A 56,881-nucleotide genomic window follows, 5' to 3' on the forward strand; every position below is an offset into this window, starting at 1 on the left:
ACGCCGCTGAGCCGTGCCATAAGTTCATGATCAACCCGGAAAGGCGGGGCGGCGGAGGACGGCGAGGACGGACTGGCCGAACGGGGGGCGCAGGCGGGACTCCAGGCGGCGGGTGACCGGGGTGACGAGGGAGTCGTAGACGCGCATCATCACGCCGCCCTTGGGGGACATGCCGAGCAGGCGCGCGGTGATGAAGTAGCAGATGAAGCCGAGGGAGTTGACGTACTCCATGCGCTCGACGGTGAGGCCTGCCGACAGCGCGACGTCGGTGAGGGTGCGGCGGGTGTAGCGCCGCCAGTGGCCGGTCGCCACGTCGACCTTGCTCATCGCGATCGGGAACGCGGGCACCACCAGCACCATCGGCGCGCCGGGCTGGATCAGCCGGGCCATGCTGCGCAGCGCCGCCACGTCGTCCTCGATGTGCTCCAGGACGTTGTAGCTGACCAGGGCGGTGTGGTCGCCGGAGGAGTCGGTGGGCAGCAGCATCTCGCGGGCCTCGACCTTCGGGTCGTCGGCGAAACGCTGCTTGAGACTGACGAGCCGCTCCGGGTCGGCCTCGGTGGCGGTGAAGCGGTCCACGTACGGCAGCCACTCCATGAGGTAGTCGCCGAGCCCGCTGCCGATCTCGATCGGGTGCGCGCCGAGGTAGGGGGTGGCCATGCCGGCGAACCAGGTGCGGTGGTTCACCGCCTCGGCCAGGCTTTCCAGCACCGCGGCCTGGATCTTCTGGTCCCCGGTGAGGAGGCTCGGCTCCGTGGCGTACGTCGTCATCGACTGCATCCGTCCGATAGCTGCAACGTGAACAGGATTCCTATTTGTCCCTAGCTTTCAGGGCTAATCCGGACAGATTACCTAAATGCCGTACATTCGACGCTCGTGAAGACCGAAATTCAGGAGTGGCACCGGGCGCGGCCCGTCCCCGCCGAGCGCCCCCATCGGGTCAAGAGCCGTGCTGACCAGCCACGACGCCGCCTCAACGGGAATCTCGCGGTGGTGGCCGGATACCTGCTCGCGGCCCTGTACGTGACGTCCGGGCTGTGGAAGGACGGGTCGCGCGCGCTGCTGTCGACGAACATCCCCGACCAGGTCTTCTTCCAGTTCGTGCTGCGCCACGCCCTCGACGTGCTGACCGGCGACGCCGCCCCGTTCTTCACCACGCAGATGAATGCCCCGCACGGGGTCAACCTGATGGCCAACACGGTGATCCTCGGCCTCGGCATCCCGCTCGCGCCGATCACCGCGATCTGGGGTCCCCAGATCAGCTTCGCCGTGCTGACGGTGCTCGGCCTGGCCGGCACGGCCACCGCCTGGTACTGGTTCCTGCGCCGGCACGTCACCACCTCGGCGGCGGCCGCGGCCGCGGGGGCGGCGCTGTGCGGCTTCGGCCCCGGGATGATCAGCCAGGCGAACGGGCATCCGAACTGGACCGCCCAGTTCCTGGTGCCGTTCCTGGTGCACCGGGCGCTGCGGATGGGCGAGCCGGGCCGCTGGCTGCGCAACGGGGTGCTGCTCGGGCTGCTGGTCACCGTGCAGGCGTTCGTCAACGAGGAGGTGCTGCTCTACACGGCGCTGGCCTGCGCCGCCTTCCTCGCCGCATACGCCGCGGTGACCTGGCCCGCGCAGCGGGCGGCGATCCGCCCGGTGCTGGCCACGAGCGCGGTCGCGGCGCTGGTCGGGGGCGCGCTGCTGGCGTACCCCCTGTGGTCGCAGTTCTTCGGCCCGCAGAGCTTCCGCGGCCTGCCGCCCGGCGCCTCCGCCTACGGCGCGGACCTGGCGAGCTTCGCGGCCTTCCCGCGGCAGTCGCTGGGCGGCAACGTCGACGCGGTCCGGCTGCTGGCCCCCAACGCCGCCGAGGAGAACACCTTCCTCGGCTGGCCGCTGCTGGCGGTGCTGGCCCTGGCCGTGGCGGGCTGGCTGTGGCAGCGCCCGCTGGTCCGGGCGCTGCTGCTGACGGGCGGCCTGTTCGCGGGCTTCGCGATGGGCAGGCAGGTGTTCGCGGGCGGCGAGCGCACCGCGCTGCCCGGTCTGTGGCGGCCGCTGGGGCACCTGCCGCTGCTGGAGTCCGTGGTGCCGGTCCGGTTCGGGCTGGTGCTGCTCCCGGTGGCCGGGGCGCTGATCGCGCTGGCGATCGAGGCGGTGGCCCGGCTGCCGAAGGCGGGTGAGTTCCCGGTGCGGCGGCTGGCGTACGCGCTGATCGGGCTGGCGCTGGTGCCGCTGCTGCCGCTGCCGCTGCTGACCCACCGCGGGCTGCCCGTGCCGAGGTTCATCACCGAGGGGACCTGGCGGGCGTACGTGCCGGCGGGGCGCACCCTGGTCACGGTGCCGGTCACCAGCAGTCATCACAGCGACGGCATGCACTGGTGGGCGCAGTCCGGCGCGGACTTCGCGATTCCGGGCGGGTACTTCATCGGCCCGGGGCGGCTGCCGGGCACCGCCACGTTCGGGCCGCCGCCGCGCCCGACCGACCTGCTGCTGGCCGCCGTCGCCGAGGGCGCCAAGGCGCCGAAGGTCACCGCGCGGATGCGCGAGGGGCTGATCGCCGATCTGCGGTTCTGGCGGGCGGGCGCGCTGGTGCTGACCGACCGCGAGCCGCGCGCCGACGTGCTCCGCAAGCTGGTCACGGACCTGACGGACACCGATGGCGTACGCACCGGCGGCGTCACCGTCTGGGACGTCGCCCCGCTCGTGTCCCCGACGACCTGAACCGAGCTAAAGGCCAGGTCAATCGCCATCAAGCGTTAGGAAGGGCACCTTCTACAACGCATAGCGTTAAGAAGGTGCCCTTCCTTTGTCCTAAGCGGGGTTACGGGCTGACGGACCAGATGCCGAGGGCGGCGGCCACCTCGGTGCGCAGGGCGCGGATGGTGGCGGCGGCGCGTTCGCGGGACGCGGTCACGTCGCCGTCGGAGACCGGCTCCACCACCTCCAGGTATGCCTTGAGCTTCGGCTCGGTCCCGGACGGGCGGACCACCACGCGTGCGGTGTCGGTGCGCAGGATGAGCACGTCGGCGGCCTCGTCGGCGGGGCGGTCGAGCAGGTCCTCGGTGGACGTCACGGGTTCGTCCAGCAGCGAGGTGGGCAGCTTGGCGCGCAGGTGTGCCATCATCCGGCCGATCTCGTCCAGATCGTCCACCCGCACCGAGAGCTGGTCGGTGACGTACAGCCCGAACTCGGCGGCCAGCTCGTCGAGCCGGTCGGACAGGGTGCGCAGCTCCGCCTTCAGCCCGGCGGCCAACTCGGCGACGAGCAGCGCCGCGGTGATGCCGTCCTTGTCGCGGGCCATCCACGGCGAGACGCAGATGCCGAGCGCCTCCTCGTATCCGTAGGCGAGGTCGGGGGCCGCACGGGCGATCCACTTGAACCCGGTGAGCGTCTCGGCGTACCCGACGCCGCGCTTGGCGGCCATGGCGCGCAGCATCGACGACGACACGATGGTGGTCGCGTACGTGCCGGTGCGGCCCAGGCGCATCAGGTGGTCGGCGAGCAGCACGCCCACCTCGTCGCCGCGCAGCATGCGCCAGCCGTTGCCGTTGCCGACCGGCACCGCGACGGCGCAGCGGTCGGCGTCGGGGTCGTTGGCGATGACGATGTCGGCGCGGCGCTCGGCGGCCAGCGCGAGGACCAGGTCCATCGCGCCCGGCTCCTCCGGGTTGGGGAACGCCACCGTGGGGAACGTGCCGTCCGGCTCGGCCTGGGCCGGCACGATCGCGGGCAGGGCGAACCCGGCGCGCAGGAACGCGTCGCCGAGCACCTTGCCGCCGACGCCGTGCAGCGGCGTGTACGCCACCGCCAGGTCCTTGGGCTGGTCGTCCTGCACCACCGCGGCGGCCGCGGTCAGGTACGAGTCCACGATGTCGTCGCCGAGCACGGTGCCCGGGTGGCCGAGCGGCACCTCGGACAGCAGCTTGACGGCGCGGATCTCGGCTTCGATCTCCTGGTCGGCCGGGGGCACGATCTGCGCGCCCGCGCCGAGCGGGCCGCCCAGGTGCTCGCCGAGGTAGACCTTGTAGCCGTTGTCCTGGGGCGGGTTGTGCGAGGCGGTCACCATCACGCCCGCGACCGCGTCCATGGCGCGCACCGCGTACGCCAGCACCGGCGTGGGCAGCGGGCGCGGCAGCAGCGCGGCGCGCATCCCGGAGCCGGTCGCGACGCGGGCGGTCTCCAGCGCGAACTCGTGCGAGCCGCGGCGCGCGTCGTACCCGATGACCAGCAGGCCGCCCGGCTCGTGCTTGGTGAGCCAGTTGACCAGCCCGGCGGCGGCCTGGCGGACGACGGCCAGGTTCATGCCGTACGGGCCGGCCCGCAGCGGCCCGCGCAGGCCGGCGGTGCCGAACGTGAGCGGTCCGCTGAACCGGTCGGCGAGTTCCGCCTCGGTGCCCGGCAGGGCGTCCAGCAGCTGCTGGAGCTCCGTACGGGAGTCGGGGTCGGGGTCCTGGGCGATCCAGTGGCGTACGCGATCGGCAAGGTTGTCGGTCATCGGAGTTTCATAACACGCGGACCGGTGCTTTGCGCAGCAAACCCCTCAGGTCGCGGTGATCGCGAACGACTCGACCGCCTGGTCGAAGACCGCCTTGTCCTGGGCGAACGAGTCCTCCCACGTCGAAAGGTAGACGTGGTACGCCGTGCCGCCCTCGACCCCGATCCGCCACACCGCGTGCCGCGGGTTCTTGTTGGGCGGGGTGCACTGGTACTCCAACTGCGCCGCGGTCTCCAGCGTGCTCAGCTTCTGGTTGCTCAGCTCGACCCGCTGGTAGGTGTCCGGCTGGCAGCGGTCGGGCTTCTTGAAGTTCTTCTCCGCGCCTTCCAGCTCCCGGGTCGGGTTGCCGCCCGACCGGTAGACGTTGATGCGCAGCCAGCGTTCCTTGTCGTTCGGGTCGCGGTAGTCGACGTAGCTGCCCGACTTGGCCGGTGTCCAGCCCTTCGGGATCAGCACCTTCACGTTCTTGAAGGTGACCCACTCCATGCCCTCGGGCGCCGGGGTCTGCGCGGCGGCGGAGGAGGCGGCCGGGGCGCTCGGCGTGCCGCCGACCGCCGCGCCGGGCGGGGTCTCGTCGTCGCCGCCCATCACGGCCCAGGCCACGCCGGTGATCAGCAGCACGGCGGCCAGGCCCGCGCCGACGGCCAGGCGCATCTTCTTCGGCAGGGCCTTGACCTGCCCGACCACGCCGTCCAGCGCCGACGGGCCGGCGGGCTTGGGCGGGACCGCCCTGGGCGTGACGGTCTGCATGGCGCCGGTCGGCGCGGGGTGCGCCCCGGTCGGCATGTCCAGGGGGTCCGGCGCGCTCGGTCGGCCGTGGCCGCCCGAGCGGGAGGACGGCATCTCGCCGGTGTGCAGCAGCGCCCGGCCGCCGATCTCCTTGGCGGGCCGTTCGGGCTGTGCCGCCGCCGGGGTGACCCAGGCGGTGGTGGCAGGCTGCGGCGCGACGACGGCCCAGGGGTCGGTGACGTGCTGCGGCACGGCGTTCTGCGCCAGCGCGCCGGCCAGCAGCTCGCGCAGCGTGGCGCGGGCGGTGGGCACGTCCCAGCGCCGGTCCGGGTCCTTCTCCATGAGGCCGTAGAGCACCTCGCGCAGCGGACCGCAGCGCTGCGGCGGGACGGGCTCCTCCTCGACCACGGCGTGCATGGTGGCCAGCGGGTCGCCCTTGTCGAACGGCGGGCGGCCCTCGACGGCGGTGTACATGGTCACGCCGAGCGAGAACAGGTCGCTGGGCGGGCCGAAGCGGTGGCCGAGAGCCCGCTCGGGGGAGATGAAATGCGGCGAGCCCAGCACCATGCCCGGGGTGGTCAGCTGCACGTCGGTCGGCAGCTTGGCCACACCGAAGTCGGTGAGCACGCAGCGGCCGTCCTTGGTGATCAGGACGTTGGCGGGCTTGACGTCGCGGTGCAGCACGCCCGCGGCGTGCGCCACCTCCAGCGCGCCCAGCAGCGCGATGCCGATCTTGGCGACCGCGCGCGGGGCCAGCGGGCCGTCCTCGATCACCATGTCGGCCAGGCCGCGGGCGTCGAGCAGCTCCATCACGATCCAGGGCCGGCCGCCCTCGGTGACCACGTCGAAGACCTGGACCACGCTCGGGTGCGACAGGCTGGCCGCGGCGCGGGCCTCGCGCAGCGTGCGCTCGTACATCGAGGCGGCGTCGCTGGCGGCCAGGCCCGGCGGCAGCACGACCTCCTTGACGGCGACCTCGCGGCGCAGCACGGTGTCGGCGGCACGCCAGACCGTGCCCATGCCGCCGTGCCCGATCGCGGTGCGGAGTGAATAGCGTCCGCCGATGACGGTGCCCGGAGCCGCGCGGCCGGGGGTAGGGCTGCCGCTCCAGGTGGATGCATGGGTGGTCACTGCTTATGCCGCCAAAGGAGAGGGGACGATGGCAAAAGGGGAATGGGTCACTCGACCCCTATCCTGTACGACGCGCCGCCGCAGCGAAAGCCGTGGGCGGGTTCTGAGGCCGAATTTCACGGTTCCGTCCGCTTGCCATCACCCTGGGTGTGCGTGATGTGCGTTATCCCTCACCCCGGGACGCGGCCCGGACGCCTAACATCCCCGGTATGAACGAGCGTTCAACACGGCGTAGCGAGTCCGGCTTCCCGATCGAGCCCGTCTACGGCCCGGCCGACGGTGAAAAGCCTGGTCAGTACCCCTTCACCCGGGGTGTGTACCCGACCATGTACACCTCGCGCCCGTGGACCATGCGCCAGTACGCCGGCTTCGGCACGGCGGTGGAGTCGAACGCTCGCTACCACCAGCTGCTCAACGCGGGCACCATGGGCCTGTCGGTGGCGTTCGACCTGCCCACCCAGATGGGGTACGACTCCGACGAGCCGATCGCGCACGGCGAGGTCGGCAAGGTCGGCGTCGCGATCGACTCGATCGAGGACATGCGGCTGCTGTTCAAGGACATCCCGCTGGACAAGGTGTCCACCTCGATGACGATCAACGCGCCGGGCAGCGTGCTGCTGCTGCTCTACCAGCTGGTCGCCGAGGAGCAGGGGGTGCCGGGGGACAAGCTCAACGGCACCATCCAGAACGACATCCTCAAGGAGTACATCGCCCGCGGGACGTACATCTTCCCGCCCAAGCCGTCGCTGCGCCTGGTCGCCGACACGTTCGCCTACTGCCGGACCGAGATCCCCAAGTGGAACACCATCTCGATCTCCGGCTACCACATGGCGGAGGCGGGCGCGACGCCCGTGCAGGAGATCGCGTTCACGCTGGCGGACGGCATCGAGTACGTGCGCGCCGCGATCGCGGCGGGCCTGGACGTGGACGCCTTCGCCCCGCGCCTGTCGTTCTTCTTCGTCGCCCGCACCACGCTGCTGGAGGAGGTGGCGAAGTTCCGCGCCGCCCGCCGCATCTGGGCAAAGGTGATGCGCGAGGAGTTCGGCGCGAAGGACCCCAAGTCCTGGATGCTGCGCTTCCACACCCAGACCGCGGGCGTGCAGCTCACCGCCCAGCAGCCCGAGGTCAACCTGGTCCGGGTCACCGCGCAGGCGCTCGGCGCGATCATGGGCGGCACCCAGTCGCTGCACACCAACTCCTACGACGAGGCCATTGCGCTGCCCACCGAGAAGGCCGCCCGGCTGGCCCTGCGCACCCAGCAGGTGCTGGCGTACGAGACCGATCTGACCGCCACCGTGGACCCGTTCGCCGGCTCGTACGTCGTCGAGGCGATGACCGACGAGATCGAGGCCGAGGCGCGGGCGCTGATCGACCGGGTGTTCGAGTACGGCTCGGCCGTCGACGCCATCGAGGCCGGCTTCCAGAAGCGCGAGATCGAGTCCTCGGCGTACCGCACCGCGCTGGAGATCGACTCCGCGGAGCGGGTGGTGGTGGGCCTCAACCGGTTCACCATCGACGTCGAGGAGCCCTACGAGCCGCTGCGGGTCGACCCGGCGATCGGGGCCGAGCAGGCCGAGCGCCTGGCCCGGCTGCGCGCCGAGCGCGACACCGACGCGGTGGAGGCGGCCCTGGACAAGCTGCGCGCCGCGGCCAACGGCACCGAGAACGTGCTCTACCCGATGCGCGAGGCGCTGCGTCTCAAGGCCACCGTCGGCGAGGTCTGCCATGCCCTGCGCGGCGTCTGGGGCGTGCACGCCCCGCGCGAGACCTTCTGACCCACGCGCCTCACCCACCCCGGCGGGCGACCCCCGCCGGGGTGGTCTTTTTTCCGCGATGATCATGAACTTATGGCACGGGTCGGCGGCGTGTCATGGCCAGAGGTCCCTGATCGACTCCGCCGTGCGGTCCTCCTTGCGGGGCAACGGAATCGGTGCGGACCGCATGTGCGACGGAAATATAGGCGGTGATGTCAGTCTCGCCTGATGCGTGACCCGGCACGTCGTCACCCGTTGTAGGAGGTGAGGACATATGCAATCGAGGGTCCTGCACACTTGTGAACGCTCCGACCTGCTCGAATGTGACTCTGCGCGACGCAACTACTACAAAGACGCAGTTGCGCAGAGTCACCGGTGCAGGGCTAGGCTGGACGCTGTTTATCCCATCGACCGAGATCGAGAATCTGCCGTGACGAGTGCGCTGGCGCTGCCGCAGAGCAGCTTGCTGACGTCGTCCATGGTGTCCGAGATCATGTCGGACACCGACCCACTACCCGGCCGGCTGGACCGCTGGCTTACCGCGCACGGCGCGAACCTGGTAGCGGTACGACGTCACCTTCACGCGCACCCGGAACTCTCGCACCAGGAGTTCGAGACGGCGGCCCTGGTCGCCCGCGAGCTCGCGGCCGTCGGCCTGCAGCCGAAGTTCCTGCCCCGGGGCAACGGCGTCATGTGCGACATCGGGTCCGGTGACCGCGTCATCGCACTGCGGGCCGACCTCGACGCGCTGCCGCTGCCGGACACCAAGGACGTGGCATACCGCTCGACGGTGGCCAACGCGGCCCACGCCTGCGGCCACGACGTGCACACCACGGTGCTGCTCGGCGTCGGCCTGGCGCTGGCCCAGCTGGAGCAGCAGGGCGGCATCGGCGGCCGGGTGCGGCTGATCTTCCAGCCCGCCGAGGAGTCGATCAACTCGGGTGCGCCCGAGATGATCTCCGCGGGCGCGCTGAAGGACGTCGCGGCGATCTACGCGCTGCACTGCGCGCCGCAGCTGCCCGTGGGCATCGTGGGAGTGCGCTCCGGCGCGATCACCGCCGCCTGCGACGCGGTCGAGGTGCGGCTGAGCGGCAAGGGCGGGCACACCGCCCGCCCCCACCTGACCGCCGACCTGGTGTACGCGCTGGGCCGGGTGGTCACCGAGGTGCCCGCGCTGCTGGGCCGCCGGGTCGACCCGCGAGCCGGGCTGTCCATGGTCTTCGGCTCGATCCACGCCGGTGAGGCGTCCAACGCCATCCCCAACGAGGGCAGCGCCAGGGGCACCATCCGGGTGCTCAACCGCGACGCCTGGCGCGAGGCCCCCGACCTGGTCACTCAGCTGATCAAAGACGTGGTGGCCGGCACCGGGGCGAAGGCCGACGTGCACTACACCCGCGGCGTGCCCCCGGTGATCAATGACCGGATGGCCTCCGCGGTGATCGCGGGCGCGGCCGGCGCGGCGCTGGGCGCGGAACGGGTCGTCGAGGCCGAGATCAGCATGGGCGGCGAGGACTTCGCGTTCTACCTCGAACACGTGCCCGGCGCGATGATCCGCCTGGGCACCGGCATCCCCGGCGCGGCCCCGATGGACATCCACCAGTCCGCCTTCGACGTCGACGAGCGCGCCATCGGCTACGGCGTCCGCACCATGGTCCACACCGCCCTCGCGGCCCTGGCCTCCCCGTCCTTCTGACCTGATCCGCGCACGAAGCCCCGGCCCCGACGGTGCCGGGGCTTCGCCGTCGTTCCGGCGGCATGATCGCCGTTTCAGGTCGAGAAGTGTGGTGCGACAGCACAACTTGACCTGAAACGGCGATCATCCAGCTTGCCGCGTCGCGGTGGGTCAGTCCTCGTCGGAGGCGGCGGGCGGGACCGCGGCCACGGGCGCCGGCGCGGGCGGGACGGGTGTGGGCGGGACCGGCGCGGGCGGGGCCGGCGCGGGCGGGGCCGCACGACGCCGGCGGCGCAGGGCGATCACCAGGACCACCGGGATCGCGAGCGCGACCAGGAACGGCAGCAGGAAGCCCAGGACGGCCAGCCCGACCTGCACCGTGGCGACGAACGCGTCCCAGCCGGCCTCCAGGCCGCCCAGGAAGCCCGGGGCGGGCTCCTCCTCGGGCTCGGGCAGGACGGTGTTCGGCCCGATCAGCGTGACGGTGATCGTGGACAGGGAGACCAGGTCGTCCAGGCCGGCCTTCTTGCGCTCCAGGGAGGCCAGCTCGGCCTGGCGCTGGTTGAGCTCGCGCTCCAGCATCACCACTTCACTGAGCTGCTTGGCCTGCGCGAACATCCGGCGCACCGACTCGACGCTGGCGCGCTGGGCGGCGATCCGGGTGTCCAGGTCGACGACCGCCTCGGTGACGTCCTCGGTGTTCGAGCTGCGGCTGATCTCGGTGCCCAGCTTCGCGATCTGCTCCACCACGCCGTGGAACTGCTTCGCGGGCACCCGGACCGTGATCCAGGCCTGGGACTCGGTGCCGTCGTTGACGCGCTTCTCCGCCCCGATGTGCCCGCCCGCGGTGCCGACCAGCGAGGTCAGCCGCTCCGCGGACGCGGGGACGTCGTCGACGCGTACGGACAGTTCACCGCGGTAGATCAGCGACCGGCCGACGACCGGCCCGCCGGTGGCGTTGACTCCGTCCTGCGGGGGCGCGGCGGGGGCGTCCCCGGCCTCGCCCTTCTGGTCCTGGTAGCCCAGGTTGTTGTTGGGGTTGCCCGCGGCGGGGGCGACCGCCCCGCTGTCGGTCGCCGCCTTGTCATTCGACGCCGAACACCCCGCGAGCAACAGCAGGCCGCTCAGCGCCGCTACTACGAACGTCTTCCTCATGCCTTTGCGGACGTCACTCATGACCCCTCAGGTTCCGGCAGACTGGTCACGGAAGGACGACAGTCGGGACACGGTTCCGAACGGACACCGAAAGGCGGCCACCGATGCGGGTGACGAAGTTCTCGCACTCCTGCCTGCGTATCGAGCACGACGACGCGGTCGTGGTGATCGATCCGGGGGTATGGAGCGAGTCGGAGCGCGCCCTCGACGGGGTCGACGCGGTGCTGCTCACCCACGAGCACGCCGACCACGTGGACGCCGACCGGCTGGCCGACGCGCTGGCCAAACGGCCCTCCACCGCGATCTACGCGCACCCGGACGTGGTGGACAAGTTCTCCGCCCAGTGGGAGGGCGCGGCGGTCCCGGTGACCTCCGGGCACGCGTTCACCGCGGCCACCCTGCTGGTACGCGCCTACGGCGGGCTGCACGCCGTGATCCACCCGGACATCCCGCAGGTGGCGAACCTGGGCTTCCTGATCAACGAGTCGCTCTACCACCCCGGGGACTCGTTCGACGTGCCCGCGGGCGCGACCGTGCAGACGCTGTTCGTGCCGGTCTCCGCGCCCTGGCTGAAGATCGCCGAGTCGATCGAGTTCGTCCGCGCGGTCCAGCCGCAGCGGGCGTACGCGCTGCACGACAGCCTGCTCTCGGACAACGGGCTCACCCTGACCGACGCCCTCATGACGGCCCGGTCGGGCGCCGAATACGCCCGGCTCGCCCCGGGGGCGTCCGTGGACCTCTAGGGTTGCCAGGTCATCAGGTTCGCGAACAGGTCGGCCTGCTCGACCGCGTCGTCGAGGGCGTGGTGGGTGTGCCGCCGTGTCGACAGCAGGTGCCGGGGCATCGCGCGCTTGTGCGCCGCGCCGAACAGCACGTCCGCCCGGATCGCGTACGCCGTCTTCACGTCCAGGCAGCCGGAGTGCCCGAACACGCTCGCGCCGGTGAACCGGATCAGGTACCAGTACACGAACATCCAGTCGAAGCTGGCCGGATACGCGACGAACACCGGGCGGAACTCGCCCGCGGTCGCGGTCACCCATCGGCTGAACTCGCGCATCGCCACTGCCGGGTCGGCCCCCTCGCGCTGCAGCGCGACCCGGTCCAGCCCGGACACCTCCAGCGCCGCCGGCACGAACTCGTCGCTGATCGGCCGTAGCTCGCGGTAGAACGTCGCCGCGGTCGGATCCGTCCGCTCGAACTCCTCGCCCCTGGTCCCGGCCACCGCCGCGCCGAAGCTCAGCATCGAGTACGGCCCCGGGATCGGGCCGTCGGCCTCGACGTCGACCGAGAAGTACATGTCCGCGCGCACTGCGCACCACGCTTTCGACGAGGGTGTATGCAACGCGGGCCAGCGTAGGGCGGCCGGGCCCACGTCGCACCCGCTTTCCGGGGGGCTGACCCGGCGCGTCCGGCACGGCACAATCCACATGTGACACCCCCCTTGACGGCGACGCCCATGCAGACCGCGGCGATGGCGGCCGATGCGGTGAACCGGCTCGGCGGCGCGTTCCTCGAATGCCCCCGGACCCTGCGCCGCGCCCGCGAACTCGGCCTCACCGGCTGGGCCTGCTACGTCGCCGGGCGGGGCGGTGCGCTGGGCGACGTGCGCCCGGACACCGTCGCCGCGGCGCTGGGCCTGATCACGCCGGAGGCGGTGCGCGACGGCTGGGACGCGGCCCGCCGCGCCCTGTCGCCCCGCGAGGTCGCGGCCCACCTGCTGGCCGAGTGCTGCCGCTGGGGCAGCGAGCACCTCGACGACGTGCCCAAGGTGGACCGCCTGGTCGAGCTGACCGAGAAGGCGGTGCTCGCCGCCGACGGGTCCGGCCTGCCGCTGTTCGCCGCGTGGCGGGCGATGCCGGTGCCCGGGGACGGGCCCGGGGCCCGCGCCGCCGTCGCGCTGCACCTGCTGCGCGAGCACCGGGCAGGGGCCCTGCTGCTCGGGGTGCGGTCCAGCGGGCTGAGCCCGATGGAGGCGCTGATCGCCGGGCCTGAGGGTGAGGCGGCGGCGGTCGCGTTCGGCTGGCAGCCGCCGTACCCGCCGGTCGCTCCGCTGCTGCGCCGCCGTGCCTGGGCCGACGCGGTGGCCGACCGCATCAGCGGCCAGGCCGTGCAGAACTTCACCCCCGCCGAGCGCGGCGAACTGGTCACCCTCCTCAGGGACACCACCCGCACCGTCTACCCCCGCCGCCGCTGATCCCGCCGCGCCGTCCCGCTCATGATCGTCCGACTTGCCCGGCACCTGTGCGTATCTTGAGCTCGCATTCGCCCACCTGCCGGGCAAGTCGGGCGATCTTGGCCGCTCACGCGGCCGCGGCTAATCCGGTGGTGATCTGGTGGGGCGGGTTGTCAGGATGGCGGCGTGAGCGACGACGAACTTCCCGAGGGCTGGTCTTTCCGGCCCACGCGTGACGAGGATGCCGGTGACCTGCTGGCGCTCGTGCACGCGAGTGACATGACCGCGGTCGGCTTCGCCGACTTCGCCCCGGAGGACGTCGCCGAGGCGCTGGCGGGGCCGTACAGCACGGTGGCGGTCACCGCCGCGGGCGCGATCGCGGGCTGGGGCTACCTGGAGAACCCGGGCACCGCACCGCGCGACTTCCTGGAGGTGTACGTGCACCCCGAGGGCGGCCGCCCCGCGATGCGGCCGCTGCTGGCCCGGATGCTGGCCGAGGCGGCCCGCCGGGCACACGAGCGCGGCGGCGAGGGCACGGTGCGGGCCGGGGCGATCCCGGTCGAGCTGCCGTGGATCGAGTCGCTGACGGCGGCGGGCTTCGAGTTCGTCAAGCAGTACGCCCGCATGCAGTTGGACCTGCCCGCCCCGGCGGTCGACCCGGTGCCCGGCGTGACCGTGCGCCCGGTGCGGGAGGCGGACATGGCCGAGTTCTTCGAGGTCCTCGATGTGGCGTTCCGGGACACCCCCGACTACCAGCCGACCGGCTACGACCGGTGGCGCGAGCGCTTCCTGGACGGGCACCGGGTACGCCTGGACGAGTGGTTCGTCGCCGAGGTGGACGGGACCATGGCCGGCATCCTGCAGTCCTCGGAGCAGAGCGAGGCCGTCGACGAGGGCTGGGTGAAGCACCTGGCGGTGCGCGCCGAGTTCCGCAAGCGCGGGGTGGGCCGGGCGCTGCTGGCCGCCGCGTTCGCGCGCTACCTGGCCAACGGCCGGGTCTCCGCCGGGCTCGGGGTCGACCTGGCGAACCCGACCGAGGCCGTCCGGCTCTACACCGGCGTCGGCATGCGGGCGGCCTACCAGGCCAACATCTACGAGCGGGCGGCCCTGGGCTAGGGCCGGACGGTGCGGGTGGGCCGGGCGCGCAGTGCGGCGACGTAGTCGTCGGGCGCGCCCGCCTTCTCCGCCGCGTTCGCGATCTCCGACAGGTACCAGGCGGTCGGCAGGCCGCCCTCGTACCCGTGGAAGACGTACACGTAGGCCAGCGCGCTGCCGTCGAGTGTCGCGACCCGCAGCTGCAGCTTGGTGTAGGTGCCCGCGTTCGCGCCCTCGACCTCGTCGAGTGCCGCCTCGTCCCACGGGTGCACGTCGTAGAGCGCCACGAAGATCCGGTCTCCGGGCGATTCGACGATCGTGGTGACCGCGCCTTCCCAGCCGACCTCGTCCTCGCCTGCGAAGGTCAGCCGCCAATCTTCGAGCCAGCCGGTCCCGACCATAGGCGAGTGCGGACAGTAGGCCCGCATGCGGGCTGGGTCCAGGTTCGAGCCGTACGCTGCGTAATGACGCACGGCGATGACGATAGCCGCCCGGACGGCTTGCTGAGAATACGCCCGTGCGTGTCGGACCACTCGGTGTCTTTTCGGGCACGCTGGGTGAGCGTGAGCCGGGTCGCATCCGCGCCTGGCGGACTTGCCGGGTAGGGAAGAATGACACCGTGAGTCGGATTGTGATCATCGGTGGCGGCCCCGCCGGATACGAGGCGGCGCTCGTCGCCGCGCAGCTCGACGCGGACGTCACGGTCGTGGAAGCGGACGGCGCCGGCGGCGCCTGCGTGCTGCACGACTGCGTCCCGTCCAAGACCTTCATCGCCAGCTCCGAGGTCGTGACGAGCTATCGCGACAACGAGGAGTTCGGCGTCCACTCCGAGGGCCCGGGGACCGTCACCGTCGACGCCGCCGCGGTGCACGGCCGGGTCAAGCGGCTGGCCCTGGCGCAGTCCGGCGACATCCACGCCAAGCTGATCAAGGCCGGGGTCACCCTGGTCAAGGGCACCGCCAAGATGGGTGACGACACCCTCGGCCACACCCACCGGGTGCGGGTGCGCCCGGCCGACGGCGACGCCGAGTACGCCATCGACGCGGGCACGGTGCTGATCGCGACCGGTGCGACGCCGCGCCGCCTGCCGTCCGCGGTGCCCGACGGCGAGCGCATCCTGACCTGGCGCCAGATCTACGACCTGCCCGCGCTGCCCGAGCATTTGATCGTCATCGGCTCCGGTGTCACCGGCGCCGAGTTCGCCTCGTCCTACCTGGCCATCGGGGTGCCGGTCACCCTGGTGTCGTCCCGCGACCGGGTCATGCCGCACGAGGACGCCGACGCGGCGATGGCTATCGAGCGGGTGTTCCGGGCCCGCGGCATGACCATCCTGAACAACTCGCGGGCCGACGCGGTCAAGCGGGTCGGCGACGGCGTCGAGGTGACCCTGTCCGACGGTCGGGTGGTCACCGGCTCGCACGCGCTGATGGCGGTCGGTTCCATCCCCAATACCGCCGACCTCGGTCTCACCGAGTACGGCGTCAACGTTGGTCCCGGCGGTTACGTCACGGTCGACCGGGTGTCGCGCACCAACGTGCCCGGGGTGTACGCCGCCGGCGACTGCACCGGCGTGCTCCCGCTGGCCAGCGTCGCGGCCATGCAGGGCCGGATCGCGATGTGGCACGCGCTCGGCGAGGCGGTGGCCCCGCTGCGGCTGCGCACGGTCGCCGCGAACGTCTTCACCGACCCGGAGCTGGCCACGGTCGGCGTCTCGCAGGCGGACGTGGACAGCGGCAAGGTCCCGGCCCGGCAGGTCATGCTGCCGCTGGCCGGCAACGCCCGCGCCAAGATGGCCGGTCTCGACGACGGCTTCATCAAGCTGTTCTGCCGCCCGGCCAGCGGCATCGTGGTCGGCGGCGTCGTCGTCGCCCCGCGCGCCAGCGAGCTGATCATGCCGCTGACCATGGCCGTCGAGAACCACATGACGGTGGACCAGCTCGCCCACACCATCACCATCTACCCGTCACTCAGCGGCAGCCTGGCCGAAGCCGCCCGCCAGCTGATGCAGCACGACGTCGAGTAGCCCATGATCGCTTTTTCGTGTCAGAACCTGAGGTCTGACCAGAGGTTCTGACACGAAACAGCGATCATGCCCTAACCGTCCTAAAGGGACCCGTCCCACATCTCACATCGTTTACGCAATCGCAACGCGATCCGCGTAGCGTCGGGACATGGCGGACCTTTTCGAGGATTACCCGCTCGGTCCCGGCTGGGACGAGATGTTCGGCGTTCCCGGCGAGCCCCGGCCGACCTACGAGGCGCTGCACGCGACGCTGCGCCCGCTGGCCGGCAGCGAGCTGAGGATCCGGGCCGAGGTGCTGGCCAGAGCCTTCCTCGACCAGGGCATCACGTTCGCCCTCAAGGGTGTCGAGCGCCCGTTCCCGCTGGACATCGTGCCCCGCATCATCGCCGCCGAGCAGTGGCGGCAGGTCGAGGCCGGGGTCGCCCAGCGGGTGCGCGCCCTGGAGGCGTTCCTGGCCGACGTGTACGGCGAGGGCAACGCGCTGCGCGACGGCATCGTGCCCCGGCGCATCATCGTGACCAGCGCCCACTTCCACCGGGAGGCGGCCGGCATCGTCCCGCCGAACGGGGTGCGCGTGCACGTCGCCGGGGTCGACCTGATCCGCGACGAGGCGGGCGAGTTCCGGGTGCTGGAGGACAACGTGCGCACCCCGTCCGGGGTCAGCTACGTGATGGAGAACCGGCGTGCCATGGCGCACGTGCTGCCCGAGGTGTTCGCGCAGACGCGGGTGCGGCCCGTGGAGTCGTACCCCGGCATGCTCTTGCAGGCGCTGCGCGCGTCGGCACCGGCCGGAGTGGACGATCCGACCGTGGTGGTGCTCACCCCCGGCGTGCACAACTCGGCCTACTTCGAGCACGCGCTGCTGGCCCGGGAGATGGGCGTCGAGCTGGTCGAGGGGCGTGATCTCGTCTGTGCCGGCAACGAGGTGGCGATGCGCACCACCGCGGGCGAGCAGCGGGTCGACGTCATCTACCGGCGCATCGACGACGAGTTCCTGGACCCGGTGCACTTCCGGGCCGACTCGATGCTCGGCTGCGCGGGCCTGCTCAACGCGGCGCGGGCGGGCAACGTCACCATCGCCAACGCGATCGGCAACGGCGTCGCCGACGACAAGCTGCTCTACACGTACGTGCCGGATCTGATCCGCTACTACCTGAATGAGGAACCACTGCTGTCCAACGTGGAGACCTACCGCCTCGACGACCCCGACGTGCGCACCTACGTGCTGAGCCGGCTGGACGACCTGGTGCTCAAGCCGGTCGACGGGTCCGGCGGCGCGGGCATCGTGATCGGCTCGCAGGCCACCGAGGAGCAACTGGAGCACGTACGCCAGCGCATCCAGCTCGACCCGCGCGGGTGGATCGCCCAGCGCGAGGTGAAGCTGTCCATGGTGCCGACGCTGATCGAGGACCGGCTCCGGCCGCGGCACGTGGACCTGCGGCCGTTCGCGGTCAACGACGGCAACCAGGTCCGGGTGCTGCCCGGCGGGCTGACCCGGGTGGCGCTGCCCGAAGGCGCGCTGGTGGTCAACTCCAGCCAGGGCGGCGGTTCCAAGGACACCTGGGTGCTGCCCGAGCCGGGCGCCCCGGCCGAGGAATGGCAGCAGGACCCGTTCCCCGACGAGGTCGCGGTGATCCCCTCGCCGCGCCGCCCCGACCCTGGACCCGGCCAGTCCGGGCATGGCCAGCAGCAGCAACAGCAGCAACAGGCACGAGCCGACGGGAGGGTTCAATGCTGAGCCGGATCGCCGAGTCGCTCTATTGGATCGGCCGCTACGTCGAGCGCGCCGAGGACACCGCCCGCATCCTCGACGTACACCTGCACCGCATGCTGCAGGACCCGTGGACCGACGAGGAGCAGGCCTGCCGGTCACTGCTCGCGGTCATGGGCCTGCCGATCGGCGAGCAGGAGAGCGCCAGCCTGCCCGGCGTGGTGGAACGCCTCGGCCTCGACCTGACCAGCACCAGCTCGGTGCTGGGCGCGCTGGCCGCGGCCCGGGAGAACGCCCGCGGCGCCCGCGAGACGGTCAGCGCGGAGATGTGGGAGTGCCTCAACACCACCTGGCTCGGCCTGGCCGGATCGCGCCGCCGCATCGAGGAGGGCGGCGTGCACCAGTTCTTCACCTGGGTACGCGAACGCTGCTCGGTGCTGGCCGGGCTCGCCGACGCCACGATGAGCCGCGACGAGGGCTGGCTGTTCCTGGTGCTGGGCCGCAGCGTGGAACGGGTCGACATGACCGCCCGGCTGCTGTCCACGCACACCCGGGCCGGCGGCAGCATCCCGAACTGGCTGACCCTGCTGCGCTCGTGCGGGGCGTGGGAGACCTACCTGCGCACCTACCGCGGGTCGCTCAGCGACCGGCACGCCGCCGAATTCCTGCTGCTCGACCGGCTCTTCCCGCGCTCGATCCTGGCTGCGCTGGTCACCGCTGAGTCCTGCCTGGCCGAGCTGGAGCCGGGCGGCGGCACCACCCGCACCGGCCGGGTCGGCGTGGGCACCGACGCCCAGCGCATCCTCGGCCGCGCCCGCACCGACCTGGCCTACCGCGCCCCCGACGACCTCCTCGCCGACCTCGGCCCGGTCCTGTCCGGCCTGGAACGCACCTGCTCCCAGGTCAACGACGCGGTCTCCGCCCGCTACTTCCGCCAGACCGCCGCCGTCCACTGGCAGGCCGGAGCCGTCGCATGACGCACCCCCCTCTGCCGCAACTCTTAAAGAGTCGCGGCCTTCAGGACACGATCAGAGCGCATGTCTTTCAGAGTTGCGCCAGGTGGGCGGGCCGCCGCGGTGCGAAGCGCGGGGAGGAGAGGGCATGACGATCTCGGGACCCGGGTGGCGGTTGCAGATTCGGCACCGGACCGGTTTTCAGTACGGCGGGCCGGTGGCGTCGTCGTACAACGAGGCGCGGATGTCGCCCAGCTCGGAGGCGCGGCAGACGGTGCTCGACGACCGGGTCAGCGTGTGGCCCACCGCGCGCACCTATCGGTACCAGGACTACTGGGGAACGACGGTGACGTCGTTCGACGTCCAGGTGGCGCACGAGGTGCTGGAGGTCATCGCCGACTCGACCGTGGAGACCTCCGGCCCCGCCGCGCTGCGCACCGACGGGCCCGGTTGGGCGGAGCTGACCGACCCGGACGACGTCGACCGCTGGCAGGAGCTGCTGCTGCCGACCCCGCGTACCGCGCTCGACGCGGAGCTGGGCGCGCTCGCCGCGGAGCTGCGCGCCGCGCACGGGCCGGACGAGGCGGCGCTGGCCGTGTTCGACCTGGTCCGGCGGGAGGTGGAGTACACCCCGGGCGCGACCGGGGTGATGACCGACGCGGTGCACGTGTGGCGGCAGAAGCAGGGCGTGTGCCAGGACATCTCGCACCTGTCCGTGGCGCTGCTGCGGGCTATGGGCCTGCCCGCCCGGTACGTCTCCGGCTACCTGCACCCCACCCCGAACGCGCCGCTGGGCAAGCCGGTGACCGGGCAGAGCCACGCCTGGGTGGAGTGGTGGTCGGGGGAGTGGCACGCCTACGACCCGACGAACGGTGTGCCGGTCGGGGAGCGCCACGTGGTGGTCGGCCGCGGCCGCGACTACGGCGACGTGCCCCCGCTCAAGGGCGTCTACGCGGGCCCCTCCAACACCGGCCAGTCTGTGGAGGTCACCCTGACCCGGGTGCGGTGATCCGGAGGTCGGCCACGGCGTGCCCGGTTGATGGGTGAAGATGGCCTCATGCGGTTCCTGTCCGGTGCGCAACCTGCGCACGATCTGACCTACAGCGACGCCTTCATGGCGCCGAGCCGCTCCGAGGTCGGCTCGCGCATGGAGGTGGACCTGTCCACCGCCGACGGGACCGGGTGCACCATCCCGATCGTGGTGGCGAACATGACCGCGATCGCCGGGCGGCGCATGGCCGAGACGGTGTCACGGCGCGGCGGCCTGGCGGTGATCCCGCAGGACATCCCGAGCGCCGTGGTGACCGAGGTGATCGGCTGGGTGAAGCAGCGGCACCTGGTGCACGACACGGCCATCACGCTGCGCCCGCACGAGACCGTGGGCGATGCCATCCACCTGCTGCCCAAGCGGGCGCACGGCGCGGTGGTGGTCGTCGACGAGCAGGGCCGACCGCTCGGGCTGGTCACCGAGTCCGACACCACGGGCGTGGACCGGTTCTCGCAGGTGCGCGACGTGATGTCGACCGAGCTGCTGACCGTGCCGGCCACAGCCAGCCCGCGCGAGGCGTTCGACATCCTCAACCAGGGGCGGCGCAAGGTCGCCCCGGTCGTCGACCATGAAGGCCGGCTCGCCGGGATCACCACCCGGCAGGGCGCGCTGCGGGCGACGCTGTACACCCCGGCGCTGGACGAGAAGGGGCGGCTGCGGGTCGCGGCGGCGATCGGCATCAACGGCGACGTCGCCGGCAAGGCCGCCGAACTGCTGGCGGGCGGAGTGGACGTACTCGTGGTGGACACCGCGCACGGCCACCAGGAACGCATGATCAACGCGCTGCGCGCGGTGCGCTCGGTGGACCCGCAGGTGCCGATCGTGGCGGGCAACGTGGTGACCGCCGAAGGGGTGCGCGACCTGGTGGACGCGGGTGCGGACATCATCAAGGTCGGCGTCGGCCCCGGCGCGATGTGCACCACGCGGATGATGACGGGCGTCGGGCGACCCCAGTTCTCGGCTGTGCTGGAGTGCGCGGCGGCGGCGCGTGAGCTGGGCCGGCACGTGTGGGCCGACGGCGGCGTACGCCATCCCCGGGATGTGGCCCTGGCCCTGGCCGCGGGCGCGGCGAACGTGATGATCGGCTCGTGGCTGGCGGGCACCTACGAGTCGCCCGGCGATCTGTACACCGACCCGGACGGGCGGCGCTACAAGGAGAACTTCGGCATGGCCTCGGCGCGGGCGGTCAGCGCGCGCACCGCTGAGGATTCGGCGTTCGACCGGGCTCGCAAGGCCGTCTTCGAGGAGGGCATCTCCACCGCCAAGATGTACCTGGACCCGGCCCGCCCCGGCGTCGAGGACGTCATCGACGAGATCGTCGCCGGCGTCCGCAGCGCCTGCACCTACGCCGGCGCCAAGACCCTCGACGAGTTCCACGCCCGAGCCCTCATCGGCGTCCAGTCCACCGCGGGTTACACCGAAGGCATGCCCCTGCCCACGTCCTGGTGACAGGCGCGGGTTCTCCGCTCGCAACTCTTAAAGAGTCGCGGCCTCAGGGCGTCCCCGAGGCCGCGACTCTTTAAGAGTTGCGCGGGTGGTGGGTTACTTGATCTCGCAGAGGGTGGTGCCGGATTGGACTACCTCGCCTATGGCGGCGGTCAGGCCGGTGATCACGCCGGATTTGTGGGCGGTGAGGGGTTGTTCCATCTTCATGGCCTCCAGGACCACGACGGTGTCGCCCTCGGCCACGGTGTCGCCGTCGGCGACCGCGAGCTTGACGATGGTGCCCTGCATGGGGGCGGTCAGCGCGTCGCCACCGGCGGCCACGTTCGCGCCGCGCTTGCCGCCGGCCCGCTTGGCGGGACGTCCCGCTCCGGCGGGCGCGGCCACGGCCGTACCCCCGAAGGATGCGGGGAGTGACACTTCCAGGCGCTTGCCGCCGACCTCGACCACGACGGTCTGCCGGTCGCCGGCTTCGTCGTCGGCGGTGGCAGCCTGGGTGAAGGGCGGCACGGTGTTGTTCCACTCCGTCTCGATCCACCGGGTGTGCACGGTGAACTCGACGAAGGCCGGGTCGCGCACGATGGCGCGGTGGAACGGCAGGGCGGTGGCCATGCCCTCGACGACCATCTCGTCCAGGGCGCGGCGGGCCCGCTCCAGGGCCTCGGTGCGGTTCTCGCCGGTGATGATCACCTTGGCGAGGAGTGAGTCGAAGTTGCCGCTGATCGCGTTGCCGGTCTCGAAACCGGTGTCCACGCGTACGCCGGGGCCGCCGGGCAGGTGCATCTTGGTGATCAGGCCGGGGGCGGGCAGGAAGTTGCGGCCCGGGTCCTCGCCGTTGATGCGGAATTCGATCGAGTGGCCGCGCGGGGCGGGGTCGTCGGCCAGGCGCAGCTTCTCGCCCGCGGCGATGCGGAACTGCTCGCGGACCAGGTCGATGCCGGAGGTCTCCTCGGTGACCGGGTGTTCGACCTGGAGCCGGGTGTTGACCTCCAGGAAGGAGATGGTGCCGTCCACGCCCACGAGGTATTCGACCGTGCCCGCGCCGTGGTATCCGGCCTCGCGGCAGATCGCCTTCGCGGAGTCGTGAATGGCCGCGCGCTGCACCTCGGTCAGGAACGGGGCCGGGGCCTCCTCGACCAGCTTCTGGTGGCGGCGCTGCAGCGAGCAGTCGCGGGTGCCGACGACGATGACGTTGCCGTGCTGGTCGGCCAGTACCTGCGCCTCGACGTGGCGGGGCCGGTCGAGGTAGCGCTCGACGAAGCACTCGCCTCGGCCGAACGCGGCGACGGCCTCGCGGGTGGCCGAGTCGAACAGCTCGGGGATCTCGTCCAGGGTGCGGGCGACCTTGAGGCCGCGGCCGCCGCCGCCGAACGCCGCCTTGATGGCGACGGGCAGGCCGTACTCCCGGGCGAAGGCGACGATCTCGTCGGCGTGCTTGACGGGGTCGGGTGTGCCGGGCACCAGCGGCGCGCCGGCGCGCTGCGCGATGTGCCGGGCGGTGACCTTGTCACCGAGGTCGCGGATGGCCTGCGGGGAGGGCCCGATCCAGGTGAGGCCCGCTTCGATGACGGCCTCGGCGAACGCGGCGTTCTCGGACAGGAAGCCGTAGCCGGGGTGCACCGCGTCCGCGCCGGAGCGCTGGGCCACCTCGATCAGCTTGTCGATACGCAGGTAGGTGTCGGCGCTGGTCTCGCCGCCGAGGGCGTACGCCTCGTCGGCGATGGTCACGTGCAGCGCGTCACGGTCGCCGTCGGCGTACACGGCGACGCTGGCCAGGCCCGCGTCGCGGCAGGCACGTGCCACGCGTACGGCGATCTCGCCACGGTTCGCGATCAACACTTTGGACAGCATCGTCATCATCGTCCTCCCCGAACGGGCCTGCGCGGAGTCTATCGGTGGAGTTGATCATTAACGAGCGCTCAGGTGCCATGTGACCTGTGTCATGAACGCTCGTTCAGATCACTGCTGGTGGGGGTGGCATACCCCGGATCGCCGTTGCGGACGCACACTGTTCACCGTGTCGACGACCCGAATGATGATCCTCGGCGTGGTGCGCATGTTGCAGCCGGTGCACGGCTACGACGTACGCCGGGAGCTGCTGAGCTGGCATGCGGACAAGTGGGCCAACGTGCAGCCCGGTTCGGTCTATCACGCGCTGAAGAAGCTCGCCGACGAGGGCGCGCTGCGGGAGGTCGGCAGCGAGCAGGTGGGCGGCCGGCCCGCCCGGATGCGGTACGAGATGACCGTCAAGGGTGACGAGCAGTTCCGTGACCTGCTCGGCGGGGCGCTGTGGGAGCAGCGGGAGGTGGAGGACCCGTTCCTGGCGGGGTTCTCGCTGATGACCGAGCTGCCCCGGGAGGAGGTCGCGGCGGCGCTGCGGCACCGGGCGCGGCGGCTGCGGGCGGACAACGAGGGTGCCGGGGCGGCCATCGCCTCGGGCTGGGCGGTGCCGGAGAACAAGCCGACCCACGTGCGCTGGATGCTCGAACTCGGCATCGCCCGCAACGAGGGCGAGATCGCGTGGTGCGAGCGGGTGGCGGAGCGGATCGAGTCCGGTGAGCCCTATATGTCGCAGGAGCTGCAGGCGCGCTGGAAACAGGCACTGGAGCAACGGGATCACGCAACCGATTAATCAAACTTGACTACTGTCGGACCACGGTCCTACGCTCCAGGTCTCCCTCGACCTTGGAGCTAAAAATGATCATCGAGACCTCCGGGCTGCGGAAGTCCTTCCGCTCCCGTGCCGGTCGCGAGACGAAGACCGTGGAGGCGGTACGCGGTGTCGACCTGAGCGTCGCCGAAGGCGAGATCTTCGGCTTCCTCGGCCCCAACGGCGCCGGCAAGACCACCACCCTGCGGATGCTCGCGACCCTGCTGGAGCCCGACGGCGGCAGCGCCGTCATCGCGGGTGCCGACCTGCGCAAGGAGCCCGGCGAGGTGCGCCGCCGCATCGGCTACGTCGCCCAGGGCGGCAGCACCTGGGACGAGTCCACCGGCCGCGAGGAGCTGGTGCTGCACGCCCGGATGTACGGCATCTCCAAAGCGGACGCCCAGCGCCGCGCCGCCGAGGCCCTCGACACCTTCGAGCTCGCCGAGTACGCCGACCGCCGCTGCAAGACCTACTCCGGCGGCCAGCGCCGCCGCGTCGACATCGCGCTCGGCATCATCCACTCGCCGAAGGTCGTCTTCCTCGACGAGCCGACCACCGGCCTGGACCCGCAGTCCCGTGCCCACATGTGGGGCGAGGTGCGCAAGCTGCGGGAGATGGGCATGACCGTCTTCCTCACCACGCACTACCTGGACGAGGCCGACGCGCTCTGCGACCGGCTGGCGATCATGGACCACGGCCAGATCGTGGCCGAGGGCACGCCCGCCGACCTCAAGCAGGAGGTGCTCGGCGACGTCGTCTCCGTCAACGCGCGCGAGGTGGCCAAGGCCGCCGACCTGTTCGACAACGCCGAGTACGTGCGCAAGGTCGAGACCACCGAGCAGTCGCTGCGGCTCTACGTCGAGGACGGCGCGAGCGCCATCCCGCACGTGCTGCGCACCCTGGACGCCGAGGGTGTCGCCATCGAGGGCATCGAGCTGCACCGCCCCAGCCTCGACGACGTGTTCCTGGCCAAGACCGGCCGCAGCCTGAGGGAGAGCTGAGCAGTGAAGTTCCTTCGTGACACCTGGCTGGTCTTCCAGCGCCAGATGCTGTTGCTGCTGCGCAACCCGGTCTGGGTCGCCGTCGGCATCATCCAGCCGATGTTCTACCTGCTGCTGTTCGCACCGCTGATGAAGCAGGCGCTCAGCCAGGGCGGGACGATGACCGACGAGCAGGCATACCGGATCTTCGTGCCCGGCATGCTGGTCATGGTCGCCCTGTTCAGCGCCTTCTCCGGGTTCGGCATCATCGCCGAGCTGCGGGCCGGTGTGATCGAGCGCAACCGGGTCACCCCGGTCAGCCGGGTCGCGCTGCTGCTCGGCCGGTCGCTGCGCGACGTCGTGCAGCTGCTGTTCCAGGCCGTGCTGGTGACCCTGCTCGCGGTGCCGTTCGGGCTGCGGGTCGCGGTCGGCGACGCGCTGCTGGCCTACCTGCTGATCGGCCTGATGACGCTGCTGCTGTCGTCGACCGGGTACGCGCTGGGCCTGACCTTGCGCAGCGAGGACGCCATGGCGCCGATGCTGAACACGGTCATCCAGCCGATCATGCTGCTGGCCGGCATCTTCCTGCCGCTGACCTTCGCGCCGACGTGGCTGAAGAACGTCGCCAAGGCCAACCCGTTCAAGTGGGCGACCGACGGGGTGCGTGCGCTGTTCGCGGGCAACCCCGGCGACGACGCGGTCTGGCAGGCGCTGGCGATCCTCACCCCGCTGACCGTGCTCGCGCTGGTCATCTCGTCGCGGACGTTCGCCAGGTCGGTCCGCTGACGCGGCGCGGCCGACTCGCGGGCCGGCCGCCCGGAACACGGCGTTAGCTCCGTCTCAACCCGAGGCCGGGGTACCTGTAAGGAGCGTAGCTTCGGTAGGTGCCCCGGCTTTCGCGTGACCTCGCCACCTGGTTGATCTACCTGCAACTGGGGCTCTGGGGCTACTTCAACTACGGCTTCGGCCCGATCGTGCCGCTGCTGCGCGCCGAGCAGGGCACCTCCGCCGCCGTGGCCGGGCTGCACAGCACCGCCATCGCGGTCGGCGCGGTGGCCGGCGGCGCGCTCTACCCGCACCTGTCCCGCCGCTTCGGCCGCGGGCCCGTGCTCTGGGCCTGCCAGGCCGTCATCGCCGCGAGCGTGCTCGGCTACGTGCTGCTGCCCGCGTACTTCGCGGTGACCATCGGGCTCACCATCCTGGTCGCGACGGCCGGCATCGCCGCGATCGGCGGCATCGTCTCCGCGCTGTCCGAGCGGCACGGACCGGCCGGTCCCGCCGCGATCAGCGAGGCCAACGCCGTCGCCTGCGCCGCCGGGCTGGCCGCCCCGCTGATCATCGGCGGAGCCATCCGCGCCGGGCTGGGCTGGCGAGCCGGTCTCGCCCTGCTGGTCGCCCTGATCGCCCTGGTCGCGGTCATTGCCAAGATCAAGGGTGTGCGCATCCCGTCAGGCCTTCCGGCACCGGCGCCGGTGCCGGTTCTCGCCGGGTCAGGCGCTCGCGCGCCGCTCGATGCTACGGCCGGGCCGGTCGCGGCCGGTCGCGAGCAGCCTGCCGAGGTGGCCGAGCCGCGTGCGCGGGGCGAGCGCCGGCCGCTGCCGCCGGCGTACTGGCTGGCCTGGGGAATGATGACGGTCACCGGCGCGGTCGAGGTCGTGCTGTCGATGTGGACCGCCGAGGTGCTGCGCGACCAGGTCGGGCTGTCCGCCGGGGCGGCCACCGCGGTGATGTCCGCCATCGTCGGCGGCATGTTCGTGGGCCGGCTGGCCGGGGCGCGGATCGCGCTGCGCCTGCCGTCGATCCCGCTCTACCTGGGCGCGCTGGTGCTGAGCCTGGCCGGCTTCACCGTGTTCTGGGGCGCCGGCAGCGCCGTGGTCGCCGTCGCGGGCCTGGTCATCGTGGGGCTCGGCAACGCCATGCACTACCCGCTGGCCATCTCGCTGGCGGTGGCCGCCGCGCCCGGCCAGGCCGACCGCGCCGCCGGGGTGGCGTCGTACTCCATGGCGGTCAGCTTCGGCGCGGGCCCGCTGCTGCTCGGCCTGGTCGCCGATCAGGTCGGCGCGCACACCGCGTTCCTGTTCATCCCCCTGCTGATCGCGGGCGCGGCCTTCCTGGCCTGGCGCTTCGCCACCACCACCCGCACCCCGCTCACCCCGGCCCTGGCGACCGACCTCGCCTGAGCCCGCGCGCCGGTTGCAGTTTCGGGGAAACTGCGGGAATCGGACCTCCGATGGCCGCAGTTTCCCCGAAACCGCAGGCGGTCAGCGTTTGCGGGCGAGGGTGACGCCGTCGGAGAAGGGGAGCATGACGACGTCGACGCGGTCGTCGGCGGCGGCTTTGGCGTTGAAGGCGATCAGCGCGGTGGTGGAGGAGTCCTTCGGCTTCTCGTCCAGGACGTGGCCCGACCAGAGCACGTTGTCCACGATCAGCATCCCGCCGGGGCGCATCCGCGGCACCAGGGCGTCCCAGTACGCGGCGTAGCCCTCCTTGTCCGCGTCGATGAAGGCGAGGTCCAGGTGGGGCTCTTCCGGCAGCGCGGCGAGCCCTTCGACGGCTGGGCCGAGGCGCAGCTCGATGCGGTCGTCCAGCCCGGCCCGCTGCCAGTAGCGCTGCGCGATGGCCGTGTACTCGGCGGAGATGTCGAAGCAGACCAGCTTGCCGCCGTCGGCCAGGCCCCGGCCGATCGCCAGCGAGGACATGCCCGTGAAGGTGCCCACCTCAACCGCGTTGCGGGCGTTGGTCAGCCGGGTCAGCATGGTCAGCAGCGCGGCGTACTCCGGCTCGATCTGCATGCGCGACGCGCCGCCGGTGGCCCGCAGCGTCTCGGCGACCAGGTCGCGTTCCAGATCGCCGGGCGGGGTGCCGTGCGCGACGACGTAGTCGTGCAGCTCGTCGGTGACCGTGATGAACGCGCGGCCCATGGCTTCCTCCTCGCTCCGTCCGCCGCCGGCACGTGCCCGCGGCGGGTCCACCCCTACGCCGAGACCCTATGCCAGGAGGGCGGTCAGCGCTGCCGCCAGAGTTCGGTGATCGGGATGTCCAGCGACGCCAGCAGGCGGCGCAGCAGCGGCAGGGAGAGCCCGACGACGTTGCTGTGGTCGCCCTCGATGCGCTCGACGAAGGGACCGCCCAGCCCGTCGATGGTGAAGGAGCCGGCGACCCACAGCGGCTCACCGGTGGCGACGTACGCCTCGATCTCGTCGTCGCTGAGGTCGGCGAAGTGCACCACGGTCGAGCCGACCTCCTCGGCGACCCGGCCGGTGTGCAGCTCCACCAGGCAGTGGCCGGTGTGCAGCACGCCGCTGCGGCCGCGCATGGCCTGCCAGCGCTTGAGCGCCTCGTCGGCGTCTTCGGGCTTGCCGAGGATCTGCCCGTCGAAGGCGAGGACCGAGTCGCAGCCCAGGATGAGCGCCCGGGTGGGGGCCTCGGCGCTGTGCCGCAGGCGCTCGGCGACGGCGTGCGCCTTCATCCGGGCCAGCACCGCGCTGAGCGCCTCGGCCGTGGTCGCCTCGACGGCGTCCTCGTCGACGCCGCTCACGATCACCTCGGCGTCGATGCCCGCCGAGTCGAGCAGGGTGCGCCGGGCCGGGCTCGCAGAGGCGAGGATGAAGGTCGGTCGAGCTGCCATGCAGGGCAGCGTACCGGTCGCCGCCCCGGGTGGCCGCGCCGTGCGGCGCGGCGCACCGGGGGTCAGCGGCGCTTGCGCAGGACCAGGAACACCACGACGGCGACGACGATCAGGACCCCGCCGACGAGCAGCACGACCAGCAGCCCGACGCCCAGGAAGAGCTTGCCGGTGTCCGGCTGGCCGGGGATCGAGGGCAGGGAGACCTCGACCGAGGGCGCGGTCGAGGGGGCGACGGCGGACGGGCCCGCGGCCGGGGCGGTCAGCGCAGCCACCGGGTCGATGAGCCCGAAGCCGTAGTCGTTGTCCCGGCCCGGCTGCCCCTTGTCCTGGGCGGTCCGGGTCAGCCGCTCCAGCACCTGGTCGGCGGTCAGGTCCGGGTACTTCGACCACACCAGCGCCGCGACGCCGGCCGTGATGGCGGTCGCCGGGCTGGTCCCGCTGGACCGCCGGTACTGCGTGTTCGCGGATTTGTTGATGCGGCTGGTGCTGGTGATGTCGACGCCCGGCGCGACGAGCTGCACCTCGGGGCCGCGCACCGAGACGGCGGCGACGGCGCCCTTCTGGTCGACCGCGCCCACCGCGACCGCACCGGGGTAGCGGCCCGGGGCCGCGACGTAGAAGTTGGCCGGCTGGTTGCCCGCGGCGGCGATGACCAGCACGCCGGCCGCGTGGGCCCGCGCCACGGCGTTGATCAGCACCGAGGAGTCGGCCGAGGGGAACGACTCCGAGATGGAGATGATCTTCACGCCGCGTTTGACGGCCTCGTCGATGCCGATGGCGATGGCATCGCCGCCGCCGTGGCCCTTGGCCGTGGAGATCCGGATCGGCAGGATCTTCGCCTTCGGGGCCAGGCCGAGCACGCCGTCCTTGCCGCCGGCGCCGTGGCCGTGGGCGGCGATCAGGCCGGCCATGTTGGTGCCGTGGCCCTCGTCGTCGCCCCAGCCGTCGCCGTCCCCGCCGACGATCGTGTCGAAGCCCTTGAGCACGTTGCCGGTCAGGTCGGGGTGCTTGCCCTCGACGCCGCTGTCGATGACGGCGACGGTCACGCCTTCGCCCTGGCTGATGGCGTGCGCCTCGCTGACGTGCAGGAAGGGCAGGTACCACTGGTCGTTGCGGTACCGGTCGGCGTGGGCGGGAGTGCCCACGCCGACCGTGGTGACGGCGGCGAGCAGGCTCACCGCCGCCAGACGTGCGGCGAATCTCATCGAGCGAGGCCGATCGCCGGACCCGGGTCCACCGGACCGGGCGCGTCCGGCGCGTCCAGCACCGGCGCGACGCCCTGATCCACGGCCCACATGGTGTCCGGATCGAAATCGGGATCGTCGGAGTCACGACGTTTGCCCGCACCGGGCGCACCGACCCCGGGCGCGCCCAAGCCGTTGGCGCCGCGGCCGCTGACCGTGCCCGCCGCACCGCGGCCGCCAGCACCGCCGCCCGGACCGCCGATCATGCCGCCGACCGGGTTCGCGCGCGCCCCCGCAGCGCCGGCGCGCGCGCCCATGCCGCCACCGGGAGCGCCGCCGATGACACCGCCGGCGGGCATCGCGCGGGGCGCGTTCGCGTTCGGCCCCAGGCCGCCGATGACCGGGCTGGTGCCGATGGGCTTGCCGCCCACCCCGGGCAGGCCGGGAATCGGCGGCGGAGCACCGATGACAGGGCCGGTGCCGAACGGCGGCGTGCCGCCGGGGGTCACCGGGCCGGGCACACCGGGGATCGTCGGCGTGGGCGTGGTCGGCGTGGGGGCCGGGGCGAGCCCGGTCAGGTCCGGGCCGATCGCCACCGGTACGGGTGCCAGCGTCGCGCCGGACACCGTGGGCGTCGGGGCGATCGCGCCGCCGAACGGCGTCACCGGCGGGATCACCGGCGGCACCACGCCGCCGTAGTCGTTGTCGCCCTCGCTCTGGTGCCCGCCCGGGGGCAGGTACGGCTTCGGCGGGGCCATGCTGACCCGGACCAGGGACAGGTCCGCGGACAGGCCGCGCATCACGCCGCGGGCCTCGTTCAGCTTGCCCTGCAGGAACTTCTCCGGCGTCTGTCCACTCGGCAGCGCCACCGGCTGGTGGTTGCGCACGGCCCGGTCGATGCGGTCGTACTCGTCGCGGATCGGCTTCAGCTTCCGCTCCGCCTCGCTGAACGCGGCCGGGATGTCGCTGGAGTACTGGTGGTTCTGGGTGGACACGCGGGCCACGTCCTCGACCGCCTTGATCAGGTCGTCGAGTTTGGCCAGGTAAGCCTTGGCGGCGTCGCTGGACTCCGGCGGCCAGGCCTGCGCCAGCTTGTCGCGGTACGTCTCCAGCCGGCTCTTGTGCAGGTACGCCAGCTCGCCGGCGCGCTTCCAGCCGGACGCCTGGGTGTAGTGGGGCGTCAGCTGACGGCCCGCCACCAGCTCCCACATCTGCTGCATCGACTTGCCGTACCAGTTGGTGCCGGCCGGGGCGCGGTCCTCGGGTGGGATGGCCATCAGTAGTCCCCTCCGGTGGTGGTCGTGGTGCCACCCGTCGGGTTCACCTGCGGGATGGTGGTGGCCGGCGTGGTCGTGGCCGGCGTGGTGGCGGCGGGCGGCTGCGTGGTGGTGGCCGGCTGCGTGGTCGCGGGCACCTGCGCGGTGGTGGGCACCACCACGGTGAGGTTGCGGTTCACGTCCTGCGCCTTGGCCGCGCCGAGCGCGTCGGCCTCGCCGTACTTCTTGCTGATCTCGCGGGCCGCGGTGACGAACGCCAGCACCGCCTGATCGTGCTTGAGCAGCGCGTCGGAGGTCTGCACCAGCAGCTCTCGCTGCCAGCCCAGACTCGAGCACAGCTCGATGAAGTCGGCGTGCGGATCGGCCACCTTCACCGACATGTCCTTGAAGACTTCCTGCGCGTGCGGCCGGTAGTCCTTGGTGTGCTCAGTCTCCAGCGCCTCGGCGAAGTCGACGAGACTCTGCAGGTCCACGGCGAGGGAGCCCTCGTCGTAACCCGTCATCACGTTCGCCTTGGTATACCCGCTCTCGCGACCGTAGTCGCGCAGCCAGGCAGGTCCTTTGTCCTCTTCGGGCAGACCCATCTCGCACGCCCTCCCCAGGGGTTCTCGTCCGCGATCGGCGGTGCCGCGGTCAGGTGACCAACGCGGTCCAGCGCTAGCAGACTACCGAAATGGGGCAAGGATGCACACCGGGCTATCGGCCGTGCCCGTCCGCTGGTCAGCGGGGCAGGCCGGAGCTCCGCCACGCGCCCGGTCCCGCCGCGGTCACCGCGGGCAGGCCGCTGCGCCACCACGCGGACACCGGGGCCGCGGGGGCCGGTGCCGCCGCGGGCCGGGCCGAAAGCACCGCCACCAGGGCGGCGACCTCCTCGGCCGTCGGCGTGCCACGTCCGATCCGGATCATCGGCTGCTCCGTCATCTCAACCCTCCCCGTTCGGCCTGGCCAGGCCGAACTCCCGATACACCCGCGACCAGAAGCCGTCGCGGACCCACAGCCGTGCCTTCTCGAAGGGGCGCAGCGAGATGCCCAGCTCCTTCTCCGCCTCCACCAGCAGCTCCTTGTCGATGACCGTCGGCAGCAGCGGACCCGGCAGCAGGTCGCCGATGTTGTCACGGCCCCGGGTGAGGATCCACTTCTGGGCCACGTACTCGCCGATGTCGAGGATCTCGGCGCGCTCCGGCGGCTGCGGGTGGGCCCGGCGCGCCGCCGGCACCGGGCGCGGCTCCGGGGGAACCGAGACCTGGGCTGCGGGCAGCGCGATCGCGGGACGGCCGGAGAACACCTCGGCGGGTGTGGGGGTGCGGATCCGCCCCGTCGCCGTGAAATACGGCCGGACGAACTCCGCGTCCAGCGTGTACACCGTGTCGCTCTCCCAGACCAGCCGCTCGGCCTGGTTGGTGCCGTACGGCGGCTCGACGCCCCACAAATGCACCCGCACGCCGTAGCTCTGCGCCGCCTCGACCGCCGACAGCATGTCCTCGTCGCCGGCGACCAGCACCGCGTCGGTGACCGAGCGGTGCCGGGCCAGCGTCTCCAGATCGCTGCGGATCTGCGCGTCGACGCCCTTCTGCTGCCCGCGCAGGTTCAGGTTGCCCAGCCGCAGCTTGACCTGCGCCATCTGCGCGATGACGCGCTGGTCGATGGTGGGCACCCGGTCGCGTGCCGCGTCGAACCAGTACAGCCGCAGCAGGTCGACGCCGTAGCAGCTCGCCGCCTGCGCCATGAGCGCGTGAATCATCCGCTCGGCGTCCACTTTGAACTCGGAGCGGTTCGACGTGCCGAGCAGCAGCTCCCCGGAGGCCGCGTACAGGTAGCCCACGTCCACCAGCACCGTGTACCGGCGCGGCAGCAGGTGACGATCGGCAGGCTCCTGCACGGTCATCCCGACATCGTTACACAATGACCCGTCGGCGTGAACGTTCTGCCACATGACCGTCACTCAACGATTAACAGGCGTCGTCACAGCGGAGTGCCGAACTGCCCGACACCGGCGTCACAGCGGGATGTTCCCATGCTTCTTCGGCGGCAGCGTCTCCCGCTTGGTGGCCAGCGCGCGCAGGCCCCGCACGATGTGCGCGCGGGTCGCCGACGGCCGGATCACCGCGTCCACGTACCCGCGCTCGGCGGCCACGTACGGGTTGGCCAGGGCGTCCTCGTACTCGGTGATCAGCTCGGCGCGGCGGGCCACCGGGTCGTCGGCCGCGGCCAGCTCCGCCCGGTAGAGGATGTTGACCGCGCCCTGCGCGCCCATCACCGCGATCTGTGCCGTCGGCCATGCGAAGTTGAGGTCGGCCCCGAGGTGCTTGGACCCCATGACGTCGTACGCGCCGCCGTACGCCTTACGGGTGATCACGGTGATCTTGGGGACGGTGGCCTCGGCGTACGCGTAGATGAGCTTCGCGCCGCGCCGGATGATGCCGTCCCACTCCTGGCTCGTGCCCGGCAGGAAGCCCGGCACGTCCACGAAGGTCAGCACGGGGATGTTGAATGCGTCACAGGTGCGCACGAACCGCGCCGCCTTCTCCGAAGCCGCGATGTCCAGGCACCCCGCGAAGTGCATGGGCTGGTTGGCGACCACGCCCACCGGCCGCCCCTCGACCCGCCCGAACCCGGTCAGGATGTTCTGCGCGTACAGCGGCTGCACTTCCAGGAACTCGCCGTCGTCGAGGATCGACTCCAGCACCGAGTGCATGTCGTAGGGCTGGTTGGCCGAGTCCGGGATCAGCGTGTCCAGCTCGGCGTCGGTGTCGCTCGTCGCCAGGTCGGCCGCGACCGGCCAGACCGGCGGCGCGTCCAGGTTGTTGCTCGGCAGGTACGACAGCAGCGCCTTCACGTAGTCGACGGCGTCCTGCTCGTCGCTCGCCAGGTAGTGCGCGTTGCCGCTCTTGCTGTTGTGCGTGCGCGCCCCGCCCAGCTCCTCCATGCCCACGTCCTCGCCGGTCACCGTCTTGATGACGTCCGGCCCCGTGATGAACATGTGCGAGGTCTGGTCGACCATCACCGTGAAGTCGGTGACCGCAGGCGAGTACACCGCCCCGCCCGCACACGGCCCCACGACCAGCGAGATCTGCGGGATGACACCCGAAGCCCGCACGTTGCGGAAGAAGATCTCGCCATAGAGCCCGAGCGAGACCACACCCTCCTGGATTCGCGCACCCCCGGAGTCGTTGATCCCGACAACCGGGCAGCCCGTCTTCATCGCCAGGTCCATCACCTTGACGATCTTCTCGCCGAACACCTCACCCAGCGACCCGCCGAACACGGTGAAGTCCTGCGCGAACACGCACACCGGCCGCCCGTCCACGGTCCCGTACCCGGTGACCACCCCGTCGCCGTAGGGCCGGTTCCGCTCCTGCCCGAACGCCGTCGACCGGTGCCGCGCCAGCTCGTCGAGCTCGACAAAGGACCCCTCGTCGAGCAGCATCGCGATCCGCTCCCGCGCGGTCTTCTTACCCCGCGCGTGCTGCTTCTCCACCGCCCGCGCCGACCCCGCGTGCACGGCTTCCTCAACCCGCCGCTCGAAGTCCGCAAGCTTCCCCGCCGTGGTCCGCCCGTCAACCCGGCCACTGTCCGGCACCGTAGTAGTCACGCCCCGGACTCTATAACCCACCTGAACCCCCGTTCAGTCATCTACACCACACCACCGCCTCCGAGGGACGATCTTGCGTGGGCTGTGGGTACGACACACTCATATCGGATGAATGGGTAACAGTTCGCGCAAGATAGTCGTGATCATGCGCCGTTCAGGTTGTTCGTTTCGTCCGGTTCGGGCGAATCGTTGAGTATTTTGTGACGACGCTGTTCGGGGTACTGCTGCTGGTGGGCGGGTTTACGGTGCTTGCCGTGGTGCGGCCGTGGCAGTCGGAAGGCCGGGAGCGGCGGAAGGCCGATCCGCCGGGCAGGGGCGGATTTCCGCCGTCCCGTCCGCGCCCGGGTCCGGGCCGCGGCGCGGCGGTGACCGGGGCGGCAGCGGCGCGCGGCGGCGTAGCGGCCGGCGGCGGCACGGCGACCGGCAGTGCGGCGACCGGCAGTGCGGCGACCACGGCGGACGGCGCGAGGATGCGTAGCTCTTCGACGAGTGGCGGCGGCGCGGCCCGGCGACCCCGCCCCGTGCGCGGTCTGGGGACCGCGGTCCCGGCCGGTCCGGTCGAAGAAGTCGCTCCCGAGCCCGTGACCACCATGATCCCGAGGATCACTCCGGTGCCGACCGCTTCGGCCGGCCCTCGGACCAGGGCCTTCGAAGCTCCGGTTTTCGAGGCGCCGGTGGTGGACGGGCCGTCGGACGGCCAGGCCGGGCCGGTCGGAGCGCCCAGCCCGGTGGTGCCGCTCAAGCCGCGTCCCGCCGCCCGGCGCGCCGAGCCGCGGCCGGACAGGGTGCCGGTGCGCCACCACCGGGTGGAGAGCATCCAGCGGGGGCGGCTGGTGTCCACCGAGCCGGGGGAGACCGAGATCGTGCTGCCGGAGTGGCTCGGCCCGATGTCGGTGCCCGACAGCGACGCCGCGCCGGTGCGCGCCGCCCGCCACGCGGGCTGACCCGCGGCTGGATACGCTCCTGCGGTGGAGATGAGCAGGCTGCCGCTGGACCGCGCCCACCTTGCGGCGCTGACGCGCTGGCACGTCGAGGTGAGTGACGAGACCGGCTCCACCAACGCCGATGCGGCCGCCGCGGCGCGGGACGGTGCCGCCGAGGGCCTGGTCGTGACCACCGAGTCGCAGACTGCCGGCCGGGGGCGGCTCGGCCGCACCTGGCAGTCGCCGCCGCGCGCCGGGCTGGCGGTGTCCGTACTGCTGCGCCCGGCCTCGGACGTCTCCGGCTGGGGGTGGCTCCCGCTGCTCGGCGGGGTCGCGCTGGCCGAGGCGGTACGCGCGGTGACCGGGCTGGAGGCCGCCCTCAAGTGGCCCAACGACCTGCTGATCGGGGGCCGCAAGTGTGCCGGGCTGCTGGCCGAGGTGCCCGTGCCCGGCGCGGTGGTGATCGGCATCGGCCTGAACGTGAGCCTGCGGCCCGACGAACTGCCGGACACCTCGACCGGGCTGCCCGCGACCTCGCTGCTGCTGGCCGGCGCGGCCGAGCCGGACCGGACCGCACTGCTGGCCGCGCTGCTGGAGCGGCTCGGTGAACGCTACGACGCCTGGCAGCAGGCGGGCGGCGACCCCGACAAGAGCGGCCTGCGGGACGCGTACCTGCGGATGTGCGGGACCCTCGGGCGGCAGGTGTCGGTGCTCCTGCCCGGCGGCGCCACGGAGCTGACCGGCGAGGCCGTGACGGTCGACACCGACGGCCGCCTCGTCGTGCGCACCGCGACCGGGGACCGGCCCGTAGCCGCGGGCGACGTCGTCCACCTGCGCTGACGCCCGCTGCGGGAGGCGGGCCCGGGAAGATCGGCCTCTCGGGTGGGAACTTCGACCAGACCGCACCGATTGACCGGAATCGGCGATCAACCTCCCCGAACCCGCCGCGGCGACCGCGGTCCCCGCCCGGACAGACCGATTGCCGACGGAGCACCGATGGCGGATGGCCGGGCGTCGCCTCGTGGAACTACCCTGCTCGCGGACAATCGTGCGTTTGATCGCAGGCTGTAACGAGGAGGCACGGATGGCGTTCCCCGAGGACGTGTTGACCGCGGACGAGCACGTGGTGCTCGACCTGCACCCCCATTGGAAGGCCATGATCCGGCCGGTGACGATCCTGGTCCTGGCGGTGGCGGCGGTGATCACCGCGCTGCTGTTCGACCTCGACGCGATCCTGGTCTACATCGTGGCGGGCCTGGCCGTGGTCGCCGTGGCCTGGCTGACGTTCTGGCCGTGGCTGGTCTGGCGCACCACGCACTACGTGCTGACCAACGAACGCGTGCTGCTGCAGACCGGGGTCTTCTCGCGGGACCGGCGGGACATCCCGCTGTCGCGGGTGAACGACCACGCGATGAGCCAGAAGTTCATCGAGCGGCTGCTGGGCTGCGGCACGCTGACCATCGAGTCGGCGGGCGAGCGCGGCCAGTCGGTGCTCAACGACATCCCGCACGTCGAGAAGGTGCAGACGACGCTGTACGAGCTGGTCGAGGCCGACCGGGACTCGCACTCGTTCAACGACAACGAGCGGCGGCCGGTCACCCCGGTGCAGCAGGCCAAGGTCGAAGAGACGCAGTGAGTCTGGCTACCGCTCTGGGCGCGGCTTCGCGCGCGTGAGTTCCTCGGCGAGCTCCGTGTCGGTGAATTCCGCGTCCAGGGCGGCCAGCTGCTCGGCGGCCCGGTGCTCGGCGGCGAACTCCGCCTCCAGCGGGGCGGTGAGCCGGGAGAAGTCGTCGGGCCGCAGCTGGGCCGGCACCGGCACGCCGGCCAGCGCGCTCGCGGCGGCCTCGGCGTCGACCAGTTCCTCGACGCTGTCGAGGTGCACGTGCGCCGGGCCGAGGTCGGCGTCGACGCCACCGGCCGCGACGGCGACCTGGTTCGCGGGGGCGAACACGAAGGTGCGGTACGTGTAGAAGCGGAACAGCGTGCCGAGCACGAGGCCCAGCAGCTTGGCCGCGTTGAGCGCCAGCAGGCCGTGCAGGCCCAGGGCGTACTTGGTGGCGCCCATGATGGCGAGCTCGATGGCCAGGCCCGCGGCGTTGAACAGGACGAACAGCAGGAACTCGCGCCCCATCGCCTGGCTCATCCGGTCGCGGTAGGTCCAGTGCCGGTTCATCAGGTAGGACGCGACCATCGCCACGATGGTGGCGACCACGTTGGCCTTGAGCTGGCCGGACGGGAAGATCGTCAGCACCAGGGCGTTCAGCACCACGAAGTTGACCACGGTGTTCACGCCGCCGACGATGGCGAACTTCAGGGCCTCGGGCCCCATCTTGCGGAGGCGTTCGGGCAGCAGGCGATCGAGCATCGTCAGGTCAGGGCGCACTGGGCCACCTTACGCGAGTCGGTGTGGACGGGTCGGCATCGCAACTCCGAATGCAAGCCAACTCACCCCACCTGGGCGGGTGCGGGGGTCGCGGCGGCCGGTGCGCCGTTGAAGACGAACCGGCGGTATGCCCAGAACCGGAAGACGCTGGCGATGGCGTTGCCGACCAGCATCTTGGAGACGTTGTCGGCCAGGCGGGTCTGGAACAGCTCCGGCCACATGGCCCCCAGCACGTCGTGGCTGAGCCACAGCACGCCGACGCTGATGCCCAGCCCGACCACGTTGAAGAAGAAGTAGAGCAGGTATTCGCGGGCCAGGCTCGACCGCTCGCGGTCGCGCCAGGTCCAGTACCGGTTGCCGATGAAGGCCCCGGTCGCGGCGACCGTGGTGGAGATCACGGTGGCGGGCAGCCATCCGGTCACCGACAGCAGCAAGTTGAAGATCACCAGATCGACGACGTACGCGGCTCCGCCGACGACGCCGAACTTGCCCAGCTCGTGGATGAGGTGCCGGAACTGCGCGACGAGCCGCAGCGGCAGTGCTGGGGCGGGTGGCGCGGTCGGCGATTCGGGGGTCACCCCGCGAGCCTACCGTGCCGGGGCGGCCTTGCCCGCCGTGCGCGGAGGGCCGGTGATCACCGCGAGCAGCCCCACCTCCATGGGATCGCCGCCCATCCGCAGCTCGGCGACGCCGCCGGTCGGAGCCTTGCCGGCCACCCAGAGCACATCCAGCCCAGGGGTGCGCCAGGGGCACAGACCGGGCACGGTACGGCAGGCGACCGCCGCGGCCCCCGCGTTGCGCCCGCCGCCGAGGTTGCCCGGCTCTCCCGCGGGGACGCCGTCGATGACCAGCTCGTCGCCGGTCAGCGCCAGGTCGCCGTCCCACAGGGCGAGGCCGACCCGCACTCCTCCCGCCCCGCCCAGCCCGACGATGGTCGCCGCGTCGCCCCGCCCGGCACGCGGGCCGAGGTAGACCGCCGCCTCGCCGCGGGGCACGTCGCCGTGCTCGTACACCACGGCCAGCGTCCAGCCCGCGAACTGCTTCTTTCCCCGCGGCAGCGGCTCGGCGGGGGCGGCCAGCCACCAGTCGCCGCCACCGCCCCTGCGCAGCAACCTGGTCACGTCGGCGAAGCCCTGGGTCAGCGACGCCCCGGACCCGGCGTGCTCGAAGCGCACCTCCACCGGTGACCAGTCGCCCTTCGGCCCGTGCAGCGCGACCAGCTCGGGCAGCCGCGCCGCGGAGGCGGCGACGACCAGCCCGGCCCAGCGGACCTTCGCGCCGTCGGGCACCTCCAGCCGGGCTCCGCTGGCCGCCTTCTCCCCGGCCAGCGCGGTGATCGGACCCTTCGGCCCGGCCGGGCCCGGCTCGTCGAGCAGGCCGTCGGGCGCGGCGGGCTCCCCGAACGCGGGCAGCAGCGCGGACATGTCGAGCATGTTGTTGTCCGTGCCGAGCAGGCACAGCGGGCGCGGTCGGCAGGACAGCAGGCTGCTGCCCGCCATGGCGACGTCGACCCGGCCGCGGGCCGCGTGCCCGAGGCGCAGCCCGGACGGCGCGACGGGCACCCGGAACGCGGTCGCGGTGTGCCGCTGCCCGTACGTCGCGGTGACGCCGACCTGCTGGAACCCGCTGACCGTGGCGTCGGCCAGCACGGGCAGCCGGGCCACCGACCGGGCGCCCTTCTTCCAGCGCGGCCGGTCACAGGACGCACCCGAGGCGGTCGCCTCGCACTGCCAGCCGTCCCCGGCCCCGGTCCCGGCCAGCCGAAGCCCGGCGGGCAGCGTCACGTCGATGCGCACCGCCCCGGGCGGCGCGGCGGGCTCGGCCGCCGGAGATGCGCTCGGTTCCGGTGCTGCGGACGCGGAAAGGCGAAGCGCGGTGGGCCGGAACTGGGCGGCGACGGTGACAGTCGGGGCCCCACCCGCCGCCCCGATCGCCTCCGGGACGGTGCCGGGCGCTGCAGCGGGCGTGTCGGCAGCGGTGCCCGATTGATCATCCGGGGTGTCGGCAGGGGTGCCAGGTTGATCAGCCGACGTGTCGGTTGCGGATTCCGGCAGGTCGGCGCGGTCGTCGGCGGACGCGCGCACCGGAATGGGCAGCGTGCCGGCGCGGCCTGCCACCAGGTCGACCTCGGTGAACTCCGGTGCCGAGACCTCGGCGTCGGGTTCGGCCGGGGGCGCGGGAGCGACCGGAGCCACGGGCGCGACCGGCGCGGGGGCCGCGGGCGGCGGCTTGGGCCCGGTGACGGGCGCGGGCCGGGCGGGCAGCAGGTCGACCGGCGGAGCCTGCGCGGCCGGCGGGGCCTGCGCGGTGCTGCCGGGCGGCGACGCCGAGGGCAGGGCGGTGGTCACCCTGGGCGACGGCGGTGGGGGTACGAACACCGGCGGCGCGGCCGGTGCCGGCACCGGCACCGCCCGGGACGGGTCCGCACGCGGCGTGGGTGTGGCCGTCATGGCGACGAACACGACGATCCCGGCCAGCGCCGCGATCCCGACGCCGGTCCCGGCGACGATGCTCGCGCCGCCGTACCGGCTGATCAGGCGGCCGGGCGCGGTCAGCAGCCACCGCCCGCCGGCGAGCGCGAGCCCGGCCGCGGCGGCCGACCACCCGCCTACGGTCTCCCGGACCTGCGGCCACCACAGCACGAGCGCTCCCCAGGCGGCGGCGAGCCGGCCGCCGAACGCGAGCCTGCCCGCGCCGGCCAGGTAGGCGGGCGCGGCGGCCCCCAATAAGAGAGGCGCGATGACGCTGCGCAGGCCGGCGTTCTCCTCGGTCAGCTCGCGGTGCAGGCGGCGGCACTCGGAGCAGCCGGACAGGTGCTCGTCGACCTTGCCGCGGTCGCGCTTGGCCAGTGCCGCCCGTACGTATCCGGCCAGGTGCGAGCCGGTCCAGTGGCAGCGCGGGTTGCCGGTGAGCGCGATGTGCTCCTGCAGGTACATCTGCCGCAGCCGCTCCCGGGCCCGGTAGGCCAGCGCCGCGACGCCGTTCGGGGTGAGCCCGAGCAGCGGGGCGACCTGCGACGGGCTCTCGCCCTCGACCTCGGTGTGCCAGAGCACGGCCCGCCAGCGTTCGGGCAGCCGGTTGAAGGCCCGCGCCGCGTACGACGTCTCCAGCCGGGAGATGGTCGGGTCGTCGACGGGCTCCGCGGTCTCGTACCGGGTGAGGTCGTCGGTGAGTTCGAGGCGGCGCTCGCGCCGGGCCCGGTCGTAGCGGGTGTGCCGCATGGTGGTGAGCAGGTAGGCCCGGAACGCGGTGTCCGGCCCGCCGCCGTTGCGCAGCACCGCCAGCACCTTGGCGAAGGTGTCGGCGATCAGGTCGTCGGCGTCGGCGTGGTCGGAGCTGAGCACCCGCGCCAGCCGCCGCGCCGATTCGAGATGGCGTTCGTAGAGCAGCCCGTACGCGTCGGTGTCGCCGCCACGTACCAGGGAGATGAGTTGTGGGTCGCTCTGCGGGTCGGTGGACTGTTCCTGGGCAGGGTAAAACGCACTGGTCACGGCCGCCTCCGGGGGGAATGTCACGGTTTCGCCGGCTGCTAGGGACGTTAGACCAATCACCCGATTTGCGGAATATGCGGAGCTCATGATGAAGTCGCGATAGCCGCGTTCGGCCGGGCCTGGAACGGGTATGCAAGAAGGAGTGACCGGGCTCGCACGCGCCAGGGCCGTCGCGCGACGCGGGCGCTGCAAGATCGAAAACGGGATTTGCGGAAACGTGCGCGATCGGCCGAAGAATCGTGCGCGTGCAAGCACCCGGACCGACGCTTGTGCACTTATTCACAAGGCGGGAAGGGCCTCAGGCAACAAACCGGGCTTACGCTGAGGCCACATCCCGGACGACCCCCGGCCACCTGGCCGTGGTCAGTCGTATCCGTCGGTCAAAGACGACCACGAGGAGAATCCATGACCGCGCCGGCAGTCATCGCAGGGCTTGACCAGCATCCGACCTCGCACCCGAAGCTGCTCGCCTGGGTGCGCCAGATCGCAGAGCTCACCACTCCGGACAGCATCGTGTGGTGCGACGGCTCGCAGGACGAGTGGCAGCGCCTCACCGAGGAGCTCGTCACCGCCGGCAGCCTGGTCCGCCTGGACCCGGTCAAGCGGCCCAACTCCTTCTGGGCCCGCACCGACCCCTCCGACGTGGCCCGGGTCGAGGAGCGGACCTTCATCTGCGCCGTGGACGAGGCCGACGCCGGCCCGACCAACAACTGGATGGCCCCGTCCGAGATGAAGCAGCTCATGACCGAGCTGTACCGGGGCTGCATGCGCGGCCGCACCATGTACGTCATCCCGTTCTGCATGGGCCCGCTCGACGCCGAGAACCCCATGTTCGGCGTGGAGATCACCGACTCGGCGTACGTCGTGGCCAGCATGCGGATCATGACCCGGATGGGCGCCAACGTGCTCGAGGCGATGGGCGAGACCGCGGAGTTCGTGCCCGCCCTGCACTCGGTCGGCGCGCCGCTGGAGCCGGGCCAGGCCGACGTGCCGTGGCCGTGCTCGACCACCAAGTACATCTCCCACTTCCCGGAGACCCGCGAGATCTGGTCGTTCGGCTCCGGCTACGGCGGCAACTCGCTGCTGGGCAAGAAGTGCTACTCGCTGCGCATCGCCAGCGTGATGGGCCGCGACGAGGGCTGGCTCGCCGAGCACATGCTGATCCTCAAGCTGACCAACCCGGCCGGCAAGGTGCACTACATCGCCGCCGCGTTCCCGTCGGCGTGCGGCAAGACCAACCTCGCCATGCTGGAGCCGACCATCCCCGGCTGGAAGGTCGAGACCCTGGGCGACGACATCGCCTGGATGCGGTTCGGCGAGGACGGCCGCCTGTACGCGGTGAACCCGGAGTACGGCCTGTTCGGCGTCGCGCCGGGCACCGACTGGAAGACCAACCCGAACGCGATGCGCACGCTCGCCGCGGGCAACTCGCTGTTCACCAACGTGGCCCGCACCGACGACAACGACATCTGGTGGGAGGGCATGGGCGAGCCCCCGGCCCACCTCACCGACTGGCACGGCAACGACTGGACCCCGGACTCCGACCAGGTCTCCAGCCACCCGAACTCGCGCTTCTGCACCCCGATCACGCAGTGCCCGATCCTGGCGCCGGAGTACGACGACCCGAAGGGCGTGCCGATCTCGGCGATCCTCTTCGGCGGCCGCCGCAAGACCACGATCCCGCTGGTCAGCCAGGCCCGCGACTGGGTGCACGGCGTCTTCCAGGGCGCGACCCTGTCCTCGGAGACCACCGCCGCCGCGGTCGGCCAGGTCGGCGTGGTCCGCCGCGACCCGATGGCGATGCTGCCGTTCATCGGCTACAACGCCGGCGACTACTTCCGCCACTGGATCGCCATGGGCAAGGGCGTCGACGGCAACGCCGACAAGCTGCCCAGCATCTTCTACGTCAACTGGTTCCGCCGCGGCGACGACGGCCGCTTCCTGTGGCCCGGATTCGGCGAGAACTCCCGCGTCCTGAAGTGGGTCGTCGAGCGCCTGGAGGGTGACGGCGGCGCTGTCGAGACCCCCGTCGGCTTCGTCCCCCGCGCCCAGGACCTGGACCTCGTCGGCCTCGACGTGCCCGCCGCCGACGTCGACCTCGCCCTCGAAGTCCGCACCGACGAGTGGGCCGCCGAGATCCCGCAGATCACCGAGTGGTTCGACAAGTTCGGCGACAAGCTCCCGGCAGTCCTCTGGTCCGAGCTCGACGCCCTCAAGGCCCGCCTCAACGTCACCGAGTGACCCACGGGGCGACGATCTTGCGTGAACCGTGGGAATGACACGCCCTAACCGGACGAATCGTTAACAGTTCCCGCAAGATCGTCACGATCTTGGCACAGTCACGCAGGCCCCCCGGCAGAGTCGGGGGGCCTGCGGGCATCATGGAGGCGTGCAGATCTCGGCTAGAGGCGACTATGCGGTCCGGGCCGCTCTGGAGCTGGCCAATGCGTACCCGGCCACCATCTCGGCGCAGGCCCTCGCGGACGCTCAGGGGCTGCCCCGCAAGTTCCTGGAGGCGGTCCTCGCCGATCTGCGCCGCAGCGGGGTGATCCACGCCGTGCGGGGGGCCGACGGCGGTTACAGCCTCAGCTCGCCGCCGGCCGAGGTGACCATCGGCATGGTGCTGCGCGCCGTGGACGGGCCGCTGGCCGGCGTGCGCGGGCACCGCCCCGAGCAGACCAGCTACACCGGCACCTCCACCCACCTGCCCCTGGTATGGGTCGCGGTGCGCTCCGCGGTACGCGGCGTCGTCGACGAGGTCACCCTCGCCCAGGCCGTCACCGGCCAGCTGCCCGAGGCCGTCCGAGATCTGACCACGGTCCCGGACGCCTGGCAGCCGCGCTGATCTGCGCGAGCGGCGTTAGGCTGCCCAGGATGAAACTCCGCGACCTCGTCTACTCCGTGTATGAACGCCGCCTCATCCAGCTGCTGGCAGGCAAGCCGCGGCCCCGGCACGTCGGCGTCATGTGCGACGGCAACCGCCGCTGGGCGCGCGACATGGGCTACGTGGACCCCAACGACGGCCACCGGGTCGGCGCCGCGCGGATCAAGGAGCTGCTGCGCTGGTGCGACGAGGCCGGCATCGCCCACGTCACGCTGTACCTGCTGGCCACCGACAACCTGCGCCGCCCGGCCGCCGAGCTGGACCCGCTGCTGGAGATCATCGAAAACCTGAGCACCGAGCTGGCCGAGGACGGCAACCCCTGGCAGCTGCGGATGGTCGGCGCGCTCGACCTGCTGCCCGCCGACACGGCCGCCGCGCTCAAGGCCGCCCAGGAGCGCACCGCGGGCCGCCACGGCGGCGCGCACGTCAACATCGCGGTCGGCTACACCGGCCGCCGGGAGATCGCCGACGCGGTGCGCTCGCTGCTCCAGGAGCACGCGAAGGCCGGGGCCACGCTGGAGGAGGTGGCCGAGAAGCTCGATGTCGAGCACATCGCCGAGCACCTCTACACCCGCGGCCAGCCCGACCCGGATCTGATCATCCGGACCAGCGGCGAGCAGCGGCTGTCCGGCTTCCTGCTGTGGCAGTCGGCCCACTCGGAGTTCTACTTCTGCGAGCTGAACTGGCCGGACTTCCGGCACGTGGACTTCCTGCGCGCGCTGCGGGCGTACGCCGGCCGCCAGCGCCGCTTCGGCGCGTGAGGCTCAGGGTTTTCCACCCATAGCCTGAGTCCGATTTCTTCCCCTGTCCCACCTGCGCTCCCGTTGAGAATGTGACCTGTTTCACGATCGACGTGACGGACTTGGCACGCCGCCGGAAAACCCGGCAGGGTCCCTGAACAGCGCCTTTCCTCCCCCCGAGGCGCGGCAACCCCCTACGAAGGGACCGACTCGTGTCGACACCCCGTGACCCTCTGCTGGGCCGCCACCGTGAAATCCGCCAGCGCAGCGGTCCGGCCCGCCTCCTGGCCGTCCACTCCCGAAAGATCGCGCTCGGCGTGCTCTGCGCCGCCGTGCTCGGCGCGGTCGGCTACGGCCTCGCCGGCAACGACGACTCCGTTTCCCCGGCCACCGACCTGGCCGCGGCCCGCGCCGCTGAGGCCGAGGCGGCGACCCGCGACCACGACCGCCTCCTGGAGGCGACGCCGACGCCGAGCGTCACCGCCACGCCGTCGCCGAGCGTGAGCCCGACCCGGGCCACCACGCCGAAGGCGAACCGGCCGGCCACCGCGAAGCCGAAGCCGACGGTCAAGCGCACCGCCACGACCCCGACGCCGACCTCGTGCAAGAGCTTCTCCGGCAACCAGCTCACCGCGTGCAAGCTGCTGCCGAGCTTCGGGTTCGCGTACAGCCAGATGAGCCCGCTGGTGAAGCTCTGGCAGCACGAGAGCGGCTGGAACCACAAGGCCGAGAACTCCGGCTCCGGGGCCTACGGCATCCCGCAGGCGCTGCCCGGCAGCAAGATGGCGAAGTTCGGCGACGACTGGAAGACCAACCCCGCCACGCAGATCAAGTGGGGCCTGGACTACATCAAGAACCGGTACCAGACGCCCGCGGGCGCGTGGTCGCATTTCCAGGATGTCAGCTGGTACTGAGTACGTGAATCGCCGCTCGTTTCACGACTCGCAGTGACCCTGTGAATGCGTAAAGCGAGCGGCGATGTTTTTCGGCATCCCCCGACCGGATGATGCCAGGATCGGCGGATCGTCGGACGGATCGCGAAGACATGCTGGCCAAACGGGTTTCTTGCGGTTAGCGTGAGTCATGGTCGATGTCCCGATACGAACGTACGTACTCGACACCTCCGTGCTGCTGGCTGATCCGGCCGCGATCCGCCGCTTCTCCGAGCACAACGTCGTGCTGCCGCTCGTGGTCATCTCCGAGCTGGAGGGCAAGCGGCACCACCCGGAGCTCGGCTGGTTCGCCAGGCAGTCGCTGCGACTGCTCGACGACCTGCGGGTCAAGCACGGCAGGCTGGACGTGCCGCTGCCGGTGAACGACGCCGGCGGCACGCTGCGGGTGGAGCTGAACCACTCCGACCCGCAGATACTGCCCAGCGGTTTCCGCAACGACACGAACGACGCCCGCATCCTGTCGGTGGCGCTCGGTCTCGCGGCGGACGGGCAGCAGGTGACCCTGGTCAGCAAGGACATGCCGCTGCGGGTCAAGGCCGCCGCGGTGGGCCTGGCGGCCGACGAGTACCGGCATGACCAGGCGGTCGATCCGACCTGGTCCGGGCTTGCGGAGGTGGACCTGTCGGACGCGGACATGACCGCGCTGTATGCCGGGGACGGCATCGACCATGACGAGGCGGCGGGGCTGCCCGTCCATACGGGACTCATCCTGCACGCGGGGCGCGGTTCGGCGCTCGGGCGCGTGCACACGGACAAGACGGTGCGCCTGGTCCGCGGCGACCGCGAGGCGTTCGGCCTGCGCGGGCGATCGGCGGAGCAGCGCATCGCACTGGACCTGCTGCTCGACGACAGCATCGGCATCGTCTCGCTGGGCGGCCGGGCCGGCACCGGCAAGTCCGCGCTGGCCCTGTGCGCGGGGCTGGAGCAGGTGATGGAGCGCGGCAAGCACAAGAAGGTCATCGTGTTCCGCCCGCTCTACGCCGTCGGCGGCCAGGAGCTGGGCTACCTGCCCGGCAGCGAGGCGGAGAAGATGTCGCCGTGGGCGCAGGCGGTGTTCGACACCCTCGGCGCGCTGGTGCACGACAACGTACGCGACGAGGTGCTGCACCGGGGCATGCTCGAGGTGCTGCCGCTGACCCACATCCGCGGCCGCAGCCTGCACGACGCCTTCGTCATCGTCGACGAGGCCCAGTCGCTGGAACGCGGCGTGCTGCTCACCGTGTTGTCCCGCATCGGCGCGGGCTCGCGGGTGGTGCTCACCCACGACGTGGCCCAGCGGGACAACCTGCGGGTGGGCCGGCACGACGGTGTCACCGCGGTCATCGAGACCCTCAAGGGACACCCGCTCTTCGCGCACGTGACCCTCACCCGGTCGGAGCGCTCCGCCATCGCCGAGGTGGTGACAGATCTCCTGGAGGAGTGAATCTGTCCTGAATTGACACTCTTTGGTGTGTGACCGGGGCCACAGTCGCCTGGCCGGGCGACGACAGGCCCCGGTCCTCTGCGTAAGGGTGGCAGTGAGCGCCCCGCAATCCGGCGCCCCGGCGTGCCGCCCCCGCGGCGTGCCGTGCGGCCCGCGCATTGCCCGGCAGGCGCGCTCCCCCGCGACCGTCCACCCCCGACTTCGGGCGGACCCGGGGCCCACCGCCGAGAGGAACCCCTGTGTCCCGGCAACGTCGCGCCCCCCAATCGGCGCACCCCGCGACCGGCCGCCTGATCGTGCGTAGCCTCGCCGTGTTGACCCTGCTCGGCGGGGTCGCCGGTGCGATGCGGCTCGACGAGACCGCGCAGTGGCAGGCCGACGCCCTCACCGCGAGCCACCAGGCGCAGGTCGTCGCGCAGGCCGAGTCGGCCGCCCTCACCCTGCAGCAGCACCAGCTCCTCACCGAGGCCAAGGACCGCGCCGCGGCCGAGGCCAAGGCCGCCGCGGCCCGCGCCGCCGCGGTGGAGAAGGAGGTCAGCCGCCGCGGGGCCGCCCGCACCACCCCCGTCGACTTCGGCCCCATCCCGAAGAGCTGCCAGGAGTTCAGCGGCAACCGCGCGATCGGGTGCGCGCTGGTGCTCGCCGCCGGCATGGACCTCACCCAGATGGCCTGCCTGAACAAGCTGTGGACCCGCGAGTCCGGCTGGAACCACAAGGCCGAGAACAAGAGCTCCGGGGCGTACGGCATCCCGCAGTCGCTGCCCGGCACCAAGATGGCGACGTTCGGCGCCGACTGGAGGACCAACCCCGCCACGCAGATCAAGTGGGGCCTGGACTACATCAAGAAGCGCTACAGCACTCCGTGCAAGGCCTGGCAGCACTCCGAGGACGCCGGCTGGTACTGATCCGTCAGGCGGGTCCGGTGAGGCCGGCGCTGGTGTGCTCCTGGGCCAGCCGGCGTAGCGCGGTCAGCATCGCCTCGCCGAGCACGGTGCCGGTGACCAGTCCTTCGACCATCGCGGCCCGGTCGCCACGGGCCAGCACCAGGCCGACCTCCTGGCGGGCCAGCCGCTCGGTCGCCTCGGCGTAGCCGTCGACCATCGCCAGCATGTCCTCCTGCCCGAGTTCCCGCAGCGCCGCGATGGCGTCGGCGAGCTGGTCCAGGGCGGGGGCGTGTTCGTGCACGCGCCAGCCCCGGTCGGCCACGATCCGTGCGGCCTCGGCCCGCGCCGCCTGCCAGCCCGGGGTGCCGCGTTCGGCGCGCGAGCTGCCCGCGATCGCCTCGTGCGCGGTGCCGAGCAGGTGGTGGCCAGGCAGCTCGGCGTCGTCGACGGCCTGCAGGACCTGGCGCACCCCGGCCACGCTCAGGTTGCCGACGTCGATCAGCGCCCGGATCAGGCGCAGCCGCCGCAGGTGCGACTCGCCGTACTCGGCCTGGTTGCGGCCCAGTGCCCGGCCGGGCGGGAGCAGGCCCTCGCGCAGGTAGTACTTGACCGTGGGCAGTGACACGCCGCTGCTGCGGCTCAGCTCGGAAATCTTCATCGCGGTCGACGATACCGAATCGGATAGTGGATAGGAATGCTATCCGATGGTGGGTCGCGCCAGTCCTGGTCACGGGCCGGACGTCGGCCGACATCGAGGACGCGCGGGACCGCGGCAGTACGCCAGGGAGCTTCGGCAACATAAAGGATTAATCGCCCAAACAAGCTAATATCGGCATCACCGTCGACCGAGGAGTATGCTGATGCGGGCGATCGCGCTGTTGATGTGCGTGACGGCGATGGCCGCGGCCGTGGCGGCGCCCGCCGCCGCCAGGCCGGACGACCCCCCACAGGTCGAGGTGGTCGGTGGATCGCGCGCGGGCGCGGGCGAGTTCCCGTGGATGGTGCGGCTGAGCAACGGCTGCGCCGGCACCATGGTGCGCACCCAGTACGTGCTGACCGCCGCGCACTGCGTGGGCCGCACCGGCGCCAACTCGTCGATCACGGTGACCGGGGGCGCGGCCGATCTCGGCTCCGGCAGGACGTTCCAGGTGCGCAGCAGCCAGGTGTGGCGGGCCCGCGGCTTCTCCGACGTGACCCGCGGCGACGACTGGGCCGTGATCCGGCTGTCCCGCGCCGTCGACGTGCCGACGGTCGCACTGCCCTCGGGCGGCGGACTGGACGGCGGCACGCTCACCGCGGTCGGCTGGGGCGCGACCCGCGAAGGCTCCCGGGCCCAGCAGCGCTACCTGCGCAAGGTGCAGGTGCCCTTCGTCGCCGACGCCACCTGCGGCAAGATCTACCATTCGCAGGGGTACGGCTTCACCGACTCGGACATGATCTGCGCCGGCGACCTCAAGCGCGGCGGCAAGGACAGCTGCCAGGGCGACTCGGGCGGCCCGCTGCTGCGCCGCGACGGCGCGCGCTGGGTGCAGGTCGGCATCGTCAGCTGGGGTGTGGGGTGCGGACGGGCGGCATACCCCGGCGTCTATACCCAGGTGTCGCACTTCGCCGCCGATATCAACGCGGCCATTGAGGAGAACGCCCCGCGCGGTTAGGTTCACCCCATGAGCGAACGAGTCAGATGGCTCGATCCCGCCGTCTACGAGCCAAGCGAGGAGCAGGCGTGAGCGAGCGTGGCGAGGTCGATGTCGCGATCATCGGGGCGGGGCCGACAGGGCTGTTCGCGGCGTACTACGCCGGGTTCCGGGGGCTGAGCACGCTGGTCGTCGACGCGCTGCCGGAGGCGGGCGGGCAGGTCACCGCCATGTACCCGGAGAAGATGATTTTCGACGTGGCCGGCTTCCCGGCGGTGCGCGGACGCGAGCTCATCGCGAACCTGGTCGCGCAGGCGGGCGCGTTCTCGCCGCAGTACCGGCTGGGCGTGCAGGCCGCGGCGCTGACCTACACCGACGGCGTGCCGATCCTCGGGCTCGGCGACGGCACCGAGGTGCGCTGCGGCGCTGTGCTGATCACCGGCGGCCTGGGCTCGTTCACGCCCCGCCCGCTGCCTGCCGCGGCCGGCTTCACCGGCGCCGGCATCATCTTCTTCGTGCCGGACCCGGCCACGCTGGCCGGCAAGCACGTGGTGATCGTGGGCGGCGGCGACTCGGCGTTCGACTGGGCGCTGGCACTGGCCGGGGTCGCCGCGAGCGTCACCCTGGTGCACCGCCGCGACAAGTTCCGGGCCCACGCCGCGACGGTGGCCCGGGTCAAGGCGCTGCCGGTGCGCATCGAGATCAACAGCCAGGTCACGAAGATCCTGGGCAGCGGCCGGGTGGAGTCGGTCGAGCTGAACGGCACCGAGGAGATCCCCGCCGACGTGGTGGTCGCCGCGCTCGGCTTCACCGCCGACCTGGGCCCGCTCGCGATGTGGGGCCTGGCCCTGGACAAGCGGCACATCACCGTCGACTCGACGATGGCCACCAACCTGCCGCGCATCTTCGCCGCCGGCGACATCGTGGAGTACCCGGGCAAGGTCCGCCTCATCGCGACCGGCTTCGGCGAGGCCGCCACCGCCGTCAACAACGCCGCCATCGTCATCGACCCGTCCGCCCACCTCTTCCCCGGCCACTCCTCCGAAGACGTCGTCTGACCCCACTCCCTTCCGCGTTGATCATGAACTTATGGGCAGGTTCGACGGCGTGTCGCTGCCATAACTTCATGATCAACCCGGGCGAAGGGGGGTCTTTCAGACGAGTTGGAAGGCGCGGAGTTCGTCGAGGGTCGGCGGGTCGGCGCCGGGGCGGGTACAGGTGAGGGCTGCGGCGTCGCACATGTGACGGAGCATCAGGCGCAGCGTCTCCGGGGCGAGTTCGCGTCCTAGCTGGTCGGTGAGGCGTCCGGCGTCGTGGAGCCAGGCCAGCAGGGCGCCCATCGCGGTGTCGCCGGCGCCGATGCTGTCGATCATCGTGATGGCGGGGGCGGCGACGGTCACCTCCTCGGCCGCGGTCAGCGCCACCGCGCCCGCGTCGCCGTGCGTCAGCACCAGCAGCCGCGGGCCGGCGGCCAGCCAGCGGCGGGCCGTCTCCATCGGCGGCACGTGCGGGTACGCGTGGGTCAGGTCGCCCTCGCTGGCGCGTACCAGATGTGCCAGCTCGACCAGGCGCTCCAGCCGGACCAGCGAGTCCGGGCGGGCCAGGGCTACGCCGCGCACGTTCGGGTCGAAGGTGATCGTGCACCGGTCGCGGTGGCGCAGCGCCCAGCGCTCCAGCGTGTCCGCCCCCGGCGGCAGGAACGCGGCCAGCGAGCCGATGTGGATGGTGCTGCCGTCGGGCAGCTCGGGCAGCTCGCGCTCGCGCCAGCCGAAATCGGCGGCCCCGGCCAGCCAGAAGTCGTACAGCGCCTCGCCGTCCCCGCCGACCGCGGCCAGCGCCAGCGCGGACGGCTGCGACGTGGTGACCAGGTACTGGGTGTCCACGCCGGACGAGGTGAGCCGGCGCCGGAACGCGGCGCCGAACGAGTCGCGGCCCACCCGGGCCGCCATCGCCACGGGCGCGCCGAGCCGGGCCGCCGCGATGGCGGTGTTGGCGGGGCCGCCGCCGAGGGCGGCGCGCAGCAGGCCCTCCCCGGCGGGGACGAGGTCGACTACTTGCTCTCCGGCTACCACGATCACCCGGATAGTGTGGCGGCCCCGCGACGGCCGGGCAATGCCGCACCCGTCCTCACAGACCGATGTGTCGCGCCATCACCCGCAGTTGGTGGTCGAAGAACGACCGGCGACTGTCCTCGATCATGTTCTGGAACCGGCCGAACAGCTCGAAGGTCACCACGCCGAACAGCTGGATCCAGGCGGTGATCCCGCGGGCCAGCAGCTCGCGCGGCACGGTCGGGCAGGCGAGCGCGGCGATCCGGTCCAGCTCGGCGGCCAGGTCCACGGGCAGTGGCGAGCCGTGCCCGGCCACCGCGGCCGGCTCGGCGCCGCCCGTGGTCAGCGCACCGGTGGCCACACCGTCGGCGAGCAGGGTGAGGATCAGGTCCGTGGTGCGGGCGGCCGGGCCGATGGTGGTCTCGGGGGCTTTGTAGCCGGGCACCGGTGAGCCGTAGATCAGGGCGTACTCGGCCGGGTTGGCCAGGGCCCAGTCCCGGATGCCGTGTCCTGCCGCCAGCCAGCGGCCGAGCAGGTCGGCGCGGTCCACGGCCGCCTCGGCGGTCTCGGCCGCCGTGCCCAGCTCGTCGTAGCAGTCGATGATCAGCGCGGTGAGCAGGTCGTCCCGGCTGGGGAAGTAGCGGTAGACCGCCGACGAGACCATGCCGAGCTCTCGGGCCACGGCGCGCAGGGACAGGTTGGCCCCCTCGGTGGCGAGCTGCCGCCGCGCGATGGCCTTGATCTCGCTGGTCAGCTCGTCGCGTACGCGAGCGCGGATGTTCTTGGCGGTCATGTCGGAGAGCGTAGCAACAAAACGAGAGCACTGCTCTTGACAGTTTCGTCGAGCGCGGTGTTGACTGTTCTCAACAGAGAGCGGTGCTCTCGAAATGAAGCAGAGATCTGGGGAGACTGAGATGCACGTGATCGTCGGCGCGGGACCCGTCGGCTCCGCCACCGCACTGCTGCTCGCCGAGCGCGGCGAGCAGGTCCGGATCATCACCCGCCGCGGCACCGGCCCGCAGGCGCCCGGCATCGAGCTGGTCGCCGCCGACGCCGCCGACCCGGCCCGGCTCGCGGAGCTGGCCGAGGGCGCCACGGCTCTCTACAACTGCGCGAACCCGGCCTACCACCGCTGGCTGACCGACTGGCCGCCGCTGGCCGCAGCGCTGCTGCACGCCGCCGAGGCCTCCGGCGCGGTGCTGGTGACCATGAGCAACCTGTACGGATACGGCCCCGTCGACGGCCCGATCACCCACCAGACCCCGCTCGCCGCCACCCACCCCAAGCTCGCGATGCGCGTACGCATGTGGGAGGACGCGCTGGCCGCGCACCGGGCCGGCCGGCTGCGCGCCACCGAGGCCCGCGCCAGCGACTTCGCCGGCCCCGGCTCCTACGGGGTGCTGAACGAGATGGCGCTGTCGCGCACCGCGAAGGGCGGCACCGCGTACGTCATGGGCGACCCGGACGCCCCGCACAGCTGGACGTCGATCGCCGACGTCGCCCGCACCCTGGTCGCGCTCGCCACCGACGAGCGGGCCTGGGGCCAGGCGTGGCTGGTGCCCACCGCGCCCGCCGTCTCCATCCGCGAGGCGGCGCAGCGCGCGAACGAGCTGGTCGGCCTGCCCGCGCCCAGGGTCGTCCGGGTGCCCTACCCGGTGTTGTGGACCGCGGGTCTGTTCTCGACCATGCTCAAGGAGATGCGCACTACGCACTACCAGTTCGCCGCGCCGTTCGTGCTGGACAGCTCACACACCGAGCAGGTGCTCGGCCTCAAGCCCACGCCGCTGGACGACGTGCTCGCCGAGACCGCGGCGACGTACCGCGACGCCTGACCGGCACGCGGCTCAGCCGAGTGAGTCGGGTGGCGGGGTCGGCCCACCACCTGGTCCGCCGCCCGACGGGGCGGCGGACCGCAGCCCCGGCAGGGGTGTTCCCGCTTCACCACCGTCCGAAGGCGGCCGTTGCCGGTCGGCACCACCACCACCAGCGCCGTCCGAGGTCGGCTGGACCGTGACAGCGGCGTCACCACCGCCGTCCGAAACCGGCGCGGCGGGAACGGGCGGCACCGGGACCTGCGCGGGAATGGGCGGCACCGGAACCTGCGCGGGAATGGGCGGCACCGGAACCTGCGCGGGAACGGGCCACACCGGGACCGGGAACGGCATGTCCGGCAGAGCGGGCCGGGCGAGGGCGGCGTGGACGATCACCCCCGTCAGGGCGAGCACGAAGACGGCCGCCGAGGCCAGCGCGACCGTCCGGTAGTTCGTCGTCGCGCCGGAGCCCCACACCACGTACGGCAGGTAGACCGCCAGACCCGCCAGGATCGCCAGGCGGAGGTGCTGCAGCCGCAGCACCCGTCGCGCCGCGCCGATCGGGATGACCACCAACGGAACGATCAGCACTGCCACCGCGCCGGCTGCCAGCAGGAGTCCGGCCAGCGCCGTCGAGCCCTCGGCCCGGGGTTGTCCGGTGCCGCCGTCCCCGGGCCACACGAGAAACGTCCAGTCCAGCGCGACCAGCGGGCTCATCGCCAATAGGCAGGGTCCCAGCGCCGCGATCAGGCCCGCCGTCAGCGCGCTGCGCTGCGCGCCGGAGCGCTGCAGGCCCACGACGGTCGCGGCGGTCAGGAACCACAGCGTCGCCAGGAACAGCCACGCCAGCTCAGCCCAGATGCGGTCGAACCAATGGTGTACCGGTAGCAGCCCGTCAGGCAGTGGCGCGGCCGGGTCCGCCCCGTCGCCGATCCGGGTCCACGCCCCGGTCACGTCCCGCACCACCACGCCGTCGTGGCCGTTGGCCGCCGCGACCACGTGACCGCCGTCGGGCAGCGCCACGACCACCACCTCGTACGACATCACGCCCGGCGACCCGAACAGGCTGCTGTGCTCACGGGCCAGCAGGTCGCGGGTGCGGTCGGGCAGCTCCCAGGCGACCGTCCAGGTCAGCCCGCGGTCGCCGGACTCTTCGATGCGCAGGTGACCGGACACCGCCCGGTAGCAGAACGACCGGTCGGGCAGGCACTGCTCCCGGTCCGAACGCGAAAGATCGGGGTGATACTGCCGCTGGCCGTACCGCTCGAAGGTGCGCCCGCCGTCCGTGCTCGCCAGGTAACCGCGGTCTGCCGCGACGACCAGCCGCTGCTGCTCGTCGACCGCGGCGCGGACCGAGGTCCCGGTCTGATCGGCCGAGGTGGCGGCGACGCCGAGCAGGGCCAGCGGCAGCACCACGCCGATGCGCACCGCCCGGGTCAGCCGGGTCGGGGCGGGGCGGGTGCGGGCGTGCCGCCACACCGCGAGCGTGCCGAGCAGCACGGGCAGCGCCAGCAGATCGGTCAGGTCGGCCCGGACCGTCGACGGACCGGCCACGACGGTCCACAGGTCCGAGGCGGCGGCCGCGGCCGTACCGCTCGATTTGACGACGGCGAAGCCGACGCCGACCGCGACCGTCGCTCCGGCCGCGACCAGGCGTTGCGGCAGCCGAGGCGCGCCCAGGGTGACCAGCAGCGCGAGCAGCGGCGGTGCGACCAGCAGCCCGGCCACGTCGCTGAGCTTGCCGGTCACCACACCCGGCCAGGCGGCCTTGAGCACATGGTCGTTGACCAGCAGCACCGCGAGCGCCAGCAGCGACACCGGGTGGGCGAGCCAGGCGAGCGAGATCCGTGCGGTCATCCCGGCAGGGTCGCACCCGGGCGCAAGGCTCCCGGATGCGACCTGGCAGCGGCTACGCCAGCTTCGCGCGGGCCTCCGCGGCGCGGGCCTCCAGGGTGGCCCACGCGGCGTCCAGCGCGGCCAGTTCGTCGGCGTGGTCCTCGGTGAACGCCGCCAGCTCGCCCTGCACCAGGCTCATCGCGCCGGTCCAGGCCGGGGTGCGGCAGGTGCTGTCGGCCTTCACCGCCTCCTGCTGGTACGCCTTCGCGTGCGGCATCAGCGAGGACTCGGGGCGCAGCGGCACACCCTCGTCGTCCTGGAACTTCTTGCTCACCGCCGCGTACAGCTCGCCGACCGTGTGCACGGGGTAGCCGAGCTTGGCCATGCACGAGGAGTAGAACTCCATCCGCGACGTGACCTCGACGTCCGCGCCGATCCGGCGCAGCATGTCGAGGAACTCGGCGTCCAGGTCGCCGCTGACGGCGGGGGTGGTCTCCTCGGTCTGCCCCTCGATCGGGGGCTCGCACATCAGCGCGGTGTCGTCGTAGAGCCGGCGCTTGGACGCGGACAGCTTCTTGTACGACGGGTCCCTGGGCCGCTCCGCGGCCGCCGACTCCTCCGCCACGGTCTGCGGGATCAGCGTGAGGGCGTCCTCGGCGCCGGGGTCGACGACCGCGGACACCTCGGTCGGCAGCAGCAGCCGGGACTTGTCCGAGAACGGGTCGGCGAACGGGGCCAGCGTGTACTTGAAGCCGGACGACTTCATGCACTCGCGTACCGGCTCCTCGCGGGCCACGTGGGTGATCACCAGCGCGGCGGTGCGCTGGGCGGGGGTGCCCTGGATGCGCTCGTACAGCGCGCGCAGGTCGGCGGCGACAGCAGTGGCCTGCTCCGCCCCCAGCGACGGCCGGTGCGCCGCGGCCGCGCAGGTGACCAGCGCCAGCACGGCGAGCCCGCCGGCGATCGCCGCGTTCACCCGCCTGCCGCGGGGGTCGGTGGGGCGCTTGGACGAGGCCCGGCGAGGGGCGCGCGAAAGGTCCGGGGAAGGGTGAGCAGTCATCGTGAAGTCCTCGTGGCGTCGCGGCGCAGAGCGGGCCCGTGCGGGGTCGTGGCCCGCGCGGCACGAGATCGTCTCGCGACGGCGCGGCGGGCGGTCTCACCGTAGTCGTTAACAAATGCGCGCGGCGTCCGCC

At 72.1% G+C, this 56,881-nt stretch carries 50 protein-coding genes; 27 read left to right on the top strand and 23 right to left on the bottom strand.

What is annotated here, in order from left to right:
• Positions 1-30 precede the first annotated feature (30 nt).
• A complete protein-coding gene (locus F6W97_RS32135; protein ID WP_155374316.1) occupies positions 31-771 on the bottom strand; it encodes a class I SAM-dependent methyltransferase in 741 nt (246 codons plus the stop codon).
• A 105-nt stretch (positions 772-876) separates the two neighbouring features.
• On the opposite strand from F6W97_RS32135, the gene F6W97_RS32140 reads away from it, so the two are divergent.
• Entirely contained in the window at positions 877-2,703 is a 1,827-nt protein-coding gene (locus F6W97_RS32140; protein WP_155374317.1) for a hypothetical protein, read from the top strand.
• 100 nt (positions 2,704-2,803) lie between these two features.
• On the opposite strand, the gene F6W97_RS32145 is transcribed toward F6W97_RS32140, so the two are convergent.
• On the bottom strand, positions 2,804-4,477 hold the full coding sequence (locus F6W97_RS32145) for a phospho-sugar mutase (RefSeq protein WP_155374318.1): 1,674 nt from the start codon (positions 4,475-4,477) through the stop codon (positions 2,804-2,806).
• 45 nt (positions 4,478-4,522) lie between these two features.
• Positions 4,523-6,337: a serine/threonine-protein kinase gene (locus tag F6W97_RS32150; protein WP_155374319.1), complete on the bottom strand. Its 1,815-nt coding sequence runs from the start codon at positions 6,335-6,337 to the stop codon at positions 4,523-4,525.
• Positions 6,338-6,546: 209 nt separating this feature from the next.
• On the opposite strand from F6W97_RS32150, the gene F6W97_RS32155 reads away from it, so the two are divergent.
• A complete protein-coding gene (locus F6W97_RS32155; RefSeq protein ID WP_155374320.1) occupies positions 6,547-8,112 on the top strand; it encodes an acyl-CoA mutase large subunit family protein in 1,566 nt (521 codons plus the stop codon).
• A gap of 409 nt (positions 8,113-8,521) precedes the next feature.
• On the top strand, positions 8,522-9,784 hold the full coding sequence (locus F6W97_RS32160; RefSeq protein ID WP_230687150.1) for an amidohydrolase: 1,263 nt from the start codon (positions 8,522-8,524) through the stop codon (positions 9,782-9,784).
• Between the two features lie 150 nt (positions 9,785-9,934).
• Here the strand turns inward: F6W97_RS32160 and F6W97_RS32165 are convergent, their stop codons facing one another.
• A complete protein-coding gene (locus F6W97_RS32165; RefSeq protein WP_155374321.1) occupies positions 9,935-10,939 on the bottom strand; it encodes a DUF4349 domain-containing protein in 1,005 nt (334 codons plus the stop codon).
• Positions 10,940-11,022: 83 nt separating this feature from the next.
• Here F6W97_RS32165 and F6W97_RS32170 point away from each other — a divergent pair, with 83 nt between their 5' ends.
• A complete protein-coding gene (locus F6W97_RS32170) occupies positions 11,023-11,661 on the top strand; it encodes an MBL fold metallo-hydrolase (protein WP_155374322.1) in 639 nt (212 codons plus the stop codon).
• Here the strand turns inward: F6W97_RS32170 and F6W97_RS32175 are convergent.
• Positions 11,658-12,227, bottom strand: a complete 570-nt coding sequence (locus tag F6W97_RS32175; RefSeq protein WP_230687151.1) for a 3'-5' exonuclease family protein — start codon at positions 12,225-12,227, stop codon at positions 11,658-11,660. The genes F6W97_RS32170 and F6W97_RS32175 overlap by 4 nt on opposite strands.
• Before the next feature lie 147 nt (positions 12,228-12,374).
• On the opposite strand from F6W97_RS32175, the gene F6W97_RS32180 reads away from it, so the two are divergent.
• Entirely contained in the window at positions 12,375-13,112 is a 738-nt protein-coding gene (locus tag F6W97_RS32180) for an SCO6745 family protein (RefSeq protein WP_155374499.1), read from the top strand.
• A gap of 165 nt (positions 13,113-13,277) precedes the next feature.
• Positions 13,278-14,207: a GNAT family N-acetyltransferase gene (locus tag F6W97_RS32185; RefSeq protein WP_230687152.1), complete on the top strand. Its 930-nt coding sequence runs from the start codon at positions 13,278-13,280 to the stop codon at positions 14,205-14,207.
• On the opposite strand, the gene F6W97_RS32190 is transcribed toward F6W97_RS32185, so the two are convergent.
• Entirely contained in the window at positions 14,204-14,659 is a 456-nt protein-coding gene (locus F6W97_RS32190) for a gamma-glutamylcyclotransferase family protein (protein ID WP_120318058.1), read from the bottom strand. The genes F6W97_RS32185 and F6W97_RS32190 overlap by 4 nt on opposite strands.
• Before the next feature lie 146 nt (positions 14,660-14,805).
• On the opposite strand from F6W97_RS32190, the gene F6W97_RS32195 reads away from it, so the two are divergent.
• The 5 genes from F6W97_RS32195 to F6W97_RS32215 all read left to right on the top strand — a co-directional run bounded on the left by F6W97_RS32195 (position 14,806) and on the right by F6W97_RS32215 (position 21,370).
• Positions 14,806-16,209, top strand: a complete 1,404-nt coding sequence (locus tag F6W97_RS32195) for an NAD(P)H-quinone dehydrogenase (protein ID WP_155374323.1) — start codon at positions 14,806-14,808, stop codon at positions 16,207-16,209.
• A 148-nt stretch (positions 16,210-16,357) separates the two neighbouring features.
• Complete coding sequence (locus tag F6W97_RS32200; protein ID WP_155374324.1) at positions 16,358-17,947, top strand: circularly permuted type 2 ATP-grasp protein; 1,590 nt, start codon at positions 16,358-16,360, stop codon at positions 17,945-17,947.
• Positions 17,941-18,897, top strand: a complete 957-nt coding sequence (locus F6W97_RS32205) for an alpha-E domain-containing protein (RefSeq protein WP_155374325.1) — start codon at positions 17,941-17,943, stop codon at positions 18,895-18,897. Before F6W97_RS32200 ends, F6W97_RS32205 begins: the two co-directional genes overlap by 7 nt.
• A 124-nt stretch (positions 18,898-19,021) precedes the next feature.
• Positions 19,022-19,882, top strand: coding sequence for a transglutaminase family protein (locus F6W97_RS32210; protein ID WP_155374326.1), 861 nt, complete (start codon positions 19,022-19,024; stop codon positions 19,880-19,882).
• A 48-nt stretch (positions 19,883-19,930) separates the two neighbouring features.
• Positions 19,931-21,370: a GuaB1 family IMP dehydrogenase-related protein gene (locus tag F6W97_RS32215; protein WP_155374327.1), complete on the top strand. Its 1,440-nt coding sequence runs from the start codon at positions 19,931-19,933 to the stop codon at positions 21,368-21,370.
• Positions 21,371-21,463: 93 nt separating this feature from the next.
• Here F6W97_RS32215 and F6W97_RS32220 read toward each other — a convergent pair whose 3' ends face one another.
• On the bottom strand, positions 21,464-23,212 hold the full coding sequence (locus F6W97_RS32220) for an acetyl/propionyl/methylcrotonyl-CoA carboxylase subunit alpha (protein WP_155374501.1): 1,749 nt from the start codon (positions 23,210-23,212) through the stop codon (positions 21,464-21,466).
• 169 nt (positions 23,213-23,381) lie between these two features.
• Here F6W97_RS32220 and F6W97_RS32225 point away from each other — a divergent pair, with 169 nt between their 5' ends.
• The 4 genes from F6W97_RS32225 to F6W97_RS32240 all read left to right on the top strand — a co-directional run bounded on the left by F6W97_RS32225 (position 23,382) and on the right by F6W97_RS32240 (position 27,174).
• On the top strand, positions 23,382-23,996 hold the full coding sequence (locus F6W97_RS32225) for a PadR family transcriptional regulator (protein WP_230687153.1): 615 nt from the start codon (positions 23,382-23,384) through the stop codon (positions 23,994-23,996).
• Positions 23,997-24,064: 68 nt separating this feature from the next.
• A complete protein-coding gene (locus F6W97_RS32230) occupies positions 24,065-25,015 on the top strand; it encodes an ATP-binding cassette domain-containing protein (protein ID WP_155374503.1) in 951 nt (316 codons plus the stop codon).
• Positions 25,016-25,018: 3 nt separating this feature from the next.
• Positions 25,019-25,780, top strand: coding sequence for an ABC transporter permease (locus F6W97_RS32235; protein ID WP_155374328.1), 762 nt, complete (start codon positions 25,019-25,021; stop codon positions 25,778-25,780).
• 98 nt (positions 25,781-25,878) lie between these two features.
• On the top strand, positions 25,879-27,174 hold the full coding sequence (locus tag F6W97_RS32240) for an MFS transporter (RefSeq protein ID WP_155374329.1): 1,296 nt from the start codon (positions 25,879-25,881) through the stop codon (positions 27,172-27,174).
• An 81-nt stretch (positions 27,175-27,255) separates the two neighbouring features.
• Here the strand turns inward: F6W97_RS32240 and F6W97_RS32245 are convergent, their stop codons facing one another.
• The 8 genes from F6W97_RS32245 to F6W97_RS32280 form a co-directional block, all read right to left on the bottom strand.
• Entirely contained in the window at positions 27,256-27,915 is a 660-nt protein-coding gene (locus F6W97_RS32245) for an O-methyltransferase (RefSeq protein WP_155374330.1), read from the bottom strand.
• An 83-nt stretch (positions 27,916-27,998) separates the two neighbouring features.
• Entirely contained in the window at positions 27,999-28,622 is a 624-nt protein-coding gene (locus F6W97_RS32250; protein WP_155374331.1) for a Maf family protein, read from the bottom strand.
• Between the two features lie 62 nt (positions 28,623-28,684).
• Positions 28,685-29,827: a type VII secretion-associated serine protease mycosin gene (gene mycP / locus F6W97_RS32255; RefSeq protein WP_155374332.1), complete on the bottom strand. Its 1,143-nt coding sequence runs from the start codon at positions 29,825-29,827 to the stop codon at positions 28,685-28,687.
• Entirely contained in the window at positions 29,824-31,083 is a 1,260-nt protein-coding gene (locus F6W97_RS32260) for a hypothetical protein (protein ID WP_155374333.1), read from the bottom strand. Before F6W97_RS32260 ends, mycP begins: the two co-directional genes overlap by 4 nt.
• Positions 31,083-31,667: a hypothetical protein gene (locus F6W97_RS32265; RefSeq protein WP_155374334.1), complete on the bottom strand. Its 585-nt coding sequence runs from the start codon at positions 31,665-31,667 to the stop codon at positions 31,083-31,085. Before F6W97_RS32265 ends, F6W97_RS32260 begins: the two co-directional genes overlap by 1 nt.
• Positions 31,668-31,803: 136 nt before the next feature.
• Positions 31,804-32,004 carry an acyl-CoA carboxylase subunit epsilon gene (locus F6W97_RS32270; protein ID WP_155374335.1) on the bottom strand — a complete coding sequence of 67 codons (201 nt, stop codon included), beginning with the start codon at positions 32,002-32,004 and terminating at the stop codon, positions 31,804-31,806.
• A gap of 1 nt (position 32,005) precedes the next feature.
• Positions 32,006-32,968: an NYN domain-containing protein gene (locus F6W97_RS32275; protein ID WP_155374336.1), complete on the bottom strand. Its 963-nt coding sequence runs from the start codon at positions 32,966-32,968 to the stop codon at positions 32,006-32,008.
• A 111-nt stretch (positions 32,969-33,079) separates the two neighbouring features.
• Entirely contained in the window at positions 33,080-34,663 is a 1,584-nt protein-coding gene (locus F6W97_RS32280; protein ID WP_155374504.1) for an acyl-CoA carboxylase subunit beta, read from the bottom strand.
• A gap of 689 nt (positions 34,664-35,352) precedes the next feature.
• Here F6W97_RS32280 and F6W97_RS32285 point away from each other — a divergent pair.
• The 3 genes from F6W97_RS32285 to F6W97_RS32295 all read left to right on the top strand — a co-directional run bounded on the left by F6W97_RS32285 (position 35,353) and on the right by F6W97_RS32295 (position 37,234).
• A complete protein-coding gene (locus tag F6W97_RS32285; protein WP_155374337.1) occupies positions 35,353-35,619 on the top strand; it encodes a hypothetical protein in 267 nt (88 codons plus the stop codon).
• A 30-nt stretch (positions 35,620-35,649) separates the two neighbouring features.
• Positions 35,650-36,438, top strand: coding sequence for a biotin--[acetyl-CoA-carboxylase] ligase (locus F6W97_RS32290; protein ID WP_155374505.1), 789 nt, complete (start codon positions 35,650-35,652; stop codon positions 36,436-36,438).
• A 244-nt stretch (positions 36,439-36,682) separates the two neighbouring features.
• On the top strand, positions 36,683-37,234 hold the full coding sequence (locus F6W97_RS32295; RefSeq protein WP_155374338.1) for a PH domain-containing protein: 552 nt from the start codon (positions 36,683-36,685) through the stop codon (positions 37,232-37,234).
• A gap of 6 nt (positions 37,235-37,240) precedes the next feature.
• Here the strand turns inward: F6W97_RS32295 and F6W97_RS32300 are convergent, their stop codons facing one another.
• From F6W97_RS32300 to F6W97_RS32310, 3 genes are all read right to left on the bottom strand, one after another.
• Positions 37,241-37,963 (bottom strand): GtrA family protein, encoded by a 723-nt coding sequence (locus F6W97_RS32300; RefSeq protein WP_155374506.1) that lies wholly within the window; start codon positions 37,961-37,963, stop codon positions 37,241-37,243.
• A gap of 80 nt (positions 37,964-38,043) precedes the next feature.
• Positions 38,044-38,559 carry a GtrA family protein gene (locus F6W97_RS32305; protein ID WP_230687155.1) on the bottom strand — a complete coding sequence of 172 codons (516 nt, stop codon included), beginning with the start codon at positions 38,557-38,559 and terminating at the stop codon, positions 38,044-38,046.
• 9 nt (positions 38,560-38,568) lie between these two features.
• Entirely contained in the window at positions 38,569-41,472 is a 2,904-nt protein-coding gene (locus tag F6W97_RS32310) for a sigma-70 family RNA polymerase sigma factor (protein WP_196279421.1), read from the bottom strand.
• Between the two features lie 405 nt (positions 41,473-41,877).
• On the opposite strand from F6W97_RS32310, the gene F6W97_RS32315 reads away from it, so the two are divergent.
• The 6 genes from F6W97_RS32315 to F6W97_RS32340 all read left to right on the top strand — a co-directional run bounded on the left by F6W97_RS32315 (position 41,878) and on the right by F6W97_RS32340 (position 48,377).
• The gene (locus F6W97_RS32315; protein WP_155374340.1) at positions 41,878-43,713 is read left to right on the top strand and encodes a phosphoenolpyruvate carboxykinase (GTP); all 1,836 of its coding nucleotides are present in this window, start codon (positions 41,878-41,880) and stop codon (positions 43,711-43,713) included.
• A gap of 148 nt (positions 43,714-43,861) precedes the next feature.
• On the top strand, positions 43,862-44,317 hold the full coding sequence (locus tag F6W97_RS32320; protein ID WP_120318082.1) for an RrF2 family transcriptional regulator: 456 nt from the start codon (positions 43,862-43,864) through the stop codon (positions 44,315-44,317).
• Positions 44,318-44,346: 29 nt separating this feature from the next.
• On the top strand, positions 44,347-45,117 hold the full coding sequence (locus F6W97_RS32325; RefSeq protein WP_155374341.1) for an isoprenyl transferase: 771 nt from the start codon (positions 44,347-44,349) through the stop codon (positions 45,115-45,117).
• A gap of 191 nt (positions 45,118-45,308) precedes the next feature.
• Positions 45,309-46,010 carry an aggregation-promoting factor C-terminal-like domain-containing protein gene (locus tag F6W97_RS41050; RefSeq protein ID WP_230687156.1) on the top strand — a complete coding sequence of 234 codons (702 nt, stop codon included), beginning with the start codon at positions 45,309-45,311 and terminating at the stop codon, positions 46,008-46,010.
• Positions 46,011-46,179: 169 nt separating this feature from the next.
• Positions 46,180-47,472 (top strand): PhoH family protein, encoded by a 1,293-nt coding sequence (locus tag F6W97_RS32335; RefSeq protein ID WP_155374342.1) that lies wholly within the window; start codon positions 46,180-46,182, stop codon positions 47,470-47,472.
• Between the two features lie 239 nt (positions 47,473-47,711).
• Positions 47,712-48,377, top strand: a complete 666-nt coding sequence (locus tag F6W97_RS32340) for an aggregation-promoting factor C-terminal-like domain-containing protein (RefSeq protein ID WP_230687157.1) — start codon at positions 47,712-47,714, stop codon at positions 48,375-48,377.
• Between the two features lie 4 nt (positions 48,378-48,381).
• Here F6W97_RS32340 and F6W97_RS32345 read toward each other — a convergent pair whose 3' ends face one another.
• Positions 48,382-49,014 (bottom strand): MerR family transcriptional regulator, encoded by a 633-nt coding sequence (locus F6W97_RS32345; RefSeq protein ID WP_155374343.1) that lies wholly within the window; start codon positions 49,012-49,014, stop codon positions 48,382-48,384.
• Between the two features lie 202 nt (positions 49,015-49,216).
• Between F6W97_RS32345 and F6W97_RS32350 the strand changes: the two genes are divergently transcribed.
• Positions 49,217-50,011 carry a S1 family peptidase gene (locus F6W97_RS32350; protein WP_155374344.1) on the top strand — a complete coding sequence of 265 codons (795 nt, stop codon included), beginning with the start codon at positions 49,217-49,219 and terminating at the stop codon, positions 50,009-50,011.
• Positions 50,012-50,079: 68 nt separating this feature from the next.
• Positions 50,080-51,048 carry an NAD(P)/FAD-dependent oxidoreductase gene (locus tag F6W97_RS32355; protein ID WP_230687158.1) on the top strand — a complete coding sequence of 323 codons (969 nt, stop codon included), beginning with the start codon at positions 50,080-50,082 and terminating at the stop codon, positions 51,046-51,048.
• A 96-nt stretch (positions 51,049-51,144) separates the two neighbouring features.
• Here F6W97_RS32355 and F6W97_RS32360 read toward each other — a convergent pair whose 3' ends face one another.
• The gene (locus F6W97_RS32360; RefSeq protein WP_196279422.1) at positions 51,145-52,068 is read right to left on the bottom strand and encodes a carbohydrate kinase family protein; all 924 of its coding nucleotides are present in this window, start codon (positions 52,066-52,068) and stop codon (positions 51,145-51,147) included.
• Between the two features lie 49 nt (positions 52,069-52,117).
• Positions 52,118-52,834: a TetR/AcrR family transcriptional regulator gene (locus F6W97_RS32365; protein WP_155374347.1), complete on the bottom strand. Its 717-nt coding sequence runs from the start codon at positions 52,832-52,834 to the stop codon at positions 52,118-52,120.
• 121 nt (positions 52,835-52,955) lie between these two features.
• Between F6W97_RS32365 and F6W97_RS32370 the strand changes: the two genes are divergently transcribed.
• Positions 52,956-53,873 (top strand): NAD-dependent epimerase/dehydratase family protein, encoded by a 918-nt coding sequence (locus F6W97_RS32370; protein ID WP_155374348.1) that lies wholly within the window; start codon positions 52,956-52,958, stop codon positions 53,871-53,873.
• 12 nt (positions 53,874-53,885) lie between these two features.
• On the opposite strand, the gene F6W97_RS32375 is transcribed toward F6W97_RS32370, so the two are convergent.
• Positions 53,886-55,709: a hypothetical protein gene (locus tag F6W97_RS32375; RefSeq protein WP_155374349.1), complete on the bottom strand. Its 1,824-nt coding sequence runs from the start codon at positions 55,707-55,709 to the stop codon at positions 53,886-53,888.
• A 52-nt stretch (positions 55,710-55,761) separates the two neighbouring features.
• Positions 55,762-56,748, bottom strand: a complete 987-nt coding sequence (locus F6W97_RS32380; protein WP_155374350.1) for a hypothetical protein — start codon at positions 56,746-56,748, stop codon at positions 55,762-55,764.
• Positions 56,749-56,881: the final 133 nt, after the last annotated feature.

The sequence above is a fragment of the Catellatospora vulcania genome (genome assembly GCF_009720385.1).
Taxonomy (GTDB): Bacteria; Actinomycetota; Actinomycetes; order Mycobacteriales; family Micromonosporaceae; genus Catellatospora; species Catellatospora vulcania.

What these genes read in the sequence shown, in the direction of transcription:
- F6W97_RS32135 (WP_155374316.1), bottom strand. Translation starts at nt 771, where the DNA reads ATGACGACGTACGCCACGGAGCCGAGCCTCCTCACCGGGGACCAGAAG.
- F6W97_RS32145 (WP_155374318.1), bottom strand. Translation starts at nt 4,477, where the DNA reads ATGACCGACAACCTTGCCGATCGCGTACGCCACTGGATCGCCCAGGAC.
- F6W97_RS32155 (WP_155374320.1), top strand. Translation starts at nt 6,547, where the DNA reads ATGAACGAGCGTTCAACACGGCGTAGCGAGTCCGGCTTCCCGATCGAG.
- F6W97_RS32165 (WP_155374321.1), bottom strand. Translation starts at nt 10,939, where the DNA reads ATGAGTGACGTCCGCAAAGGCATGAGGAAGACGTTCGTAGTAGCGGCG.
- F6W97_RS32170 (WP_155374322.1), top strand. Translation starts at nt 11,023, where the DNA reads ATGCGGGTGACGAAGTTCTCGCACTCCTGCCTGCGTATCGAGCACGAC.
- F6W97_RS32180 (WP_155374499.1), top strand. Translation starts at nt 12,375, where the DNA reads ATGCAGACCGCGGCGATGGCGGCCGATGCGGTGAACCGGCTCGGCGGC.
- F6W97_RS32200 (WP_155374324.1), top strand. Translation starts at nt 16,358, where the DNA reads ATGGCGGACCTTTTCGAGGATTACCCGCTCGGTCCCGGCTGGGACGAG.
- F6W97_RS32205 (WP_155374325.1), top strand. Translation starts at nt 17,941, where the DNA reads ATGCTGAGCCGGATCGCCGAGTCGCTCTATTGGATCGGCCGCTACGTC.
- F6W97_RS32210 (WP_155374326.1), top strand. Translation starts at nt 19,022, where the DNA reads ATGACGATCTCGGGACCCGGGTGGCGGTTGCAGATTCGGCACCGGACC.
- F6W97_RS32215 (WP_155374327.1), top strand. Translation starts at nt 19,931, where the DNA reads ATGCGGTTCCTGTCCGGTGCGCAACCTGCGCACGATCTGACCTACAGC.
- F6W97_RS32245 (WP_155374330.1), bottom strand. Translation starts at nt 27,915, where the DNA reads ATGGGCCGCGCGTTCATCACGGTCACCGACGAGCTGCACGACTACGTC.
- F6W97_RS32250 (WP_155374331.1), bottom strand. Translation starts at nt 28,622, where the DNA reads ATGGCAGCTCGACCGACCTTCATCCTCGCCTCTGCGAGCCCGGCCCGG.
- mycP (WP_155374332.1), bottom strand. Translation starts at nt 29,827, where the DNA reads ATGAGATTCGCCGCACGTCTGGCGGCGGTGAGCCTGCTCGCCGCCGTC.
- F6W97_RS32260 (WP_155374333.1), bottom strand. Translation starts at nt 31,083, where the DNA reads ATGGCCATCCCACCCGAGGACCGCGCCCCGGCCGGCACCAACTGGTAC.
- F6W97_RS32265 (WP_155374334.1), bottom strand. Translation starts at nt 31,667, where the DNA reads ATGGGTCTGCCCGAAGAGGACAAAGGACCTGCCTGGCTGCGCGACTAC.
- F6W97_RS32270 (WP_155374335.1), bottom strand. Translation starts at nt 32,004, where the DNA reads ATGACGGAGCAGCCGATGATCCGGATCGGACGTGGCACGCCGACGGCC.
- F6W97_RS32275 (WP_155374336.1), bottom strand. Translation starts at nt 32,968, where the DNA reads ATGACCGTGCAGGAGCCTGCCGATCGTCACCTGCTGCCGCGCCGGTAC.
- F6W97_RS32290 (WP_155374505.1), top strand. Translation starts at nt 35,650, where the DNA reads ATGAGCAGGCTGCCGCTGGACCGCGCCCACCTTGCGGCGCTGACGCGC.
- F6W97_RS32295 (WP_155374338.1), top strand. Translation starts at nt 36,683, where the DNA reads ATGGCGTTCCCCGAGGACGTGTTGACCGCGGACGAGCACGTGGTGCTC.
- F6W97_RS32300 (WP_155374506.1), bottom strand. Translation starts at nt 37,963, where the DNA reads ATGCTCGATCGCCTGCTGCCCGAACGCCTCCGCAAGATGGGGCCCGAG.
- F6W97_RS32315 (WP_155374340.1), top strand. Translation starts at nt 41,878, where the DNA reads ATGACCGCGCCGGCAGTCATCGCAGGGCTTGACCAGCATCCGACCTCG.
- F6W97_RS32325 (WP_155374341.1), top strand. Translation starts at nt 44,347, where the DNA reads ATGAAACTCCGCGACCTCGTCTACTCCGTGTATGAACGCCGCCTCATC.
- F6W97_RS32335 (WP_155374342.1), top strand. Translation starts at nt 46,180, where the DNA reads ATGGTCGATGTCCCGATACGAACGTACGTACTCGACACCTCCGTGCTG.
- F6W97_RS32345 (WP_155374343.1), bottom strand. Translation starts at nt 49,014, where the DNA reads ATGAAGATTTCCGAGCTGAGCCGCAGCAGCGGCGTGTCACTGCCCACG.
- F6W97_RS32350 (WP_155374344.1), top strand. Translation starts at nt 49,217, where the DNA reads ATGCGGGCGATCGCGCTGTTGATGTGCGTGACGGCGATGGCCGCGGCC.
- F6W97_RS32365 (WP_155374347.1), bottom strand. Translation starts at nt 52,834, where the DNA reads ATGACCGCCAAGAACATCCGCGCTCGCGTACGCGACGAGCTGACCAGC.
- F6W97_RS32370 (WP_155374348.1), top strand. Translation starts at nt 52,956, where the DNA reads ATGCACGTGATCGTCGGCGCGGGACCCGTCGGCTCCGCCACCGCACTG.
- F6W97_RS32375 (WP_155374349.1), bottom strand. Translation starts at nt 55,709, where the DNA reads ATGACCGCACGGATCTCGCTCGCCTGGCTCGCCCACCCGGTGTCGCTG.
- F6W97_RS32380 (WP_155374350.1), bottom strand. Translation starts at nt 56,748, where the DNA reads ATGACTGCTCACCCTTCCCCGGACCTTTCGCGCGCCCCTCGCCGGGCC.